39 protein-coding genes, 2 tRNA genes and 1 pseudogene are annotated in these 42,953 nt (G+C 55.5%); 15 read left to right on the top strand and 27 right to left on the bottom strand.

The window, feature by feature from the left end; genetic code table 11:
• Positions 1-127 precede the first annotated feature (127 nt).
• Both mtnC and mtnB read right to left on the bottom strand, forming a co-directional pair.
• Entirely contained in the window at positions 128-874 is a 747-nt protein-coding gene (gene mtnC / locus NCN06_RS11965; RefSeq protein WP_226398994.1) for an acireductone synthase, read from the bottom strand.
• 2 nt (positions 875-876) lie between these two features.
• Entirely contained in the window at positions 877-1,491 is a 615-nt protein-coding gene (gene mtnB, locus NCN06_RS11960) for a methylthioribulose 1-phosphate dehydratase (RefSeq protein ID WP_226398993.1), read from the bottom strand.
• Positions 1,492-1,541: 50 nt separating this feature from the next.
• Here mtnB and mtnA point away from each other — a divergent pair, with 50 nt between their 5' ends.
• A complete protein-coding gene (mtnA, locus tag NCN06_RS11955; protein ID WP_226398992.1) occupies positions 1,542-2,555 on the top strand; it encodes an S-methyl-5-thioribose-1-phosphate isomerase in 1,014 nt (337 codons plus the stop codon).
• Here mtnA and NCN06_RS11950 read toward each other — a convergent pair.
• Positions 2,546-3,382, bottom strand: a complete 837-nt coding sequence (locus NCN06_RS11950; RefSeq protein ID WP_226398991.1) for a DNA-formamidopyrimidine glycosylase — start codon at positions 3,380-3,382, stop codon at positions 2,546-2,548. The genes mtnA and NCN06_RS11950 overlap by 10 nt on opposite strands.
• Positions 3,383-3,387: 5 nt before the next feature.
• A complete protein-coding gene (locus NCN06_RS11945) occupies positions 3,388-3,597 on the bottom strand; it encodes a photosystem I reaction center subunit IV (RefSeq protein WP_115022698.1) in 210 nt (69 codons plus the stop codon).
• Positions 3,598-3,638: 41 nt separating this feature from the next.
• Between NCN06_RS11945 and NCN06_RS11940 the strand changes: the two genes are divergently transcribed.
• Both NCN06_RS11940 and NCN06_RS11935 read left to right on the top strand, forming a co-directional pair.
• Positions 3,639-4,742: a hypothetical protein gene (locus tag NCN06_RS11940; protein ID WP_502988840.1), complete on the top strand. Its 1,104-nt coding sequence runs from the start codon at positions 3,639-3,641 to the stop codon at positions 4,740-4,742.
• A gap of 69 nt (positions 4,743-4,811) precedes the next feature.
• Complete coding sequence (locus tag NCN06_RS11935; protein ID WP_226398995.1) at positions 4,812-6,272, top strand: RecQ family ATP-dependent DNA helicase; 1,461 nt, start codon at positions 4,812-4,814, stop codon at positions 6,270-6,272.
• Position 6,273: 1 nt separating this feature from the next.
• On the opposite strand, the gene NCN06_RS11930 is transcribed toward NCN06_RS11935, so the two are convergent.
• Together NCN06_RS11930 and NCN06_RS11925 are read right to left on the bottom strand one after the other, a co-directional pair.
• Positions 6,274-7,299 (bottom strand): LysM peptidoglycan-binding domain-containing protein, encoded by a 1,026-nt coding sequence (locus tag NCN06_RS11930; RefSeq protein WP_226398989.1) that lies wholly within the window; start codon positions 7,297-7,299, stop codon positions 6,274-6,276.
• A 99-nt stretch (positions 7,300-7,398) separates the two neighbouring features.
• Positions 7,399-8,748 (bottom strand): aldehyde dehydrogenase family protein, encoded by a 1,350-nt coding sequence (locus NCN06_RS11925; protein WP_255617556.1) that lies wholly within the window; start codon positions 8,746-8,748, stop codon positions 7,399-7,401.
• Positions 8,749-8,832: 84 nt separating this feature from the next.
• On the opposite strand from NCN06_RS11925, the gene NCN06_RS11920 reads away from it, so the two are divergent.
• The gene (locus NCN06_RS11920) at positions 8,833-10,494 is read left to right on the top strand and encodes an alpha-amylase family protein (protein WP_226398987.1); all 1,662 of its coding nucleotides are present in this window, start codon (positions 8,833-8,835) and stop codon (positions 10,492-10,494) included.
• Here NCN06_RS11920 and NCN06_RS11915 read toward each other — a convergent pair.
• Together NCN06_RS11915 and glpK are read right to left on the bottom strand one after the other, a co-directional pair.
• Positions 10,437-12,014 (bottom strand): glycerol-3-phosphate dehydrogenase/oxidase, encoded by a 1,578-nt coding sequence (locus tag NCN06_RS11915; RefSeq protein ID WP_226398986.1) that lies wholly within the window; start codon positions 12,012-12,014, stop codon positions 10,437-10,439. The two genes, NCN06_RS11920 and NCN06_RS11915, sit on opposite strands and share 58 nt — an antisense overlap.
• Entirely contained in the window at positions 12,007-13,512 is a 1,506-nt protein-coding gene (gene glpK, locus NCN06_RS11910; protein WP_250398976.1) for a glycerol kinase GlpK, read from the bottom strand. Before glpK ends, NCN06_RS11915 begins: the two co-directional genes overlap by 8 nt.
• Positions 13,513-13,563: 51 nt before the next feature.
• On the opposite strand from glpK, the gene NCN06_RS11905 reads away from it, so the two are divergent.
• Entirely contained in the window at positions 13,564-15,027 is a 1,464-nt protein-coding gene (locus tag NCN06_RS11905) for a glycoside hydrolase family 13 protein (protein WP_226398984.1), read from the top strand.
• On the opposite strand, the gene NCN06_RS11900 is transcribed toward NCN06_RS11905, so the two are convergent.
• Positions 15,027-15,098, bottom strand: a tRNA-Thr gene (locus tag NCN06_RS11900). The genes NCN06_RS11905 and NCN06_RS11900 overlap by 1 nt on opposite strands.
• Before the next feature lie 10 nt (positions 15,099-15,108).
• Positions 15,109-15,190 (bottom strand) — tRNA-Tyr (locus NCN06_RS11895).
• An 84-nt stretch (positions 15,191-15,274) separates the two neighbouring features.
• Here NCN06_RS11895 and aroQ point away from each other — a divergent pair.
• Together aroQ and NCN06_RS11885 are read left to right on the top strand one after the other, a co-directional pair.
• Complete coding sequence (gene aroQ / locus NCN06_RS11890; protein WP_226398983.1) at positions 15,275-15,715, top strand: type II 3-dehydroquinate dehydratase; 441 nt, start codon at positions 15,275-15,277, stop codon at positions 15,713-15,715.
• Complete coding sequence (locus NCN06_RS11885; RefSeq protein WP_226398982.1) at positions 15,712-16,359, top strand: MiaE family protein; 648 nt, start codon at positions 15,712-15,714, stop codon at positions 16,357-16,359. Before aroQ ends, NCN06_RS11885 begins: the two co-directional genes overlap by 4 nt.
• On the opposite strand, the gene NCN06_RS11880 is transcribed toward NCN06_RS11885, so the two are convergent.
• Together NCN06_RS11880 and NCN06_RS11875 are read right to left on the bottom strand one after the other, a co-directional pair.
• Positions 16,347-18,023, bottom strand: coding sequence for a SulP family inorganic anion transporter (locus tag NCN06_RS11880; RefSeq protein ID WP_226398981.1), 1,677 nt, complete (start codon positions 18,021-18,023; stop codon positions 16,347-16,349). The genes NCN06_RS11885 and NCN06_RS11880 overlap by 13 nt on opposite strands.
• A 1-nt stretch (position 18,024) precedes the next feature.
• On the bottom strand, positions 18,025-18,429 hold the full coding sequence (locus NCN06_RS11875; protein WP_226398980.1) for a vitamin K epoxide reductase: 405 nt from the start codon (positions 18,427-18,429) through the stop codon (positions 18,025-18,027).
• Between the two features lie 115 nt (positions 18,430-18,544).
• Here NCN06_RS11875 and NCN06_RS11870 point away from each other — a divergent pair, with 115 nt between their 5' ends.
• Genes NCN06_RS11870 through NCN06_RS11855 form a run of 4 tightly spaced genes read left to right on the top strand, consistent with a single transcriptional unit; the run spans position 18,545 to position 23,361 of the window.
• Positions 18,545-19,516: a DnaJ C-terminal domain-containing protein gene (locus NCN06_RS11870; protein ID WP_226398979.1), complete on the top strand. Its 972-nt coding sequence runs from the start codon at positions 18,545-18,547 to the stop codon at positions 19,514-19,516.
• A gap of 39 nt (positions 19,517-19,555) precedes the next feature.
• Positions 19,556-20,557, top strand: a complete 1,002-nt coding sequence (gene hemB, locus NCN06_RS11865) for a porphobilinogen synthase (RefSeq protein ID WP_115022708.1) — start codon at positions 19,556-19,558, stop codon at positions 20,555-20,557.
• Positions 20,558-20,561: 4 nt separating this feature from the next.
• Entirely contained in the window at positions 20,562-20,960 is a 399-nt protein-coding gene (locus NCN06_RS11860; RefSeq protein ID WP_226398978.1) for a VOC family protein, read from the top strand.
• Entirely contained in the window at positions 20,923-23,361 is a 2,439-nt protein-coding gene (locus NCN06_RS11855) for an endonuclease MutS2 (RefSeq protein WP_226398977.1), read from the top strand. Before NCN06_RS11860 ends, NCN06_RS11855 begins: the two co-directional genes overlap by 38 nt.
• A gap of 374 nt (positions 23,362-23,735) precedes the next feature.
• On the opposite strand, the gene NCN06_RS11850 is transcribed toward NCN06_RS11855, so the two are convergent.
• The 9 genes from NCN06_RS11850 to NCN06_RS11810 all read right to left on the bottom strand — a co-directional run bounded on the left by NCN06_RS11850 (position 23,736) and on the right by NCN06_RS11810 (position 35,954).
• Positions 23,736-25,382, bottom strand: coding sequence for an alpha-amylase (locus tag NCN06_RS11850; RefSeq protein ID WP_226398976.1), 1,647 nt, complete (start codon positions 25,380-25,382; stop codon positions 23,736-23,738).
• Positions 25,383-25,823: 441 nt separating this feature from the next.
• On the bottom strand, positions 25,824-27,878 hold the full coding sequence (locus tag NCN06_RS11845) for a PP2C family protein-serine/threonine phosphatase (protein WP_250398975.1): 2,055 nt from the start codon (positions 27,876-27,878) through the stop codon (positions 25,824-25,826).
• A gap of 778 nt (positions 27,879-28,656) precedes the next feature.
• Positions 28,657-29,145 (bottom strand): ATP-binding protein, encoded by a 489-nt coding sequence (locus NCN06_RS11840; protein WP_250398974.1) that lies wholly within the window; start codon positions 29,143-29,145, stop codon positions 28,657-28,659.
• Positions 29,120-29,443, bottom strand: coding sequence for an STAS domain-containing protein (locus NCN06_RS11835; RefSeq protein ID WP_166017628.1), 324 nt, complete (start codon positions 29,441-29,443; stop codon positions 29,120-29,122). The genes NCN06_RS11840 and NCN06_RS11835 overlap by 26 nt, the downstream gene beginning before the upstream one ends.
• A gap of 25 nt (positions 29,444-29,468) precedes the next feature.
• Entirely contained in the window at positions 29,469-31,574 is a 2,106-nt protein-coding gene (gene glgX, locus NCN06_RS11830) for a glycogen debranching protein GlgX (protein WP_250398973.1), read from the bottom strand.
• 6 nt (positions 31,575-31,580) lie between these two features.
• The gene (locus NCN06_RS11825; RefSeq protein WP_226423373.1) at positions 31,581-31,901 is read right to left on the bottom strand and encodes an STAS domain-containing protein; all 321 of its coding nucleotides are present in this window, start codon (positions 31,899-31,901) and stop codon (positions 31,581-31,583) included.
• A gap of 3 nt (positions 31,902-31,904) precedes the next feature.
• Complete coding sequence (locus tag NCN06_RS11820) at positions 31,905-33,728, bottom strand: AGE family epimerase/isomerase (RefSeq protein ID WP_250398972.1); 1,824 nt, start codon at positions 33,726-33,728, stop codon at positions 31,905-31,907.
• Positions 33,729-33,789: 61 nt separating this feature from the next.
• The gene (locus NCN06_RS11815) at positions 33,790-34,371 is read right to left on the bottom strand and encodes a DJ-1/PfpI family protein (protein WP_226423371.1); all 582 of its coding nucleotides are present in this window, start codon (positions 34,369-34,371) and stop codon (positions 33,790-33,792) included.
• Between the two features lie 404 nt (positions 34,372-34,775).
• A complete protein-coding gene (locus NCN06_RS11810; RefSeq protein WP_226423370.1) occupies positions 34,776-35,954 on the bottom strand; it encodes an ABC transporter ATP-binding protein in 1,179 nt (392 codons plus the stop codon).
• Positions 35,955-36,012: 58 nt separating this feature from the next.
• Here NCN06_RS11810 and cgtA point away from each other — a divergent pair, with 58 nt between their 5' ends.
• Both cgtA and NCN06_RS11800 read left to right on the top strand, forming a co-directional pair.
• The gene (cgtA, locus tag NCN06_RS11805; RefSeq protein ID WP_250398971.1) at positions 36,013-37,002 is read left to right on the top strand and encodes an Obg family GTPase CgtA; all 990 of its coding nucleotides are present in this window, start codon (positions 36,013-36,015) and stop codon (positions 37,000-37,002) included.
• Between the two features lie 95 nt (positions 37,003-37,097).
• A complete protein-coding gene (locus tag NCN06_RS11800; protein WP_226423367.1) occupies positions 37,098-37,280 on the top strand; it encodes a hypothetical protein in 183 nt (60 codons plus the stop codon).
• Between the two features lie 30 nt (positions 37,281-37,310).
• Here NCN06_RS11800 and NCN06_RS11795 read toward each other — a convergent pair whose 3' ends face one another.
• The 4 genes from NCN06_RS11795 to NCN06_RS11780 all read right to left on the bottom strand — a co-directional run bounded on the left by NCN06_RS11795 (position 37,311) and on the right by NCN06_RS11780 (position 41,175).
• A complete protein-coding gene (locus NCN06_RS11795) occupies positions 37,311-37,529 on the bottom strand; it encodes a CP12 domain-containing protein (protein WP_115022670.1) in 219 nt (72 codons plus the stop codon).
• A gap of 138 nt (positions 37,530-37,667) precedes the next feature.
• Positions 37,668-39,569 (bottom strand): ABC-F family ATP-binding cassette domain-containing protein, encoded by a 1,902-nt coding sequence (locus NCN06_RS11790; protein ID WP_250398970.1) that lies wholly within the window; start codon positions 39,567-39,569, stop codon positions 37,668-37,670.
• Entirely contained in the window at positions 39,566-40,204 is a 639-nt protein-coding gene (locus NCN06_RS11785) for a DUF2301 domain-containing membrane protein (RefSeq protein ID WP_115022666.1), read from the bottom strand. The genes NCN06_RS11790 and NCN06_RS11785 overlap by 4 nt, the downstream gene beginning before the upstream one ends.
• Positions 40,201-41,175, bottom strand: coding sequence for a glutathione S-transferase C-terminal domain-containing protein (locus NCN06_RS11780; RefSeq protein ID WP_226423364.1), 975 nt, complete (start codon positions 41,173-41,175; stop codon positions 40,201-40,203). Before NCN06_RS11780 ends, NCN06_RS11785 begins: the two co-directional genes overlap by 4 nt.
• A 69-nt stretch (positions 41,176-41,244) precedes the next feature.
• On the opposite strand from NCN06_RS11780, the gene NCN06_RS11775 reads away from it, so the two are divergent.
• Entirely contained in the window at positions 41,245-42,189 is a 945-nt protein-coding gene (locus tag NCN06_RS11775; RefSeq protein WP_115022706.1) for an aspartoacylase, read from the top strand.
• Here the strand turns inward: NCN06_RS11775 and NCN06_RS11770 are convergent.
• Both NCN06_RS11770 and NCN06_RS11765 read right to left on the bottom strand, forming a co-directional pair.
• Entirely contained in the window at positions 42,156-42,476 is a 321-nt protein-coding gene (locus NCN06_RS11770; protein WP_115022663.1) for a hypothetical protein, read from the bottom strand. The genes NCN06_RS11775 and NCN06_RS11770 overlap by 34 nt on opposite strands.
• Before the next feature lie 27 nt (positions 42,477-42,503).
• Positions 42,504-42,650, bottom strand: a complete 147-nt coding sequence (locus NCN06_RS11765) for a YWSERL motif small protein (RefSeq protein WP_166017640.1) — start codon at positions 42,648-42,650, stop codon at positions 42,504-42,506.
• A gap of 187 nt (positions 42,651-42,837) precedes the next feature.
• Here NCN06_RS11765 and NCN06_RS11760 point away from each other — a divergent pair.
• Positions 42,838-42,953: pseudogene (locus NCN06_RS11760) on the top strand (photosystem II q(b) protein); the annotation flags it as partial.

Raw genomic sequence — 42,953 nt, 5'->3', positions numbered from 1 at the left:
CCCTGAGAAAATAGCTCGATGCCAGGTAAAACATTCTCTTAATAGGTTGATGATTGGCTGATTGTTGTAGCAATCACCATCACCAACCATGAAAAAGCCACCTCATTCGAGGTGGCTTTTTTGTTGTCTATTTTTTTGCTGCGAGATACCTGATAACCTCGTGCAGCGATTGAATGACCTCGTGGTCTCTGGGATCTCGATCAGGGTTGCCGTCTCGAAGGCTGAAGAGGGTTTTCATCCCTGCCTTTCTTGCGGCATCGCATTCCTCTCCATTGTCACTTATAAACCATATATTCTCAGGAGCGCTGTTGATTAGAGTGGCGATCGTGGTGTAGCTCTGAAAGGCTTTCTTGGGTCCAGTGTGGGTGTCAAACCAATGGCTAAAAAGCGTCTCTATATTGCCTTCCGAGGTGTATCTGTACAGAAGCTTCTGTGCATGAATGCTCCCTGACGAATACACCGATAGCGTGATTCCTTGCTGATGCCATTGCTGCAGGCATTCGACTGTCTCTGGGAAGAGTTCGGCCTTTAATTCCCCATTGCTGTAGCCAAGTTCCCAGATTTCACCCTGTATATCTTTTAGTGCTGTCGACTTTTTGTCGATGACGATGAGATGCTCGAGGTACTGAGTTAATGCATCCATTTCGCTGATTTGCTGAAGATCAACTTGCTTTTTGAGTTGTACGCTCTTCACGGATTGATCCTCCGCCCATTCTTTCTTGGCCTTTTGGATCGTTTGACTTTGATTTCCATTTTGTTCATTCTGAATCAAATAACTGCTCAGTTCGCGCTTGGCGAAGGGGAACAAAATTTTGCTCACAAAGCTGACTGGGCAAGTCGTGCCTTCGATATCGAGCAGGAGGTGTTGGTTCATGATTAATTTCTGATCATCATCTGGGTCAATTTCACGTTGAGCAGAAACTCAAGAATTTCGATGTGTCGTTTGCTGGTCTCTAGGCTGTCCCCCCAGGCGTAGAGGCCGTGGCCAGCTACAAGGAATCCGCACGGCGCTGATGCAAGCGAAGGGCTGATGGCGTTACTTAGATTCTGCATCGACTGACTGTTGCTGATCACAGGGATGTTGACGCTGGTGGCATGGGTGTTGATGCCATGCAGTCCTTTCAACATTTCCCACCCCTCCAATGTGATCACTCCATCGTTTTCGTACTGACGGGAGAGGACCGTGCCCGGCACGGAATGAGTGTGCAGCACAGCTCCTGCTTGAGTTGCATCAACAATGCGGAGATGCAACGCAGTTTCTGCACTGGCATTGCCTTCTCCGGATAAGACATTGCAAGTTTGATCAACCACAATCAGCTGCTCTGCACTGACCTGGCCCTTATCCACACCGCTGGGTGCCATCAGTAATTGCAGTGGCTGATGCTGCAGCACAACACTGAAATTTCCCCCTGTGCCGTCGCACCATCCGCGGATGTGAAGGGCTTTGATGGCCTGAACCAGTTGGTCCCGTTTCGTTCGGCTGGTCCTCACAGTCTGGGGATCCCTTCTTCTTCTATACAGGAACCAGAGGCCGCTCTGCATTGATCCTTCCTCCCAGTCTTCGCTGGACCGGAACACACCTGGAGTTGCTCGACCAGCGACAACTGCCTGGGTCTGTTGTCTTTATGCAGCTGAAGACATGGGACGAGGTAGCTACAGCCATCTCGTCCATGGCCGTCCGTGGTGCTCCCGCGATCGGCATTGCTGCGGCATGGGGTGTCGTTCTTGCTGCGCAGGCCGGGGATGACCTCTCGTGTGCCATACGAGGCCTTAGAGCATCGCGACCAACCGCCGTCAATTTGGGCTGGGCTCTCAAAAAAATGGAGTCGTTCATTGCATCCACCGGTTCGGTTAACTGCGAGTCGCTTGCTGTTGTGGCCGCTGAGCTTCAGAGACAGGATTGTCTGCTGACCCAAAGGCTGGTCGACCACGGCGTTTCTTTGTTGAGTCAGGGGTGTCGGGTCTTGCACCATTGCCATACCGGCGCGATCGCTACCGCAGGGGTTGGTACGGCACTCGGTGTGATTTCAGCCGCTCACGCCCGTGGCGTTTTGCGTCATGCCTGGCTGGATGAGACGCGTCCTCGGTTGCAAGGGGCTGCCCTGTCTGCCTGGGAGTTGGGTTGTTTGGGGGTGCCCTGCACGGTGATTGTCGACGGAGCCAGTGGATTGCTGATGCGTCGGGGCGAGGTGGACGCCGTGATGGTGGGCTGTGACCGTGTCGCCGCCAATGGCGATGTCGCCAACAAGATCGGGACCTACAACCTGGCTCTTGTCGCCAAAGCCCATGGCGTCCCCTTCTATATCTGTGCACCTGGCAGCAGCATTGATCTGGCCACCCCCGATGGGGATGCCATCACGATTGAGGAACGCGATGCCCAGGAGATCACCCATGTTCAAGGTTTGTCGGTTGCGGCTCCTGGGGCCCAGGCTTGGAACCCTGCATTCGACATCACACCAGCTCACCTGGTGACGGGGTTAATCACAGAGTTCGGCGTGCTTCGCCCGCCCTATCGGGAGTCGCTCCGCGGGCTTTCGCTTCCCAATCAGCCCTGACACTGTGGGCACCAGTGGGTGCTTCGACCGGACAGCTTTTCCCTGCTAATTGGTGTTCCACAGCTGCGGCAGGGTTCCCCTCCACGCCGATAGACCCAGGCCTGCCCTCCGTAATTGCCATTGACGCCTTCAAGATCGCGGAAATCGCTGAAGGTTGTTCCACCGGCTCCAATGCTGATGGTCAAAACATTGACCAAGGCATCCCGCAGCTTCTCCAGTTGGTCGAGCTTCAGCTGGCCTGCCGGCGTGAAGGGAGCGATTCCTGACGCGAATAGACATTCATCCGCGTAGATGTTGCCAGCTCCAGCAACCAGGGCCTGGTCCAACAGAGCTGTTTTGATCGGTCGGCTGCTGCCCTTGAGCTTGTGCTTCAGATAAGCGGCAGAGAACTCTGGACTGAACGGTTCAGGGCCGAGTCGCGTCAAGCCACTGATCACGTCTTCAACCGCCTGGTCCGGAGGAACCCACCACATCTCCCCGAAGCTGCGCACATCAACAAAGCGCAACTCTTGATCAGCAGCGTTCCAGAGGCGAACACGGGTGTGTCGGCACGGATCAGTGGGCTGCTCATGCCACTGAAATTGGCCAGTCATGCGCAGATGAACGCCCCAAACGCCGCCATGGGGATTCAGGGATGCCATGAGGTACTTGCCCCTGCGTTGCCAGTCGCCCACTGTTGCGCCACAGAGACCGTGGACAAAGGCGTCAGGGCCTCCTGGGCTCGCTATCGCTCTCGGTCGGCAGACCTCAACTTGTTCAATTTTGAAGTCGACAAGACGATCTGCCAGTCCCCGACGGACCGTCTCGACTTCAGGGAGTTCAGGCAACGGCCTCAGGCCGGCTCGAGTTCCGCCTCAGCGAAATTGTTGGTGTTGATGCCGCCATCAACGCCCTGCAGGCCGCTGTAGTTGACCTTCTCAAAGCGGACGACAACGGGATAGCGGATTCCCGAAGTGTCGATCGTGGCAACAGTGCCAACTTCGTTGAACCAGTAAGACTCTGGACGCTTGATGCGCACCTTGGCGCCGCGGGTGATCGCCATCGCTGGGCATTAGGAGATGCAAACGGAGCGTATCTCGCTGAATGGATGCATATCACCGCTACGTCACAGAATGTCGTCCCTTCGTTGTTGGCGTCCCTTTGAACAGTTCCATCGCACCTGACCCCGATCCGTCTCTGCTTCAACTGGATTTGCCGGACCCAGAGCGGGACGACATCAGCACGATGGAATTTCTGGCCCGCCTGGAACAGGCCTGGGCCGTCTGCGACCGCTTTGATCTGCAGACTGAGATCTGGCGGGGTCGCATTCTCCGTGCCGTTCGGGATAAGGAAAAGCGTGGCGGTGAGGGTCGGGGAGCTGGCTTTCTGCAGTGGCTGAGGGAACAAGAAATCAGTAAGACCCGTGCCTATGGCTTGATCCAACTGGCGGAATCCGCCGACAGCATGCTCAGCGACGGCACCCTGGAGGAGAGCAGTGTGAATCACTTCTCCAAGCGCGCCTTTATGGAAACCGCCCAGGCGGTTCCAGAAGTTCAGCTGATGATTTCCGAGGCCGCCAACGAAGGTCAGGAAATCACCCGAAAGCAGGTGCGTCGTCTCACCGATGAATTCACGGCGGCCACGAGTCCATTGCTGCCGGAAGAGATTCGTCAACGCACCCAGGAAAATCTGCTGCCACCCCGTGCTGTGGCTCCACTGGTCCGTGAATTGGCCAAGCTTCCGGAGCCGCAGCAGGAGGATCTGCGCAAGGTGCTTCGCGATGAGCCCGAACTCGACCGCATCAAGGACGTCACCAGCACGGCCCGTTGGATCACCAAGGCAACGGAGTCGGGCATTGCCGTGAGGGCTTTTCAGCAGGGAGAACTGGATCTCGACCGTGCCATGCAAGAGGCCCAGCGCCTGGATGCCCTCGGCCTCTTGGCTGATGCTGTAGGCCAGGCCCAGGCCCTTGAGTCGGCTGTACTCAAGCTGCACACCTCCTGGCGGCGTTTGGGCGGTCTTCAGGAGCGCCTATGGGTCGAAAGCGGAAGTAGCACGCCCTACTTGCGCGATGTGCTGAACGCCCTGCAGACCCTCAGTGGTGCCACGCTACGGGTGTCGCTAGGAGAGCTTGCTGGAGGAAAGCGGGTGCGGTTGCAGCTGGTGGAGGAGGCTCCAGATCAATTGGATCCCCCACCGATGCCCTGACTCCAGATCTTGTGCTCGATAATCTGAAGCCTCCACATCTGGTGTGTTCTGGCTTCGCTCGAGCGTGCTCTGCAGACCCACTTCGGGTGGGATGGCTTTCGACCAGGGCAACGGCCTGTGGTGGATGCTGTGCTGGAGGGACGGGATGCGCTGGCGGTGCTGCCCACCGGCGGCGGGAAATCGCTTTGTTATCAGCTTCCAGCGCTGGTGCGCGAAGGGCTGGTGGTGGTGATCTCACCGTTGGTTGCTCTGATGGAGGATCAGGTGATGGCCCTGCAGCGACGGGGGATCGCTGCGGCCTGTCTGCATGCCGGTCTGGATCCGGCTCGACGCCAGCAGGCCTTGGAGCAGCTGCGGGATGCCACGCTCCGTCTCCTCTACATCGCGCCGGAACGCCTCCAGGGTGAGCAGACCCGGCTGATGCTGGAACGCCATGCCATGGAGGGGCGTCTTGTGGCCCTCGCGGTGGACGAAGCGCACTGCATCAGTGCCTGGGGGCATGATTTCCGCCCCGATTACCGCCGCCTTGGCCAGATCCGCAGCCTCTGCCCAGGGGTCCCGATGCTGGCCCTGAGCGCGACGGCAGCCCCGCGGGTGCGTGCCGACATCATTCGTCTGCTTGATCTGCGTCGGCCGCTTGTGCAGGTGAGCTCGGCCCGCCGGGACAACCTCCACTACACGATGCAACGGCGCCCGCGGGATCCCATGCCCCAGGTGTTAGAGGCGCTGGAGAGGTCCCGTGGTGCAGCGCTGATCTATGCCCGCACCCGTCGTTCCGTGGAGCAGTGGGCGGAACGTCTCAGTGATCAAGGGGTTGCCGCAACGCCGTATCACGCCGGTCTGGATCCGCAGACCCGGCAACAGGCCTTACGGCTGTTTCTCGAGCACCAGCGGCCGGTCCTCGTGGCAACAGTGGCATTCGGGATGGGAGTCGACCGTGGAGATGTCGGTCTTGTCCTCCACCTTGATCTGCCAGCAACGCCGGAGGGCTATCTGCAGGAATCAGGTCGCGCCGGCAGAGACGGCCAGCCGGCCCATTGCCATGTGCTGTTCTCCCCGGGAGATCGCACCAGCTTGGGTTGGGCTATGCAGGCCTCAGCCCGGGGCAGTGACGCGTTGGAGGACCGTCGGCGGTTGGATCTGGCGCAGCAACAGCTGCGTCGGATGGAGGCTGTCGCGGAGGGTGAGATGTGTCGAGAACAGGCCCTGTTGCTCGCCGTTGGCGAGTTGGTGGCTCCCTGTGGTCGTTGTGATCGCTGCATGGAGGCACCGAAACGACGGGACTGGTCCCCACAGGTTGAAACACTGCTGGCCCATCTGGCGGAGCAGGACGGTACGGAGATGCGGCGCCTGGGTGAGCACTTGGGCCTGCATGAACCCGGACGCCATGACCGCTGGACCTGGTTGGCCCGTCGGCTCGTGCAGGAGGAGTTGATTCAGGAAAGCAATGACGGCGCTCAAAGGCTGTACCTCCGAGAGAGCGGCCGGAGATTTCTGGATTCCCCCTGGACGCTTGATTACGCCGCCTGAGTCAGGCCTTGGCCTGACAACGATCCTTCACCAAGTCTTTTTCGAACCGGTTCTTCGGCGCCTCCCAGACTTTCCAGCTCCCATCGGCACCGGTGGCATTGATCTTTTTGGCGGAACAATTCACGGCCAGGTACAGGGCCTGACCCTTGGCATTGAGAGTGGGCACCACCTGACTGCCGCCCATGGGCTGCCAGTTGGCCCAGTCCACCTGGAGCGGACCGTAGGTGCGCCAGTCAGCCGATTTGGCCAGGGTCTGCTGGGGCTTGGCGGCCTGGACCGGCTTGGCCTTGGGAGCAGGCTTCTTGGTCTGCACTGGTTTGGTTTGAACCGGCTTGGCTGCCACAGGCTTGGCCTTGGCTTGAACCTTTGGCTTCACCATCACAACTGGCTTGATGGCGGTTGCCACCGGTTGGGTTTGTACGGGCTGGGATTGCGTGCTGATGGGTTTCTGGAAGGAGGGATCCGTCAGATAAAGGCGCGTTCCCACTTCCACCTTGTTGGGGTCGCTGAGCTCGTTGATGCTGATCAGGCTGGCCACTGGAAGCTTGTAGGCCTTGGCGATCTGCGTAAGAGTTTGCCCTTTGGCAACGGTGTGTTCGGTGGCTCCCGTGATCGGGGTTACGGCCACTGGCTTGAAGGCCGGGCGCGGCATGACTGCGTTGCTGGGGAGTCGCAGGGTCTGACCGACTTCCACGTGGTTGGCGTTACGCAGGTTGTTGAGGGCCATCAGGTCGCGACCACTGACCCGGTACTGGCTGGCAATGCTGCTGAGGGTCTCACCGCTGTTGACGCGATGGCGTCCAGAGCCCGCCGTCACGGTGGGGCCTGGCACTTGCAGGCGGCTTCCAGCTTGGACAAGGTCTGGGTTGCGGATCCCATTCATCCGCATCAGGGTGCCGACGCTGACGCCGTAGCGGTCAGCGATATCCGAGAGCGTCTCGCCGGATCGCACCGTCACCGAGGCAGCTGTGGCTGACAGAGGGAGCCAAGCCGTCAGAAGAAGGGCGGCAAGAGCGGTACGGCGCATTCGTCTCCGGTAGATCCCTGCAAGATACGGTGCTTGACGTAAAGCGCCAGCCCCCCAGAGCACTTGCTGCAGCAGGGATGTGATGGATGTCGCCTCGCTTTATCCAGCGAGCCGCCTCAGCAGATTGAGATCCACCTTGTAGGGCGGGTAACGCAGCTTGAAATCAAACCGGAATGGGCGTTTAAGCACCGCCTTGTGATGACTGAACGTGTCGAAGCCGCTCTGGCCGTGGTAACTCCCCATCCCGCTGGCGCCAACACCGCCGAAGGGCAGCTGGGGCACGCCGGCCTGCATCACCACATCGTTGAGGCAGACCCCGCCTGAACTCGTGGTGGTGAGCACCTGTTGCTGCTGGGCCTCATCACCTCCGAAGAGATACAGCGCCAACGGTTTGGGGCCTCTGCGGATCTCCTGAAGCGTTGTAGTGAGGTTCTCGAGCACCAGCACCGGTAGGAGCGGACCGAACAGTTCCTCCGCCATCAGCGGATCATTGCGGTCATCCACGCGGATCACGGTGGGTGCGATGCGCCGTTGCCCTCGGCTGATTTCGCCTCCGATCAGAATTCGGCCGTCCGCTCTGGCTGTTTCCAGAAGCTGCTCCAGCCGATTGAACTGCCGCTCATTGATGATTTGCCCCAGCTGTTTCGAGGTCAGGGGGTCGTCGCCATACATCTCAGTTCTGGCCTCTGCCATCGCCTTCAGCAGGGGCGAACGCAGTTCGGGTTGCACCAGCAGATGGTCTGGCGCGATGCAGGTCTGCCCGGCATTAATCCCCTTGCCCCAGATCAAGCGTCGGGCCCCCACCTTGAGGTCGGCACCCTCGAGAACGATTGCCGGGCTCTTGCCCCCCAGTTCCAGGGTTACCGGAGTGAGGTGGGCAGCGGCTCCTTCCAGCACCTTCCGTCCGATGCTGCCGCCACCTGTGAAGAAGATGTGGTCAAAGGGCATGGCCACCAGGTCTGCAGCCACAGTCCCATCCCCCTGGACGACCTGCACCACGTCGGGTTCGAAGTGCTCAGGGATCAGTCGCGCAATGAGATCAGCAATGGCTCCAGCGTGTTCCGAGGGTTTGAGCACGGCCGTGTTGCCAGCAGCTAGAGCACTGATTAACGGCCGTAGCGTCAGTTGAAAGGGATAGTTCCAGGGGCCGATGACCAGAACGCACCCGAGTGGTTCCGGCACAACCCTGGCCTGACCTGGGCGGAGTGAGAGGGGCACCGCGACTCGACGCGGACGCATCCATCGCTCCAGCTGCCGGCCGGTGAGCTTGAGCTCCTGTCGCAGAGCGATCAGTTCAAAAAAGGCTTCGGTCGGTGGTTTCCCGAGGTCGGCGGCGAGTGCCTCGAGCACCTCTGATTCATGCTCCTCCACTAGGGCTGAGAGGCGTTGCAACTGCTCTTGGCGCCAGGCCAGGGGACGGGTCAGCCCAGCTCCAACAAGCTCCTGCATCCGGCTCAGTTGCGTTTGGGTGAGGGGCACGGGGCTGACGATCAGGCCAGTCGGGTCTAGCAGTGGTGAATCTGCAACCGGGGGATGACCCCAGAGCTTCCGTGGTGGTCAGGGACGGTCATCTACCAGTTGATCGTTCGGAGTTATTCCGATGGGAATGGCGATGGCACTGGTGATTTCAAGGGGCTTGCGGCGCGGTTGCCCTATCTGCGTTGGTTGGGGGTTAACACCCTCTGGCTGACGCCGATTTATCCGTCTCCCCTGCGGGACGGGGGTTACGACATCACTGATTTCACCGGAATCCATCCGGATCTGGGTGATCTCGCCTCATTCCATCGGTTCCTCACGGCGGCCCACAGCCAGGGAATGCGGGTGATTTTGGACCTGGTCCTCAATCACACCAGTGACCTTCATCCCTGGTTCCAGCGAGCCCGCTGGGCTCCTCAGGGCAGTCCGGAACGGGATGTTTACGTCTGGAGTGACGACCCCAAGCGCTATGCCGAGGCACCGGTTCTGTTCAGGCACTTCGAGGCCTCGAATTGGGAGTGGGATCCGGTTGCCGAGCAGTACTACCTGCACCGATTCCTGCGTCATCAGCCCGATCTCAATTACGAGAATCCCTGGGTGCAAGACACGATGCTGGAGGTTGTCGACTTCTGGCTAGAGCGCGGTGTGGACGGTTTCCGTTTGGATGCGGTTCCGTTCCTGTTCGAGTCAGAGGGCAGCCGTTGTGAAGGTTTGCCGGAGACCCACGCCTTCCTCAAGCGTTTGCGGGAACGGGTGGATCGGCATGACCGTGACGTGCTGTTGCTGGGAGAGGCGATTCAGCCGGTGCAAGAGGCCGCTCCATACCTGGCGGATGACGAACTGCATGGTGCGTTCAACTTCGTTCTCACCGCCCATCTGTTCGCAGCTATTGCCAGTGGTCGCACTCAGCAGCTTGGGGAGTGCCTGATGCAGGCCGAGCAGGCTGTGCGTGGTCCTCGCTGGGCTTTGCCGCTGCGCAACCACGATGAACTGTGGCTCGGGGATGGTCATCTGATCAGCGATGAGGTGATTCAGACCATCCGGGTTGGCTTGCCCCAGGGGCAGGGGCATTGGCTGAACTGGGGGATTAACCGACGCCTGGCTCCCCTCCTCAACGGCGATCCGCGCTCCAACCGCTTGCTGCATGGTCTTCTGTACAGCGTTCCTGGAATGCCTTGCCTGTACTACGGCGATGAACTGGGCATGGGTGATTGGCCTGGTCTAAGGGACCGTGATCCCAACCGCACGCCGATGGCCTGGACGCCGGCACGCAATGGTGGCTTCTCGACCGCCCCCGATCCGCTGTTGGTGCTGCCACCGATCACAGCTCCCGGATATGACTACCGCGTGGTGAATGTGGAGGTGCAAAAGCAGCTGCCGGGGTCGTTACTGAACTGGCATCGACGCATGCTCACCTGCCGCCGTCTCCTGCCAGCGCTCAGGCATGGAAGCTTCCGCTTGCTCCACAGCCCCCACCCCGGGGTGTTGGTGTACCTCCGCTGCACCGAGGCGATGACGGTGCTGGTGGCCGCCAATGTCACCGCCGCAGGGGCGTCCCTCAGTCTTGATCTGTCGGAGTGGGCTGGCGAGCGCACCCGTGAGGTGATGTGGGGCTGTGAGTTCCCTCCCGCCGCAGCGGAGTGGTTCGTGAATCTTCCGCCCTACGGATTCAATTGGTGGCTGATCGGGGAGGTGGAGCCCGCCGCGACGCCGGCTTGATCCAGGAGGGCATCCACCTGGGGCCTGAGCCGTTCGGCATCGTCCAGGTCCACCATGGCCAGCCGGCAGCGGCGGGCCAGTACATCGCTGCTGCAGCAGGCATGTTCCCGCTGGATGGCGTGGTCCAGTTCTGCGGCACAAAGGGGGATGACCGGGCTGAGGGGCTCGCGTCGGCTGGGCTCGGAGGGTTCGATCACGGCCACTGCCTCCAAGCCATAGGTGCTTTGGAGATGGGCGACTTGCGCGGCCCTTAGAGAGGTGTCGGGGAGCAGGGCTTCGAGTTGGTGTTTCTGGCGTTGCAGGCCGTCCAGGGTTGCCTGCAAGGACTCCGCTGCCCCTCGCAGCGGCATCGGTTCAGGCTTGGGTAGAGGCCGCCCGAGCTGGCGTTCCACCGCGGCCAGGGTGTCCTCGGCCATGGGCCGGCAGGTGGTCCATTTGCCTCCCATCACGCTCACTAGGCCGCAGCTCAGGGTTTCCACCTCGTGCTCCCGTACCACGCGGCTGCTGTCCATGCCCTGGTCCGCGGGCTTCAGCAGCGGTCGTCCCCCCGCCCAACGGCTGCTCACCTTCGGATGCTGGAGCTGGGGAAACCACTCACGCACGTAGTCGAGCAGGTAGCTCTCCTCCTCCGGTGAGGGGGATGTGGCGCTCTCCTTCGTGCAGGCTTCATCCGTGGTTCCCACCAGCGTGCGGCCGTGGAAGGGGAGCATGAACAGCACGCGTCCATCCGCGGTGGATGGCACCAGAAGCCCGAGGCCCTCTGGGCAGAGGTTCTGTTCCAGCACGATGTGTGCTCCACGGCTGGTGAGCATGCGTGGGGGGGCGTCAGCGTCCGCCATCTGCCGGATTTCATCTGCCCGAATGCCCGTGGCATTCACGAATGCCGAGGCGCACCAGCGCTCCCGTTGGCCCGTTACGGACTCACTGATGGCTGCCTTGAGCTGGCCCGTTCCGTCGGTTTCCAGCTGCACCACCCGACAACGGGTGCGCAGGGTTGCCCCCCGCTGCTCCGCCGTGAGAGCCAGCAGCAGGTTGAGGCGGGCATCGTCGAACTGCCCATCGCTGTAGGCCACGCCGCCTTGACATGCCTTCATCAGAGGCAGGGCCTGACGCATCTGCTGCTGAGACAGCAGTCGGCTGTGGCCGATGCTCCGCTGACCTGCCAGGGCGTCATACATTCCCAGCCCAAGGCGGTAATAGGCCTGTCCCCAGAGCTGTTGTGTGGGCAGGGCCAGTTCGAGTCGCCGGGCCAGAAACGGCGCCTGTGTCAACCAGTGGCTCCGCTCGAGCAGGGCTTCCCTCACTAGCCTCAGTTGGGCCAGATCCAGGGTTTTGAAGGCCAGCTCCAGGTAGCGGACCCCGCCATGGAGCAGCTTCGTGCTGCGGCAACTGGTGCCACCTCCGATATCTCCGGCCTCGAGCAGGGCCACGCTGAGGCCCCGCCGCGTGGCCTCGTAGGCCACGCTCGCGCCACTGGCACCAGCCCCGATAACCAGCAGGTCCACCTGTTGATCAGCCATGCCACCCAAGGCTTCTGGACACGGCGTTCTGCCAGCGTGCGCGCCAGCTGCTGCGCTGGGATTCATCCATCTGTGGCTGAAACAGTTCCGCACCGTCACTCCGCGCGGTCGCGAGCTGCTCCAGGTTGTTGATCACCCCGGCTTGAAGTCCTGCGAACAGCGCCACCCCCCGTGCGGTGCTCTCGAGGCTGGCGGGCCGCCGGACCGTCAGACCGGTGCAATCCGCCTGCGCTTGCAAGAGGGGATCGGAGGCAGCAGCGCCACCATCCACGGCCAGTTCACCCAGGCTGGTGCCGAGGGCCTGTTCAGCGAGTTCCACCAATGTCGCCACAGATAGGGCAATTCCTTCCAGAGCCGCTCGGGCGATGTGACCACGCCCGCTGTCACGGGTGAGGCCCACCAGAACACCGCGAGCCTGGGGATCCCAGTGCGGTGTCCCCCAGCCGGTGAAGGCGGGCACGAGCATCACACCTCCAGAATCCGGCACCGAAAGCGCCAGGTCGTTGACCTGAGAGGCCTGATCAATGATCTGCAGCCCGTCCCGCAGCCACTGGATCACGGTGCCGGCGTTGAACAGACTCCCCTCAAGGCAGAAGCTGGGCGTGCCGGCGGCATCGGTCCAGCCGAGGGTGCTCAGCAGACCCGCATCCGAGCGACGGAGGACGTCGCCAGTGTTGATCACCAGAAAGGCCCCCGTCCCGTAGGTGCACTTTCCTTCCCCGGGTTGCAGGCACAGCTGGCCAAGGGTGGCGGCCTGTTGGTCGCCGAGCATCGCCTGGATCGGTAGGCCTGCAAAAGGCAGATCCGATCCAATGTGCCCGAACTCACCGCGGCAGGGCAGTAACTCCGGGAGAGCGTTGGCGGGTAGCCCTGTCGGGGTTCGGAAGTCATCCACCCAGCGCTGCTGCTCTAGATCCATCAACAGCGTTCGGCTGGCATTGCTCATGTCGCTGCCATGGCGCTGGCCGCCGGTGAGTTGCCACAGCAGCCAGCTCTCCACCGTCCCGAAGCAGAGGTCATCGCTGGCCGCGGCGGATTGGGCGTCGTCGTAGTGATCGAGCATCCAGCGGATCTTGCTGGCACTGAAGTACGGGTCGAGCAGCAAGCCAGTGCGTCGGCACCACTCCTGCTCCAGGCCCTGCTGTTTCCAGGCCTCGCAGATGGAGGCGGTACGGCCGTCCTGCCAGACGAGGGCCGGTCCGCAGGGGAGGCCGCTGCTGCGGCGCCAGAGCACCGTGGTTTCCCGTTGGTTGGTGATGCCGCAGCTCACCACCGCCTTGCGCTGTCCATCGCTGAGCTTCGCGTCGAGCTGAACCAGGGCCTGTCGCTGGCTGGTCCAAATCGCCATCGGGTCCTGTTCCACCCATCCATCAGCGGGGTAGGAAATTGGCAGCGGTGCACTGGCGCTGATCACCAGATCCCCCGAGCTACTGAACAGTGCAGCCCTGGAGCTGCTAGTGCCCTGATCGAGGGCCAGAAGAAGAGGCTGCTCAGCCATGGCCAATGTCTTTCTCTCCTGCTAGCCAGGAGTTGGCTGACTGCAAAGGTTTTGCGAGCGATCACTCCGTTTCGAGATCCACCTGCTTGGGTTGCCGATGCGGTGCTCTACCAGATCTTTCCCGACCGTTTCCGGCGCAGTGATCGGGTCAATGCGCAGCGCTATCTCGCTCTGAAGCCATGGGGGATGGACCCTCGGGAAGAGGGATTTCAGGGCGGGGATCTCTATGGCGTGATTGATGCTCTCGATGAGCTGCAAGCCATGGGCATCACCTGCCTTTACCTCACGCCCATCTTCAGCTCAGCCGCCAACCATCGTTATCACGCTTACGACTACTTCGAGGTTGATCCTCTGCTGGGGGGCAACGCAGCTCTCACGGAACTCATCGACGCTGTGCATCAGCGCGGAATGAAGTTGGTTCTTGATGGTGTGTTCAACCATTGCGGCCGAGGCTTTTGGGCCTTTCATCACGTGGTGGAGAACGGTGCGGATTCGCCGTACCGGGATTGGTTCCATGTGCACCGTTGGCCCCTCCAGCCCTATCCCGCGGAAGGCGAGGACTGCGGATACGACTGCTGGTGGGCATTGCCTGATCTGCCCAAGTTCAACCATGGGAACCCTGGTGTCCGGGAGCATCTGCTGGCGGTCGGCCGTCACTGGCTTGAACGTGGGATCGATGGTTGGCGTCTCGACGTTCCAGCAGAGGTCCCTGCCGATTTCTGGGTGGAGTTCCGGAAGATGGTGCGGTCCACCAACCCGGATGCCTGGATTGTTGGAGAAGTGTGGGGAGATGCAACGGCCTGGCTGCAGGGCGACCACTTCGATGGCGTGATGAATTACCGGCTTGGTTGGAGCAGCATTTGCTGGGCCGCCGGTGAGACGCTGCGCCGGGACTATCGCAACCGTGAGTACCCCCTTGATCCCCTGGATGGCCAGGCCCTGTTGACCATCTGGACGACGACAGCGAGCTCCTATCGGGATGTGGTGAACAGGGCTCAGATGAATCTTCTCGACAGCCATGACGTCCCCCGCGCGCTTCACAGCCTCAGCAACGACTTGGCTGCCTTGAAGTTGGCACTGTTGCTGCTCTTTCTTCACCCAGGAGCGCCCTGCATCTACTACGGGACAGAGGCTGCTCTTGCAGGTGGTCCTGAACCAGGTCCATCTGGCGGGCCTGGACCCTCCTGCCGTGAGGCCTATCCCTGGGATGTCCCCTGGACAGCAGATCTGCGTCCTTTTATTCAATCGCTCGCTGAACTCCGTCGTGCCCATGAGCCCCTGCGTAGGGATGGCCTGCAGTGGTCAGTTCAAGGGTCTGACGGACTGGAGGGAGTTGCGGATGGCGTTCGGGTTCTGATCAACCGCAGTCGCTCAGAACACTTGCCTTTATCCCTGGCGCTGCACAATTCCGTGCTCTGGACGCTCGGATCAGCCGACAGTCGAAGCCTTGGCCCGCAATCGGCGGTTGTCCTCGGTTCGAAAGAGGCCTCCCCTGGTGCCGAGGGGAGGAAGTAAGCCCTTGTCGAGACTTGAACTCGAGACCTCTCCCTTACCAAGGGAGTGCTCTACCGCTGAGCTACAAGGGCATGTGGAGGATGGGCCGGGTTGGATTTGAACCAACGTAGGCAGAGCCAGCGGATTTACAGTCCGCCCCCATTAACCACTCGGGCACCGACCCGAACCACACCGCAAGAACTTACCAGTCGGTGCGTCCTTCCCCACGATCTCGATACGATCTTGCGAACTGAAACGACCTCCAGCCATGCACGTTCTGCTGCTGAACGGTCCAAATCTGAACCTCTTGGGGCAGCGTGAGCCTGGGATCTATGGACAGTCTTCTCTGGCTGATATCGAGGCGGCACTGACCCGAGAGGCCGAGCATGAATCGGTGCAACTCGATTGCTTCCAAAGCAATTTCGAAGGCGCCCTGGTGGATCGAATTCACCAGGCGATCGGTCGTAGCGACGGAATCCTGATCAACGCCGGGGCATACACCCATACCTCCATCGCGATTCGCGATGCCCTTGCAGGTGTTGCGATCCCCTACGTGGAACTTCATCTCAGCAACACCCATGCTCGGGAAGATTTTCGCCATCACTCATTCCTTGCAGAGCGCGCCGTCGGTGTCGTTTGCGGCTTCGGACCAGCCAGTTACAGCCTTGCTTTGAAAGGATTGCTCAGCCACCTCAGGCCGAGCGCATGACCATCAGCGTGCCGCAGAAAACGGTCGCGTCGATCCGCTGGTTGGCCGCGCCCACCAGTGGGAGCTGGGTGGAGCAGGCCAATGCCCGGCCAATGGAGGTGCTGATCGATCACGCCCATTGCGAACGCAAAGCTGCTGGGGCTGCTGTGCAGATGATGTTTCGCTACCTCTGCGAGCCCGGTCTGGGTGAAGCTCTAAGCCCTCTGGCGCGGGAAGAGCTTGAGCACTTCGAGCAGGTTCTGGCGCTGATCAAGGCACGGGGGCGTTACCTGGAACCGATTCCCTCCCCGGGCTATGGAGCGGAACTCGCCCGACAGATCCGCAAAGGCGAGCCGCAAAGAATGCTCGATTCTTTCCTTGTGGCTGGCTTGATCGAAGCCCGCAGCCATGAGCGCATGGCCCTGCTGGCGGAGCACAGTCCGGATCCGCAGTTGAGGGATCTTTATCGCGATCTGCTGGCGAGTGAAGCTCGCCACTTCGGGCTGTACTGGGTGCTGTGCGAGGAGCGCTACCCGCGGGATGTGATTGTGCAGCGCTTGCGAGTGCTTGCTCAGGCCGAAGTGAAGGCGCTGGAGGGAGAGCTGGTCAGTCCTGAGGATGTGCGCATGCACTCCTGTGGGGTGGACATCAGTCAGATCAGCTGAGCGGCCTCCTGCAAAGCATCCAGCCTGGAAGGCCGCAGCACACCCTCTACACCGAATTGCCGCAACCGTTGCTTGAGAGCCTGATTGGCCCCGGCGATGAACAGCGTGCGTCCTGCTGATTGAGCTTCCTCAACCATGCGTTCGATCGCCAGCGTTGCTGTGACCCCGATGCGAGGCACGTCGGTGAGGTCAAGGATCAACACCTTGTAGCTCTGGATCAACCCCATCCGCGCACTGATTCCTTTGGCGGCTCCAAAACTGAGGGGGCCGCGCAGACGGAACAGCATCAGGGCCTTGCCGCAGCGCAGGATCAGGGCCTCCTCCTCTGGGGAGAGATTGGCGTGCAGCGCATCCTTGGCATCGGCAGGGTTGTCTTCTTCCATCCCCTCCAGCTGAGACCGCGTGATCGCGTCCACGGTCAACAGATTGGCCACGAACATCCCCACCAGAACCCCCCAAATCAGGTCCCAGAACACCGTCATCAAGAGCACGGCGTACATCAGCGCGGCCGTTTTCACCGACAGGCGATGGGCTCGAAGCAGAAAGCCCCAGTCGATGATGTCGAGCCCGACTTTGATCAGGATTCCCGCCAGCAGTGCCGTGGGGATCTGCGCTGCGAGAGGTCCTGCCCCCAGCAGCACGAGCAGCAGAACCAGGGAATGGGTCATGCCTGACCAAGGCGTTTGACCTCCGGATTTGATGTTGATGACCGTTCGCATCGTGGCTCCAGCGCCCGGGAGTCCAGACAGGAACCCGGCCGCTGTGTTGGCGATGCCCTGGCCGATCAGTTCACGGTTGGAGTCATGGTTGGTCTGGGTGATGTTGTCGGCCACCAGGGAGGTGAGCAACGAGTCGATGGCCCCGAGCAGAGCGAGAACCATGCCCGCTTTCACCAGCTCCGGCAGGTGCCGGCTGAAATCGGGCATCACCAGTTGCAAGCCGCCTGCGGGGATCGCTCCGATCCGGGCGATGGGTTCAAGGCCGAGATCCAGCAGCCGGTTGTCGTTGAACAACACCAGCGACAACGGCGTCACGATCAGCAGCGCCAGCAGAGGCGTCGGCACCCATTGACGGACGCGGAGAGGGGTTAGAAACACCACAGCGAGCGTCATCAATCCAACGGCCAGAGCGGCAGGATTCCAGCTGGGTGCGTTGATCAGCGACTGCAGCGATGCAATGACGCCGCCCCGGGTGCTCACCCCAATGAAGGGCCCGAGTTGCAGCACCAGGATGATGAAACCGATTCCCGACATGAAGCCGGAGACCACCGAATAGGGCACCAGGGTGATGAAGCGCCCCAGCCGCAGTATCCCGAGCAGGGCTTCAAACACACCACCGATAACGACAGCGGCCATCACCAGCGGCAGCATCTCGCCGGCACTCAGGTCACGACTGATTCCGACGGCGGCCAGGCTGGACACAATGCCCGCCACGGTGACGCTCATGGGTCCGGTGGGTCCGCTGACCTGGGCGGGGGTCCCCCCGAGCAGGGCCGCCAGAAAACCGGTAACGATGGCGCCATAAAGGCCATAGATGGCGCCGCCTGGCCCAAGGGCCGCATTGCCGAAGGCCAGGGCGAGGGGCAGGGCCACCACGGCTGCCGTCAGGCCTCCGAGCAGGTCGCCTCGGATGTTGCGCCGATGCAGGCCGTTAATCAAGGCCATGTCAGTTCAGCCCGCTCCAGCGGCTCAGGGCATCCAGAGACTGAACGCCAACTTTTCGGCGTCCATCGGGAAGAACCCAGGTGGGATAGGCCCGGATGTCTGCAGCGCTGCAGGATTCGGCTTGCTTCGGCAGCGTCTCCGGCTTGCGGCACTCCACATAGGGCAGCTTCGCTCCGGCCTGTTTGCCAAAAAGGTTCATCTGTTTGAAGCACGCCGGGCATGTCCAAGCGCCGTAAAACCTGGCTCCAACTGCCCTTAGATGATCCGTGAGTTCGACGGCCTGGGGGCTGGAGTCGCGCAGGGGCTCCCCGATCGTGCTGGCCCATGGAGCGGCCTGTCCCGGTGCGACGGTTCCGCCAGCCGCGAGCAGCACGGTTGCCAGCAGGGATGAAGCAACGCCTCGCATGCCGATGCAGTTAATGGCCCGAAGCTAGGTCGCATTGATGCGTTCGGGCTTCCCTCCATGCGGAAGCAACAACGCAGGCTCTTTGCGGTGAAAATAGGAAGACCACTGAATGGGTATGGCAGGCAGCGGATACAAGGACTATTTCCAGGTGCTCGGTGTTGATCGCAGTGCCGACGCTGATGCCATCAAGAAAGCTTTCCGCAGCTTGGCGCGGCAATATCATCCCGACGTCAACCCTGGTGATGCGCAGGCTGAGGCGCGTTTCAAAGAGATCAGTGAAGCCTACGAAGTGCTCTCCGACCCGGAGAAACGGCGTCGTTATGAGCAATTCGGCCAGTACTGGAATCAGGCCGGTGGCATGGGCGGGGGAGCAGCCCCCGGCATGGACGTCGACTTCGGTCGCTACGGCAACTTCGACGATTTCATTAACGACCTGCTGGGACGTTTCGGTGGGCCGGCAGGGAGCGGTTTCCCGGGGGGTGGATTTCCTGGAGGCGGATTCGCAGGAGGAGGTTTCCCCCGTGGCGCCCAGCCCTCACGACCTCCTGTGAATCTGGATGCCGAGGCCTCGGTGAATGTGAGTTTTGCGGAAGCCTTTCGAGGTGGCGAGCGCAGCTTGTCTGTCAACAACGAGCGCGTTCAAGTGCGCATCCCTGCGGGAGTGAAGACCGGCTCTCGGCTTCGATTGAAGGGCAAGGGCAACCTGCAACCCGGAACCGGTCGGCGTGGCGATCTCTATCTCAATCTCAAGATTCAGGAGCACCCGATCTGGCGGTTGGAGTCTGATCAACTGCGTGCTGATCTTCCTGTCAGCCTTGATGAACTGGCCCTTGGAGGCATGGTCTCCGTGATGACCCCAGATGGTGAGGCGCAGGTCAGCATTCCAGCAGGCACCTCCCCAGGCCGCAGCCTTCGGCTTAAGGGCAAAGGCTGGCCTGCGAAGTCAGGTCGTGGTGATCTCTTCCTCACGCTGACACTGTCCATGCCGTCCTCCTGGAGTGAGGAGGAGCGTCGTCTGCTCGAGCAGTTGCGTGCCAAGCGCACGGGACATCCACGTCAAGAGTGGCTTCGTTCTGCGGCCCTCTGATCGGGTGACCCTTACGATCAAACCTTGTGTTTGGGTCTGATGGAGCTCACCTACCGCCCCCGTCGTCTTCGGCGTACACCCGCGCTGCGCGCCATGGTGCGTGAGCACAGCCTCTCGGCTGCAGACTTCATTTATCCCCTCTTTGTGCATGAAGGCACCGAGGTGGAGCCGATCGGTGCGATGCCAGGTGCCAGCCGTTGGAGTCTGGCCTCCCTTACCGGAGAAGTTCAGCGCGCTTACGACCTTGGGGTGCGATGCATCGTTCTCTTCCCGAAGGTCTCGGAGGGGTTGAAAACCGAAGATGGTGCTGAGTGTTTCAACGCCAACGGCTTGATCCCGCGCGCGATTCGCCAGATCAAACAAGCCATTCCTGAGATGGCGATCATGACCGATGTCGCGCTGGATCCCTACTCCTGTGATGGTCATGACGGGATCGTCAGTCAGGACGGAGTCGTGCTCAACGACGAGACCATTGAACTGCTCTGCAAGCAGGCGGTTGTGCAGGCTGAAGCGGGTGCTGATCTAATCGGTCCCAGCGACATGATGGATGGCCGCGTTGGAGCCATCCGTGAAGCCCTCGACGATGAAGGCTTCGAACATGTGGGGATCATTAGCTACACAGCGAAGTATTCCTCCGCGTATTACGGACCCTTCAGGGAAGCTCTCGACTCAGCGCCGCGTGCCGCTGGCAGCAAGCCGATCCCCAAAAACAAAGACACCTATCAGATGGATCCCGCCAATGCTCGGGAGGCCATTACCGAAGCCCAGCTCGACGAGCAGGAGGGCGCCGACATCATGATGGTGAAGCCTGGTTTGGCCTATCTCGATATCATCCACCGCCTTCGCCAGGAATCAGAACTCCCCATCGCTGCCTACAACGTCAGTGGTGAGTATTCGATGGTCAAGGCCGCGGCGGAACGGGGCTGGATCGATGAAAAGGCCGTCGTCTTGGAGACGTTGCTGAGCTTCAAGCGCGCCGGTGCCGATCTGATTCTCACGTACCACGCTTGCGATGCAGCGGCTTGGTTGAAGGAGGCCTGATCCGATGGCAACAGTTGATCAATCGACGGGTGTGGATCGCCTCGGGCACGTGGCGATCCGCGTTGAGAATGTTGATCGGGCTGTTGCCTTCTACACCGATTTGGGGATGCGCCTGGTCTGGCGCGCCGAAGATTGGTGCTACCTGGAAGCTGGGGAAGGTCGCGATGGACTCGCCTTGTTAGGCCCTGATTACAAGGCCGCTGGCCCACACTTCGCCTTCCATTTTCGCGATCGTGCTGAGGTTGATGTGATTCACGACCGTCTCAAAGCGCAGGGTGTGCACGTTGGTGCCGTCCATGACCACCGCGACGGTACGGCGTCTTTTTATCTAAAAGATCCGGAAGGCAACTGGCTCGAAATGCTTTATGAACCCCCCGGTGGCATCCCCTCCAATTGCAGTTGACTTGAGTCAAGAGGCGGACCGGGCTCAGCAGGAAACTCTTGACCTGCTCGAGTGGCGTCGCGTGTGTGACCATCTCAGCGGTTTTGCGAGCACCGGCATGGGCCGCGATGCTGCAAAAGCACAGCTGTTGCCAGCCAGCCTGGCGGAGTCGAGAACACGCCTGGCCGAGACCGTCGAAATGGCGGTGCTCGATGACCTCACGGAGGGTGGTCTCAGCTTTCGCGGGGTTCAGAACCTGATGCCGGTGGTGCTGCGCTGCAGCAAAGGGGGTGTGGCTTCCGGTGAGGAGCTTTTGGCCGTGGCGGAAACATTGGCAGCGGCCCGTCGTTTGCGCCGTCAGATCGACGAGCCCGAGCTGCGCCCGGTTTGCACCAGCCTGATTGAAACCATGGTGACGCTGCCGGAGTTGGAGCAGCGGCTCAAATTTGCCCTAGAGGAGGGTGGTCGTGTTGCTGATCGAGCCAGCTCTGCGTTGTCGGCGCTTCGGCATCAATGGCATGGTCTCCGCCAGGCCCGTCGAGACAAGCTGCAGGAGTTGCTGCGCCGCTTGGCCCCATCCCTGCAGGACAGTGTGATTGCCGAGCGTCATGGCCGTCCGGTTCTGGCGGTGAAGGCTGGTGCGGTGAGCCAGGTGCCGGGTCAGGTTCACGACAGTTCGGCCTCAGGCAGCACCCTCTTTGTGGAACCACGCTCGGTGCTCACCCTCGGCAACAAGCTGGTGGAGCTGGAATCCCGCATCCGGGATGAGGAACGCAAAGTGTTGGCGGAGCTGAGCGCTCTGGTGTCGGAGGAAGCCTCTGCCCTCAACCAACTGGTAGCCGTGCTGCGAACCCTTGATCTTGCTTTGGCTCGAGGGCGCTACGGCCGCTGGCTTGGAGGTGTGGCTCCCAAGCTTGAGGACACGAAGGACGCTCCCTTCAGCTTCACCGGTCTCAGGCATCCCCTGTTGGTTTGGCAGCACAAACGGGCGGAAGGCCCTCCGGTGGTCCCAATTTCTGTTGAGGTATCGCCGGAGCTGCGGGTGGTGGCGATCACCGGGCCGAACACGGGTGGCAAGACGGTCACTCTGAAAAGCATCGGTCTTGCTGCACTGATGGCGCGCGCCGGCATGCTCTTGCCTTGTGCAGGGCAACCTTCATTGCCCTGGTGTGCTCAGGTGCTGGCGGATATCGGTGATGAGCAATCTCTGCAGCAGAGCCTGTCCACCTTCAGCGGTCATGTGAAGCGAATTGGGCGCATTCTGGAGGCGTTGCAGCGGGGTGGTTCCCCCGCTCTGGTGCTGTTGGACGAGGTGGGTGCCGGAACTGATCCGAGCGAGGGAACGGCCTTGGCCACGGCTTTGCTCAAGGCTCTTGCTGAACGAGCCCGACTCACGATCGCCACCACTCATTTCGGTGAACTCAAGGCCCTCAAATACGACGACGCGCGTTTTGAGAATGCCTCTGTGGCCTTCAACCCTGAGACGCTGTCCCCTACCTTTGAATTGCTGTGGGGAATTCCGGGGCGCAGCAATGCTCTGGCGATCGCGACGCGGTTGGGGCTCGACCCCGACGTCCTTCAGCAGGCGCAGCAGCTTCTGGCTCCTGGAGGCGATGGTGAAGTGAACAGTGTGATTCGAGGCTTGGAGGAGCAACGTCAGCGCCAGCAGGCCGCGGCGGAAGACGCCGCAGCACTGCTGGCGCGCACCGAGCTTCTGCACGAGGAGTTGCTGCAGCGCTGGCAGAAGCAAAAGCAGCAGACCGCACAACGCCAGGAGCAGGGCCGTCAGCGGTTAGAGCAATCGATCCGCAAAGGTCAGAAAGAGGTCCGCACGTTGATTCGCCGGCTTCGTGATGAGCGTGCGGATGGGGAAACAGCGCGGAGGGCTGGCCAACGACTCCGCACATTGGAAGACCATCACCGCCCCACCCCCGAACGGCGATCACCCAAGCCAGGCTGGCGTCCGGTGGTGGGTGATCGCGTGCGGTTGCTGGCCCTTGGCAAAGCTGCGGATGTCTTAGCCATCACGGATGACGGCCTTCAACTCACGGTTCGTTGTGGGGTGATGCGCACCACGGTCGATCTGGCCGCGGTGGAGAGTCTTGACGGTCGCAAACCTGAGCCGCCCCCGAAGCCGGTGGTGAAAGTGCAAGCTCGTTCTGCAAGCGGCGCTGGTGCGCAGGTGCGCACCAGCCGTAACACTGTGGATGTGCGTGGCATGCGGGTGCATGAGGCCGAAGCCGCTGTCGAAGAACGGCTGCGCAGTGCCAATGGCCCGGTGTGGGTGATTCATGGCATTGGAACGGGCAAGCTCAAGCGTGGCCTGCGCACTTGGCTGGACACTGTGCCTTATGTGGAACGGGTGATAGATGCCGAACAGGGGGACGGCGGAGCTGGGTGCAGTGTTGTCTGGGTGCGGTGAGGGTGACTCAATCCTTCGATATGACTGTCGTCGAGTTGGCAACAACCTAAAAAAATCTATTGAGTTTTAGATCACATCAGTGATATCTCATGAGGTTTGAATTTTGTCGAATTTATCTTTAATAATAGGGAAGCTCTCGCCTCAGGGTCCCCGCAGATCATTGTCGTCAATGACTACAATGGCATATATTTGCTTGGCTTCTACAAGCATTGTTGCTCTAACAATCTAAGTCTTTATCGTCTCATTTTATTGCGATTAGGAGTTTGCCATGCTGATTTGCTGAGTCTGAGAATTGACAGGGATTCAAGCTGAAATCAAAAAGTGAATATTGGATATTTAACTGTTGGTTTGGTTTTATTCCACATTCATTGTTTTTAGTTGTGATGGAGTTTCAGGGCATCAACTTCTACCCATACAGATGTCGAGCCACCTTCACATCGAAAATTTGCTGAACCGTTCTCATCGGTGGTGATTGTCTCGTTGCAATATTCAGTTAAATCGACGTATGAAGTATTTGCCTTTCCTGTATTCATCGTTTTCTGTCCTCCAGGTCCATCGCTCATCAGAACTGCTAAGCCAAAGGGGTGTAATTCGGTTCCCAGTCTCGTCCAACCAATGACATCCTGGGAGTCAAAATAGTCATATTGTTCTCCATATGCAAAGTATTTTCTTGCTAGTAATAGTCGATCAATAATAAAACGATGACTTTTGATTGCTATTTCACAAAGATTTCCGTCGGCGCCATAATCTGAATATTTAGCTCCATAATAGTCAGGGTAGAAGATACAAGGATAACCTTCAGCTCTTAACAGAATGATTGAGTATGCCAATGGTTTAAACCAATCTGCTACTGGAGACTCCAACGCTTGTAATGGCTGCGTGTCGTGATTTTCTACTAATGTCACTGCTAGAAGAGGTACTTCTTGCATGAGTGTTCCATTAAGGATGGAGCCCATGTCAAAGTAACCTCCAGATTCACTAGCCTTGTGAAAATTAAAATGTAGTGGGGCATCAAACAGTGACATTTGCCCTCCTGTTCTCGATGCATAGTTGCATAAAGTGTTGATATCATAAGTCCAAAATTCCCCTACAACAAAAACATCTCTTCCTGCATAGTGTTCGATATGTTGAATCCAGTCAACGAAAAAATCACTGTTAATATGCTTGATTGCATCCAGCCTGAATCCTTTAGATCCTGTAGTGTCGAGAGTCCATTCACCCCATCTTTTGAGTTCATTTTTGACTTCTGGATGGTCTAGATCTAAATCACATCCCATTAAAAAATCATAATTACCTCGTTCACCATCTACATTCTTTTCCAGAGGTTTATCTTTGACTTGCCATACCGCTTTGGTCTGTGGTTCAAGACTGTTGTAATCAACAGAATCAAAATGATGCCATCCCCATTTCATCTCTGAATAAGTATTTCCTCGTCCAGGGAATGAGAACTCTGTCCATGCACATACTTTTCTAGCTGTACCTAGAGCATGATGACGGTTATTATCATCAAGTGGAACTGCTTCAAATTCTTCCTGTGAATCAGCCCCCATTTTGTGATTGAATACAGCATCGGCATAAATCTCAATACCATAGGCACAACATTCCCGCACTGCACTTAAGTATTCCTCCTTTGTTCCATACTTTGTTCTGATACTTCCTTTCTGATCAAATTCACCAAGATCAAAAAGATCGTATGTCGCGTAGCCGACATCCTTTGCTCCGTTCATCCCCTTATACGCTGGTGGAAGCCAAAGAGCAGTGATTCCAGCTCTAGCTAAGTTTGCGGCCTCTTCTTTTAATTTTTTCCAGTGATTACCATCGTCATCTGTATACCAATGGAACCACTGCATCATGACCCCGTTGAATTCGCCAACATTTTTTTGTGCTAGCAATGTCCGCTCATTTTCCAGAAGCCATGAACGGAGTATGTCTTTAATATCTTCATTACTAAATTGGTTGCTGCTTCCTGATCTAGGCTCCGATTTCTTGCGCAAATTTGTATGTGAGTCGGAGCTGCTCATTGTTGAAGCAATATTTATTTGATTTTACTCTCTACATCAGATCGCGCAACTTTAAAGGTTACCCTGCAAGCCACTTAACGATTAATACAAAGAAGCTGTAGCAGGTGTGAACCCAATAGCTTTTAGTTTCAGACAGGCTTTGTTTTTCGCATTATGACGTAGATCACTTTAAGTGACTCCCTGAAACGAGGCTCGGCCAACCCACGAGCACCAAGATTGAGTTTGAGTGGATCTTTAGTGCTGATCTAAGGCTCGTTTTGATTTACGCATGAGCTCCCCATTACTATTGAAATTATCTTCGCAATCAAAATATATTCTTTTAACTAATTAGCAAATGTGTCAATGAATATTCTTTAGATTCTTTAGGATTTAGCTATTTCATTTAACGTATCGGCATTGTATTGAAATTGATTTTATAACTGGTGATGTGATCACCTAAATTCATAAAATAACAGTCGCTATGGTGATGTCGTCGAATTGCTCTGCATTTTTCATGTGAGCATCTAGATCACGTACTATTTCATTTTTTAGATTTTTTGCTGAGATTTTTCGTTTTTGCATATCTTGTACAAGATCTAGAAGTCTTTGATATCCGTAGGATGTTCCTTCTGGACACCTAGCATCAACAACTCCGTCGCTATAGCCGACCAAGATTGAGTCTTCATCAAAGAAGAGGCTTTTCATCGTGTACTCGGCTTCTGGAAATAGTCCGATGGCCGGACCAGTGACTTCCAGGTTTTGTTGTACGCCCTTGGAGTTGATAAAAATGGGTTCTTCATGACCAGCCAGAACATAATCCAATCTTTTTGCCGGATGACTGATACAGCCGATGAAAACTGTTGCAAACATTGTGTCAACCTCGTGTTCTGTGCTCATGTAATTATTCACACTGCTAATTACCTCATCTAGTGGCTCATGTTCTGACTCTTCAGCACACCAGTTCTCTGCAGCATATCGAATAAGACTTCTGAAAACTGACATAAATAATGCTGCTCCGACTCCTTTGTCACATACATCTGCGACGATGATAAATGTCTTGTTATCTAAATCAAATGCATCGTACCAGTCTCCACCAGCATTGAGTGCAGGTCTCATGAATAGGCTGACATCAGGTTGCTTGCCGACATCAGAACTATCTCCAAGGAATGCCTGCTGAATTTTGCCTGCTGTACTCAATTGTTGCTGGGCTATATTATTTAATTCTTCTATTTTTTCCTTTGCTCTCTTGATATCGTCAGTTCTCCGGTTGATTTCCTTCGCAAAGCCCCCTATCTCTGTGATTGGTGATTGCTCTAATGAACGATATGCTTCCTCTGTCGGTGTATTGATTTTGTTTTTCGTCGACTTGCCTAATACAGTAAGAAACTCTCTTTTAAGGCCATATCCAATTATGATGCTAAGAATGATTCCTCCCATGGTCGTAGAATTAATAATCGGCAATGCGCCAATTGCGAACTTAAAGATTATCTCAAAATCTTGTCGCGCAGGCTTAATTAGAATGAGAGTCTTTCCGTCTTTATGTAATTCTATCTCCCAGAGGCTATTTAGATATTCATTTAATTTGTCTTGTTTGACTGTGTTGTTTAGGTATAAGTTTATTGACGCCCCATCCATTTCAGCAACTTCGTAAAGGTTTCTCGAGAGTCTTGACCTTGATGTTTCCAATTTAAAGTCGTTTGGAAAATTTTGATGTCGTAATTTCCCTTGATTGTATAGTATTTTCTGAATTCCATCTTCGCTTTGGTAAATGGTATCAGTATTTTTTTGCTTTAACTCATTCTCTAGTGTGAAGTCTAATTTTGAGGGTACTCTATCGTCCATGTCGTCAAATATGAATGCTGCAAAATTAGTTATTTCTTGGTATAAGGATTTCGCTTTTAGATTCATTGCTGTCCCATATAGCCTGTCTGCCATGAATAGAGATAAAAAGACGATGACGCTATAGATTGTCGCCAAAGCCAATGCTTGGATTGAAATACTTTCCCTGTTCTGCGATCTTCTGTTTCCCATGATTGTAACAGCCGCATATATTATATAGGCAATCAAAGTGTTCATCACTCCATTCACAATCGACTTTTGCGCTATGACAAATGCGGCTTCCTGGTTGTAGTTAGCTAAGTATGCATATGTGAAATAATAGATTGGCGCTCCTAGGAACGTCCAGAAAATAAAGTCGTATATAACAATCGTTCCCCTGCGTAAACTCCTGTCTCCACCGGGACCATTTCTTATGAAGGTCATAAGTAATATTTCCAATATATATACAATCCCCGCATATGGCTCACCCCATAAGATATAGGTTGAAATTGCTACGGGAATAGCAATAACTAGCCCCCAAAGTCTCCGCTGCAAAAAAAGTGTTGCGAGAGCAACACTCATTCCAAATGTGAATTGTAAACCAAATAGTTGGTAGTTATTTAATGTAAGAAGGGTTGCAATGCCTGAAAGAAGGAGGGCCCAGAAGGGTAGCTTGTTGCGAAACAAAGTAGCACCCATCTGGTCGCAATGATTGTTATTGATATCCTAATCATGACTTTCAACCTTTAAGTCATTCTCTATCTTTTAATTACAAATTTTGCCAGCTTCAGCACACATCCAGCGGTCTGACAAATTCTGCTCATGCAATCACATCCCATGGGAATTTCAGTTTTTTACTCTTGTTGTAGCCACCCTGGTGGTCTCGCCTGAAACAGCATCCACGACCTTCCCTAATCTGTGGAGTGGACATGTCGCCATATGACCTTCATATGCACTGGGTGACCTCATCCCGTACAAGATCTTTCATCAGTGAGTGTCTCTCATGGTTTGCTGTTCAATGGCAATGGATGGCGTCTGAGGTGCTCATATATCTCGCAGGCGACATTCTTTGTTTCACAAGTGAGCATGGTCCTGCCTAAGTGCTTCACATAGAGTTTCTCAGAAGATCTGTATTCAGACCTCAATATGATCCAGCGTATAGTGATGACGGATCTCAAGAATGTCGGCTTCCTTTAATTGATCGATTTCTCTGGATCTGTGGAGATATGCCTTGAGCTATTTCTTACAAGGCCTGGGCGAGAGGATCGGCAACCAAGGTATGAGGTCGCCCTGAAGTTCCATGATCGTTTAGATGGGATAATGCTTTGCCTTATACGCCATCTCAAGCACTGTAAAGAGTTTTTTAGCTCTTGTTTGATACTTAATAGAACTTCCTGTGATGCTGTAAATCATTCGCCATTAACTTGATTGTCTGATATAGCTGTAAATTAAGGGCTAGACTGGCAGGAAAACTTGTTTACTCTATTTGCATACTTAGTTGGTTCTTGTTTATACCGTCTATCCATTCGTAGCTTGCAATGTCTACAGATTGTTTGATGAGAAAAACACCCAGTCCTCCAATCGCTCTGTCATTGATATGTTGATCAACATCTACATCGCTTTCCCTGTCAAAGCCGGGATCAAACTCCTTCCCGTTGTCCTCTGTTTGCAGTGTAAAAAGCTCTATATTTTGATTTTTGCTAATGCCACATGATACTTTTAGATTAATTGCTCTGCTGCCTTCTAACTCATTTGCTGCCTTGATGATATTTGAAATAAGTTCTTCGTAGGCTAATTTTAACTTATAGATTTTCGTTTCGTCCTTCAAGGCTTTGTGAATTGCTAAAGATGCCATTTCAATAAAGACATCCCAGTTCTCCATCGAAGCTGTTTCTTCGACAAGGAATGAGAATTCATGTGCTGGGATGCATGGCATAGCTTCAGATTTCTTCTTCGCTGGATACAAACACCACTGCTTGAGAGAGTCCAGTTTTTTTGACTGTATCGACAATCATTTCTGAGGCACCAATCAAATACAGTCGTCCTGTGTGTGGCATTTTCTGTTTCGCAAATACAATTGCTCTTAGGCCGGCGCTACTCATAAATGCAACTTCACTGAGGTTAAGCCGCAGCTCTGATAATTCTTTAAGCTCCAAAGCAGTCAATTCTTTGAGTAGTTCTGGAGCTGTCTTGGTGTCAACGTCTCCTGCAATGTTCAGGGTGACGATGCTCTCTGCTGGAGTGACCTTGATTGTGAGTGGCATTGTTTTGCTTTGTTTTTGTTTGGATCTACGTCTCTTTTGGAGACGCAGTAAAAATCACCATTGATCTTTCCCCTACCAGGATACCCGTGTCTCCAAATGAAGCTGGCTTCTTCAGATATGGTTCATCTTGATTACCAGTATTGAAGCAGATATTCCATTCATAGATTTCAGGTAATTGTGGCAGATCAAACCATGTTGCGTAGTGTGCGGAGTTCGCGGCAACGTAGACGTTGTCTGACTGACTGTTTTCTGTCTGAGTACTCATCATCCAAGCGAGTTGTCTAGATTCCTCACTCCAATCAACACTCCATGGTTTGGTTCCATGGAAGCTGCAGCTTGGGAAGAGATCACTTCCTGCATGATCAAAACGATTCACCCTTAAGCATGGGTGTGCATGTCTGAAAGCAATCATGCTCCTTGTAAACTCGAAAAGAGCCTTATTGCTTTCAAGCAAATTCCAGTCTACCCACGAGATTGGTGAATCAATGCAGTAGGCATTGTTATTACCATGTTGTGAACGTCCAAACTCATCACCCATTAGTAGCATCGGAGTACCACGACTGGTCATAAGCAGTGCTATGGCATTCATTGCCTGCTTGTTCCTAAGTTTTAGAATTTCTGGGTTATCGGTCCAACCTTCAGCACCGCAATTCCAGCTGTGGTTATCATCACCACCATCTCTGTTGAATTCTCCATTAGCCTCATTATGTTTTTGATCAAATGAAACTAGGTCTGAAAGTGTAAAACCATCGTGGCATGTTATAAAATTGATTGAAGTTGCCTGTGATCGTCCATTCCATTGGTATAAGTCGGGTGAACCTTGAACTCTCTGTGCAAGTTCTCCCACCTGTGCAGAATCACCCTTCAGGAATCGGCGCGCTGTATCCCGATATTTTCCGTTCCATTCAGACCATCGTCCAAATGCGGGAAATGTTCCCACTTGATACAATCCGCCTGCATCCCATGCTTCGGCTATCAGTTTGCACGAGGAGAGGATTGGATCAAATGCTAAGGATTCGAGCAATGGTGGGTTGCTAAGCGGTGCCCCCCATGGGTCTCGTCCGAGAATACTGGCGAGGTCGAATCTGAATCCATCAATATGGTATTCGCTTGCCCAGTATCTTAAACAGTCGAGAACTAAATTCCTCACAACAGGGTTATTGCAATTTAAGGTATTTCCTGTGCCGCTAAAATTGTAGTAATAGCCTTCTGGCGTTAACATGTAATATATTTTGTTGTCTAATCCTTTAAATGAGATTGATGGTCCATATTCATTTCCTTCTGCAGTGTGATTAAAAACAACATCTAGTATTACTTCTATGTCGGCGCGATGTAATTCTTTGATCAGTTGTTTGAACTCGTCAACTTGCATCCCAAACTTTCCGGTTGATGCAAAACCAGCTTTTGGTGCAAAAAAGGCAACTGTGCTGTATCCCCAATAGTTGTACAGCCGTTCTCCTGTATCAGGATGGATTCTTGAATTTTCGAATTCATCAAATTCGAACACAGGCATCAATTCAACAGCGTTGATGCCTAGGCTTTTGAGGTATGGAATTTTTTCTACTATTCCTGCATAAGTGCCTTTAAATTTAGCGCCAGATGTTTCACTTTGCGTGAATGATCTAACGTGCATCTCGTAAATTACGAGATCTTCGTCATTGGTTTCAAGTGGCGAATCTCCCTCCCAATCAAAATCATCAAACGAAATTCTTGATCTGTGCTGGTACTGGATTTCCCAGTTGGGTTCCACACCCCATTCCTCCCTTCCTGAGGTTGCCCTCGCGTAAGGATCCATGAGGATGTTATCCCCGTTGAAACGATGCCCAGCCTCTGGTGAATATGGGCCCTCTATTTTATAGCCATATTCGATGTCTTCGTAGTCCAGATCGAAAACCACGATTGAGTAAACATCTCCGATCCTGTAATGGTCGGGTATTTTTATTTCTTTAATGATCTTTTTATCGGAACGGCTGATTAACACGAGAGTGCATGAAGTTCCAGCCGATGTATAGACTGAAAAATTCAACCCCCCAGGAACAGTTGACACCCCAAAGGGCAGTGGTTTTCCAGGTCTAACCCTATATCCTTCGATGGTTTGACTTGGCTGATTGTCAATCCGTTCGATTTCCATTTGTTGTTAAGGCAATGATTCAATAGAGTCGTATAGCTTGAAATATTGCAAGAAACCAGTAACTTTCATCGTGTCTTGGATTTCATTAGCCACTCCAATTAATGCCAGATCGACTTTCATTGAGGTTGTTTTTCTTTGAAGCGTTAATAACGTTCTCAGTCCTGCGCTGGACATAAATGGAACCTTTTCCAAGTCCAATGCAACTGCTGTATCTTCTACAAGCTTTTCATCTATAAAATCACGCAGTGTTGAGACTGTTTTCGAGTCAATCTCTCCTGTTACCTTGATGACTTGCCAGTTTTTAATGAGCTCTTGTTGTACTTCCATGGCTCAAACTGTTGCTACGGTTACTTTGACTTTGAGTCTTGTATCTGATTTTGGTAACTGAACGGTTAGCGCGTTGGCGTCAAAGTTGTCATATTCTTTGCCATCGATTTCACACCCAATGATTTTGATTGACCCCTTGGGAAGGATGTCTGGTTCAACTCTTAGTGTCCTGTCCTTAAATCCGTTCGGAAGTGGCTTAAAGAAAAGATCTAATGGACGTTTTTTGATCATCAGATCAATGTATACCGTTGAGAGGAAGCAAAGTTCAGTCGAGTGATATGCACTCATTGAATGACTGCCCTTATAACGTTCAGTCCCCATCAAATAAGGCACACCATTGGCCAACACATTGAAATAGACACCACCATCGTTGTTGTCAAGGAAAAATGCGTTGTAATAGGCGGCACTTTCATCGGAATACTTCTTATATTCTTGCTTTTCGGGCATGTGACCTTGAAGAATCAGGTAGGCGAGGATACCTTGCTCCTGCTGCCACCAGGCCTTCCTATCGTGCCATGCATATCGATGAAATTTTTCGTCCTCTCCCAATACTCTCTCAACTACGTCATACCAACCAAACCGCTGAGAATCATATCCTTTATCAGGCATCAATGCAGCAATCTTTTCGGCAATTTCCACGTACTTCTCTTTTGGCATTTCTGAATAGAAACGCATGAGGTTCCAAGCGATTTTTAGGTTATGGCCAACAACCGCACGATTCTGTTGCCAGCCCCATGTTTGATCTTTGCTCCAATCGTCAAAGAACTTCTCTTGGACAAATGGGCTTTCGTCGTAATCGGGAAAATGATCAGTGATAGTGTCAAATGTGTCTTCCAGGAACTTTTTGTATTTTTCCTCACCCGTAGCCAAATATAAATTAATCAGATATGCCGGAGCGTGGTCACCAACTGAATTCCAGTTCTTCTTGGCTTTGTTTCGTCCAAGAGACTCCTCATGAGCACTCAGTGTTACGGCATGGATGTGGGAGTAGTAACCACCTTTGTCGTTATCTTTAAAGCATTCATCAAACAGTGCTACGGTCTTTTCCGTATCTGCCATAATTTCGGGATCACCATTCAGGCGATATGTCTGTACGGGCCCTGCCAATGCATAAATTTGCTCGTAGGCAGGAATGCAATCATAGTCATCACCAAACTCAGAAACGAGAAGTTTTTGCTCTTCTCCGTCTTTGCCCACTTTTAGTCCGTGATACCAATAGATTAAACCTGTATCAGTATCTGTGAATTTCATTTTATCTCTTAGGTACTTCGTTCCCTTTTCGGCTGCATCCAAATACATCTCCTTGCCTGTCAGCATGTAGGCGCATGCCATCCCATACACCATTCTCGAAATAGTATCTGTTTCTTGCAGATAATCTTCGTTCTTTTTGCCTCCTGTCAGACTGATGACAGTTCGGTAGTTTTGATAATCAATTGGATGCTCAGGAGCATTAAATTGCCATTTGCAATATGAAGATGCTATCTGATCAATTTGATTGATCCACCAACCCTGTTCGTCCGCGTAGCGATAGTGGTTAACATCTTCACCGGCGAAGACCATGTAGTTTATTTCAAACTTGACCTTGTTTTCTGGATAGAATGTTCCATAGGCAAATATCATCTGCCCTTTCTTCAAAAGCTTTCCTAGATCAGCACTGTTCCAACCTTCACCGAGATTTTGCGTTCCCCGTGCATAAGTGTTTCCAGTAATTTTGCATTCGTACTGGCGTCCGTCCGAAGTTTCAATCCCAACAATCTTACTAGATTCTTCGTAGGAAGTGACGTAGCCGGAAATCAGGTCTGAGAAGGAGAAGCCAAGAGTGTTCATGATGTTAAAATCTGGATCTAGGAGTTTTTACTTTGTTGGAAGGGTCTTGATCACCTCACCATCAGATGGCGTTGATCACATCCTTGAATTTTTCGACAAACACATCGACGCATCCAGGATGTTTTCCTGTGATTAGTAGGCCTTGTTGATGGAGTTCAATTGTTTCTCCTTCTTTAATCATGATTTCGGCTCCTGCATTGGCGACATCACAAACGATGTTGTGTGCGCATGTCACTTCCCTTCCCTTTAAGAGTTTTGTATCAGCACAGAACAGCCACAGCGAGTGACAGATTGTCCCTATTGCTAGTCGTCCGTTATCCATTAAGTCAACTGCTTGCCTCAAGAGCTCGACGGCAGGCGCTTTATTCTTTTCTCCCAATTTCGGTTCGTAGCGAAGTCGGTCCATCGCATAACCTCCGATCAAGATCAATCCAGCATATTCATCCAGATTTACCTTGCTGACGCAAGTTCCTACTTCTACTTTACTTGTCTTGTCGTTACCCTCAAACGTGAGTGAATCGTTACCCCATAAATATGATGCGTATTCAACTTCGATGCCTTGCTTTGGGAAGAATTCATTAAAGACGTTGTATTCAGTTTCGTCATAATGCTCTTCCACCAACACCAGAACTTTCTTGCCCATTGACATCGTTCAGATTTTTCCCAAATTAGCAATTCATCTCATATTTGCCTTTATGTCATAAATATTTATCTATATTTTTTCTTTGTTTTTAAGCTTTTGGTCATACTTGGTTCCCTTGTTCATTGCTTTCTTCTCCTTTTCCTTGTTTCGCCTTTGACTCCTCCTGCCTGTTTGGTGTTGAAATGAGGATTTATAAAGCCTTTGGTTTCTCCTTGACTGCTTTTTGGCTCTCTTGTAGCTAGTTAAGCCATCGCCATTATTTCGCTTTTCCGCCTTTGCCGCCTTTGCTGCATCTTGTTCTCACAGTTTTTAGTTGTAATCCTGCAGCGATTATCAGCTTGCATCTCTATTTCTGGTCGTAATTATTTGCAGTCTTGAGTTGTTTGTGTTTTTTGTCTGTGTTTTTACTTTATTGCTTCTCCGTCATTCCCAAATAATCTCCATTTCCTTGGGTTGGATTCCAGGTTGATTTGATCGCCTGGGCTCACATTGACTTCCGGCGTGCTTCTTACCTGTATTAGATGCCCTCCATTTTCGAGTCGACAGGTCAAGATCTGTTCATTCCCTAGGCGTTCGCAATGGCTCACTTTTGCTTTCAAGTTTCGGTTCGTCGCGGGTGCCACATGCCAATGTTCTGGTCTCAATCCAGCAGTGAGCTGTTCGCCTTCTTTTTGCAGTAATTGCTCCATCATTTCCCCCTCAACTTGTATACGTTTCCCGCCCAGGATGAGGGTGCCGTTCGGTCCCACAGTGACCGGCATCAGGCACATCGGTGGGCTCCCTATGAATTGGGCGACGAAGATATTGGAGGGCCATTGGTACAACTCCATGGGCGTCCCAAGTTGTTGCAATCGCCCTTGGTTTAGTACCGCGATGCGGTGTCCCATGGTCATGGCTTCGACTTGGTCATGGGTGACATAAACAGTTGTTGTCCCCAGTTCTCGCTGCAGTTCGACAATCCTTTGACGTGTGCTCGTTCTGAGCTTGGCGTCCAGATTGCTGAGGGGTTCATCCATTAGGAACACCTCAGGATTTCGCGCCATGGCCCGTCCGAGGGCGACCCGTTGTTTTTGGCCACCAGACAGTTCCTTCGGCCATCTGTCGAGCAAATCAGTCAATTCCAGTGATCTGGCGACGGTGTCAATCCTGGCCTCGATCCTTTGCTCCCTGACAGATCGCACACGCAGTGGATTTGGTAACGATCGCGTGGCTCGAAAGGCTTGATCCTGGATGCGTTGGAGTGTGGATCTCGATTGGCTTCTTCGTAGGCCGAAGCTGAGGTTGTCCCGCACACTGAGATGAGGGTAGAGCGCGTAGCTCTGGAACACCATCGCGACGTTGCGGCGCGCTGGCGGCACATCGCTGATGGGCCGGGTTCCGATCCTGATCTCGCCGCTTGTGGGCCTGTCAAGACCAGCGAGGAGTCGGAGCAAGGTGCTTTTGCCGCAACCCGAGGGGCCGACCAGCACCAAGAATTCGCCATTTTGGATTGTCAGATTCAACTGACGAATCACTTCAACGGGATCCCCACCGCCGCGTGCTGGGTAGGTCTTGCTGAGGTCTTCGAAACGGACGCCGGCCAACGGCAGAACTGCATCGGCTGAATCTTAGGGTTATGGATTGGATTGAGCCGGCAGCACCGTGCAGTTCATCGATCAGGCACGGATCACGGTCCGAGGTGGGCGCGGCGGCGACGGTATCGCTGCTTTCCGCCGAGAGAAGTACGTGCCTGCTGGAGGTCCCTCCGGCGGTGACGGCGGCAATGGGGCACCTGTGGTCCTTGAGGCCGACAGCAACCTGCAAACTCTGCTCGATTTCAAATACAAACGCCTGTTCGCTGCCGATGACGGTCGGCGTGGTGGTCCGAACAAGTGCACCGGTGCCTCGGGAAAGGATCTGGTGATCAAGGTGCCTTGCGGCACCGAAGTCCGACACCTGCGGACCGGCATCCTTCTTGGTGATCTCACGACTCCGGGCGAGCGTCTCACCGTCGCTTTCGGTGGCCGTGGTGGTCTGGGCAATGCCCACTACCTCAGCAATCGCAACCGTGCGCCTGAGAAATTCACTGAGGGCCGTGAGGGTGAGGAATGGCCCCTGCAGCTGGAACTCAAGTTGCTTGCTGAGGTGGGCATCATTGGTCTTCCCAATGCCGGAAAGAGCACCTTGATCGCCGTGCTGTCTGCTGCGCGACCCAAGATTGCCGATTACCCCTTCACCACGTTGGTCCCGAACCTTGGTGTTGTACGCCGACCCAGTGGGGATGGAACTGTTTTCGCCGATATTCCGGGGCTTATTGAAGGGGCTGCCCAGGGTGCAGGTCTTGGGCATGATTTTCTGCGTCACATCGAGCGCACCCGCCTGCTGATCCACTTGGTTGATGCCGGTGCTAAGGATCCTGTGGCTGACCTGCACGTTGTCGAGCAGGAGTTAGAGGCCTATGGCCATGGCCTCGTCGATCGACCGCGTTTGTTGGCAATTAACAAGCAGGAGCTGGTCTTAGAGGAGGATCTCCCCAAGCTTCTCAAGGATCTTCAAACAGCGAGCGGTCGCCCTGTGTTGAGCATTTCCGCTGCAATGGGAGCCAACCTTGATCAGTTGCTGGCATCCACTTGGGCGGAGCTCGGGGTTTGAGTCAGATCGCACCAAATGTTTCCGTGTTTTCGGCCACACGGATGCTTGTGGGATATGCGATGTAGAGCCATAACGGGAGTGGTCTCTCGCATGACATGACCTTCTATACCTGTCTCGACAACAAAGGCGACGTGATCGCTCGTTGCCAAACGAAAGAGGACATTGTGGTACTCCAGCGGATGGGTCGACCCATCGCTGAAGTCAAGCAAATGCGCAAAGAGGAGGCTGTCGTCTGCAGCCTGACCGGCAGCCCCTCCGACTACAACGAGGACTACTAAGTCCCCGTTGGATTCCCTGGGCTCGTTGCCTTAGTCGTCGTAGACGCGGCACTCATCTGCATCGGGATTGGCCTCGCAATGCAGCTCAAGGGAGGTGGGGTCGTGGCTGTCGCCGGGGTGATGCTCCTTGTATTCCTCCAGCGACTTGAGCTCTTCGGTGAGGTGACGAACCTTGGCATCGTCTCCAGCAGCTTTGGCTGCTTGGATCTCCGATTGATCCTTCTGGATGTGCTCTTCGATGGACTTCATAAATACAGACCGTGGCCTCGTCTCACCTTACGGCGATTCATCGGTTTTGGAGTGGTGGAATCCACCCCCATGACCTTCCGACAACGTTGACTTGAAGCGGTGGTATCCGTGGCTACAGCTACCGGCTCAGATCGTTGTTCATGGCGCTAATTCGCTGAGTTCCAACCAGCGTTCTTCGGCCTGTTCGATTCGGGAGATTAGATCAGCCAAATCCAGACTCAGCTTCGCCATATCAGCACCCTCTCGTGTCATTTGCTGTTCAAGATTGCCTTTCTGCAGCTCCAGTTCTGGGAGCTGTTGGTCAAGACGAGCAAGCTCCTTGTTTTCCTTGAAGTTCCGACGACGCGGGCCCTCGCGCTTGGTTTCGCGGCTGCGTTCCTGTTTTGGGGCGGAGGGTTTGGACACCACGTTCTGGTTCCGTTCCTCTTGGCGTTGCCGCTCAAGAAACGCGCTGTAGTTCCCTTCAAAACGGTTCAGCCGTCCTTCTTCAAAGGAGAACAAACGATCGACGGTGCGATCGAGGAAGTAACGGTCATGGGAGACAACAATCACGCAGCCCCGGAAGTCCTCGAGAAAGTCTTCGAGAACACTGAGGGTTTGGACATCGAGATCGTTGGTGGGTTCGTCCAGTAGCAGCACGTTGGGCGCCTGGATCAGCATTCGGCAGAGGGTGAGTCGCCGGCGCTCGCCTCCAGAGAGCTTGGCCAAGGGGCTGTGCTGCTGGGCGGGTGGAAACAGAAAGCGTTCCAGCAGTTGTGATGCGGTGACCTGCTCACCCCCCAGATCGATACGACTGGCCGCTTCCTCGACAAATTCGATCACCTTGCGTTCGAGTCCTTTGCCTTGGTCGAAGGCGTCGGTGTGCTGGTCCAGGTAGCCGATGTGAACGGTTTCCCCAAGGCGAAGAGACCCCTGGGTGGGCTCTCTCCGTCCAGCAATGAGATCGAGCAGGGTGGATTTGCCGCTGCCGTTGGGGCCGATGATGCCAATGCGGTCTTCTGGGCTGAAGCTGTAGCTGAAGCCATCCAGCAGAAGGTGGCCTTCGCTGGAGCCGTCGGCTGTCACGCCAACCGCCTCGGCTTCAATGACCTGTTTTCCGATGCGACGGCTGATGCCGTTCATCTCGAGCTTCGCCTTGGCTTGGTTCGGTTTCTGCTCGCGCATCGCTTCGATGCGTTGCAAGCGCGCTTTTTGTTTGGTGCTGCGGGCCTTGGGACCCTGCCTTAGCCATGCCAGTTCACGGCGCAGCACACTTTTGAACTTGGCCGCTGACGCCGCTTCCGAGGCGTCTTCTTCTGCTTTGTGTTGCAGAAAGGTGCTGTAGTTCCCCTGGTAGGTGCGCGCTTGACTTCGGTCGACCTCCACCATTCGCCGTGTCACCCGATCGAGCACGTAGCGGTCATGGGTGACCAGCACCAGGGCGCCTGGATAGCGATCCAGCCAGCTCTGTAACCACTCCACCGCGGCGGCATCGAGGTGGTTGGTGGGTTCATCCAGCAACAGCACATCTGGGCAGGCCACCAGGGCTGACGCCAGTCCCACCCGTTTGCGATAGCCCCCGGAGAGGTCGTCGACCGGGCGTTGGAGATCGCTGATGCCTAATTTTTGCAGCACTTCCCGGCATTGCTGCTCCAGGCTCCAGGCTTCCTCTTCATCCATCCGTTGGCTGAGCTGACCCAGCTCCGAGAGCAGAGCTTCATTGCTGGGGTCTGCGGCAACCGCGTCGCTGAGGGAGCTGAATCGCAACAGCAGATCCCGTTTGGCACCGCAGCCTTCCAGCACCTGTTCCAGCACAGATAGCCCAGGGGTGATGCGACTCTCCTGGCCCACAAGCTCCACTCGAAGCCGGGGTGAACAGCGGCGTTCCCCCTCACCGAGCGGCTCCTTCCCCGCCAGAACTTTCAACAGGGTGGATTTGCCGCTGCCATTGGGGCCGATTAGCCCCAGCCTTTCACCTTCCCCGATGTGGAGATCGAGGCCGGAGAAGAGGGTGCGGATTCCAAAATCCTTGGCGGCACCCACCAGGCTGATCAGACTCACGGCGTGCCTGCTGGCAGTTGACCGTCCAGATAAGCAAACACACTTTTATCGCCCACATCTGCTGCCGCATCCATGCCGAATTTCCGCAGGGCCAGCAGCACCAGCAGCAACGCTGCACTCTCCAACAAGACCAGGCAGAAAGACCCGCTGATCAGCCCCAGCAGATGTCCCAGCAGTGCTGCTGGCAGTAGCAAGGTCAGACCGATGGCTTCGGGTCTTTGGAAGCAGAAAAACTCTTTGAAGCCGATCCCTGCCAAGGCTGCGAACAGGGGGCCGACGGCCAGGATCCACAACGGCTGATCTCGCAGGGTGGCAAGGGCTGTGGAGGGCCCTGCATGCATCAGCAGGGCGCCCCAACCGATGCAACCGGTGAGCCAAAACAGTTGAAGAGCGCGGTGCAGAGGGCGGAGATAGATGTGAATCCAGCGCAGGGACAGCCCCAGTGCAGTGGCGATCGGAAGCACCCAGACCCAAGCCCAGGTGCTTCCGATTTGCCACCACTGCAGCAGTCCAGCGGCCAGGCTGAGGCCAGTGATCAACAGGGCGATCCGATAGGAACGCACCTCCTGGCGGTCGATATCTGTGATGGAGTAGGTGCCGTAGACACCGTCAAAGGTTGGATCTGCGCTGGTCATCCCGACGGAGCCGTGCTGTTTACCAGTGTGCTCAGGTCTGGACCGGCTGGAACTATCCCACCGGGATTGAGGGGAAATAAGGCGCCGAAATAGTCCTGCCGCCAAGCGTTGCCGTCGCAGGTGTCGGCGATGCCAGGCAAGGCGTACAGCCGTTGTCGCCAATGCCAGAGGTTCGGGTAGTGCCAGAGCGGGCGCCGACTACAGCCAAACAGTGGTGCGTAGACCAGCTCCCAGCGGATCAGTGTGGGGAACAGCCGCACATCCGCCAGGCTCAATGTTGTGCCACACAGCCATGGGCCGTTGGTCTCCAGGCTCTGCTCCACCGTATCGAGGGCAGCGAAGAGATCGGCTTCGGCGCGGTCGTAGGCCGCTTGATTGCGGGCGAAACCACAGCGGTAAACACCGTCATTCACCGCTGGTTGCAGCAGGGCTTGCCAGGCCTCGATCCTGTCGGCCGACTGCGGCGGTGCGAGGTCGATGACTGAGCCTTTGAGCGGCCAGCGGTTCAACAGCTCCACCAGTGGAGCACTGTCGTTGCCCAGCAGGGTGCGGGTCTTGGGGTCCACCAGAACAGGAACGGTGGCCCGGTAGGTCGGTGGTGCGCCGCAGTGCCGGTACAGCGCTAGAAGCGTGTCGCAGCCTTCCCAGGCGGGGTTGAGCGCCCAGCGCCCGGCGTTGTGATCCGCTGTCGCGACCAGGAGGTTGACGCTGTCTTGAAGATTGCGCAACTGATGCACCAACCAGGTGCGATGCGCCCAGGGACAACTGCGCCCGATCACGAGGAGAGGGCGTTGAGTTTGGCTGCGTTGGATCAGCTCCTCGCGGTTCAGGGTCGGTGGGGGGAGCGGATCGCTGCTCGGGCGGGTGTAATTGCCTCCGGTATCGGCTGGTCCCAGCCCACCCATGAGCCGTTGCCATTGCCATCGCCAGCCGCAACGGGCGGCACTGACCACAACAGGTGGGATCGACATGGCTCGGTTTGGATCGCTTTTATCTTCGCTGAGAGTCGTGCTTCAGTCAGAACCCCGAGCGCTATGTCCATGACCAGCTGTGGCGTTCTGGTGGTGGCCGGCACCCATGGGAATGAGGTGAATGCCCCCTGGTTGCTGCAGCAGTGGCAGGCCAACCCTGATCTGATTGATGCGGCTGGGCTGCTGGTGCAGAGGGTGATCGGCAACCCCGAGGCGTTGCACCGTCGCTGCCGCTATGTCGATCGCGACCTCAACCGCTGTTTTCTCCCGGATCTTTTGGATCGGGAGACCTCTGGATTGGAATTCCAGCGAGCAGGCGAACTCCTTCGGCTGCACGGCTTCAACGGAGAGCAACCGTGTGCCGTGGCACTTGATCTGCACAGCACCACAGCAGCCATGGGCAATTCACTGGTGGTTTACGGGCGTCGGCCTGCCGATCTTGCCCTCGCCGCTCTGGTTCAGGAGGCTCTCGGCCTGCCGATCTATCTGCATGAAGCGGATGCCCAGCAGACTGGCTTCCTGGTGGAATGCTGGCCCTGCGGACTGGTGATTGAGGTGGGCCCCGTGCCTCAAGGTGTACTGAACGCCAAGATCGTTGAGCAGACCCGTCTTGGCTTGGAAACCTGCCTAAGGGCCTTGGACCAGGTCCGTCAGGGATCAGCCCGGCTTCCGGGTGCTCTTGTGGTGCATCGACACTTGGGGAGTCGCGATCTTCCGAAGGGCGAGGACGGTGAACCGCTTGCCCTTGTTCATCCCGAGCTTCAAGGGCGCGACTGGCAGAGCATCGCTTCTTCGCAGGCCATGTTCAGAGCTGCGGACGGGACGGATCACGGTGAGCTCTGGGTTGATGGCGAGATCCCGGTGTTTGTGAACGAAGCGGCCTATGCCGAAAAAAGCATCGCCTTTTCCTTCACGCGCCGCGAGGTCTGGCCTGTAGAGGAAGCCTGGCTGCCGGCATTGCAGCAGCTGTTGTGCCCAGCTCAACCACAGGCCCAGACACCCTTGCCCTCTTGAGAGCAGATCAGATTGCTCGTCTGGCCGTCGGCCCAGTACATCCGAAGTCGGTCATCCTCGGTGCCGATCCGCAAGGTGAGGGAGCGGAGGGGGCCTGCCGGGGTCTTGCTGTCGGGAGATCTCAGTGCCTCAAGCTCCTGCTCCAGCTGGTTGAGCCGTTGCTCAAGCTGTTCAAGCGAAGCGCGCGCGTTGGCGTCTGGCTTGTCGCTGCCGGAGGGCAACAGCCCACAGCTGGTCAGGCCAACGGAAGCAACCCCAAGGCAAAGCAGTTGGATTAAACGCTGCATGGGCCCTCACTAATTGGCCCCAGCCTCTCAGCAGTAATGGCCTCGGGCCAGCCGTTCACTCCAATAAACCGTTGCACCCTGAGCCTCCAGCTCCATGCGCCTGTGACGGGCCTGAGCCAGGGGAACGGTCTCCTCCAGGCGATGGCCGGCTTGCATCCAGCGGATCAGAACCAAAGATTGCCCTGGTGAGTCTCATGAATCTTAAGTCTTTCGGAAACCTTGTTCTGGCGATGCGTCCTGCTTCGGCGTTGGTTTCGCAAACTGCCGACACACAGCGCAAACTTCCGTTACACTCGAAGTCAGGCAGGGCTCTCCTGCCCTTCCTTAAACCGTTCCTTCGGGAACATTTCTTTCCGTTCTCATGACCACCACCCTCCAGCAGCGCTCCGGCGCTTCCAGCTGGCAGGCCTTCTGTGAGTGGGTCACCTCCACCAACAACCGTCTGTATGTCGGTTGGTTCGGTGTGCTGATGATCCC

The sequence above is a fragment of the Synechococcus sp. MU1648 genome (genome assembly GCF_023630615.1).
Lineage (GTDB): Bacteria > Cyanobacteriota > Cyanobacteriia > PCC-6307 > Cyanobiaceae > Parasynechococcus.
Note: the sequence above shows the minus strand (reverse complement) of the source record. Positions and strands in the feature narration are given on the sequence as shown.

Excerpts from the sequence above, each read along its gene's own strand:
- mtnC (WP_226398994.1), bottom strand. The coding sequence starts at position 874 with ATGAACCAACACCTCCTGCTCGATATCGAAGGCACGACTTGCCCAGTC.
- NCN06_RS11945 (WP_115022698.1), bottom strand. The coding sequence starts at position 3,597 with ATGGCGATCACCCGCGGCGCCAAGGTGCGCATCAAGCGTCCAGAGTCT.
- NCN06_RS11940 (WP_502988840.1), top strand. The coding sequence starts at position 3,639 with ATGGATGCATATCACCGCTACGTCACAGAATGTCGTCCCTTCGTTGTT.
- NCN06_RS11930 (WP_226398989.1), bottom strand. The coding sequence starts at position 7,299 with ATGCGCCGTACCGCTCTTGCCGCCCTTCTTCTGACGGCTTGGCTCCCT.
- NCN06_RS11925 (WP_255617556.1), bottom strand. The coding sequence starts at position 8,748 with ATGCAGGAGCTTGTTGGAGCTGGGCTGACCCGTCCCCTGGCCTGGCGC.
- NCN06_RS11920 (WP_226398987.1), top strand. The coding sequence starts at position 8,833 with ATGACCCCAGAGCTTCCGTGGTGGTCAGGGACGGTCATCTACCAGTTG.
- NCN06_RS11915 (WP_226398986.1), bottom strand. The coding sequence starts at position 12,014 with ATGGCTGATCAACAGGTGGACCTGCTGGTTATCGGGGCTGGTGCCAGT.
- glpK (WP_250398976.1), bottom strand. The coding sequence starts at position 13,512 with ATGGCTGAGCAGCCTCTTCTTCTGGCCCTCGATCAGGGCACTAGCAGC.
- aroQ (WP_226398983.1), top strand. The coding sequence starts at position 15,275 with ATGCACGTTCTGCTGCTGAACGGTCCAAATCTGAACCTCTTGGGGCAG.
- NCN06_RS11885 (WP_226398982.1), top strand. The coding sequence starts at position 15,712 with ATGACCATCAGCGTGCCGCAGAAAACGGTCGCGTCGATCCGCTGGTTG.
- NCN06_RS11880 (WP_226398981.1), bottom strand. The coding sequence starts at position 18,023 with ATGGCCTTGATTAACGGCCTGCATCGGCGCAACATCCGAGGCGACCTG.
- NCN06_RS11875 (WP_226398980.1), bottom strand. The coding sequence starts at position 18,429 with ATGCGAGGCGTTGCTTCATCCCTGCTGGCAACCGTGCTGCTCGCGGCT.
- NCN06_RS11870 (WP_226398979.1), top strand. The coding sequence starts at position 18,545 with ATGGCAGGCAGCGGATACAAGGACTATTTCCAGGTGCTCGGTGTTGAT.
- hemB (WP_115022708.1), top strand. The coding sequence starts at position 19,556 with ATGGAGCTCACCTACCGCCCCCGTCGTCTTCGGCGTACACCCGCGCTG.
- NCN06_RS11860 (WP_226398978.1), top strand. The coding sequence starts at position 20,562 with ATGGCAACAGTTGATCAATCGACGGGTGTGGATCGCCTCGGGCACGTG.
- NCN06_RS11855 (WP_226398977.1), top strand. The coding sequence starts at position 20,923 with ATGAACCCCCCGGTGGCATCCCCTCCAATTGCAGTTGACTTGAGTCAA.
- NCN06_RS11850 (WP_226398976.1), bottom strand. The coding sequence starts at position 25,382 with ATGAGCAGCTCCGACTCACATACAAATTTGCGCAAGAAATCGGAGCCT.
- NCN06_RS11845 (WP_250398975.1), bottom strand. The coding sequence starts at position 27,878 with ATGGGTGCTACTTTGTTTCGCAACAAGCTACCCTTCTGGGCCCTCCTT.
- NCN06_RS11835 (WP_166017628.1), bottom strand. The coding sequence starts at position 29,443 with ATGCCACTCACAATCAAGGTCACTCCAGCAGAGAGCATCGTCACCCTG.
- glgX (WP_250398973.1), bottom strand. The coding sequence starts at position 31,574 with ATGGAAATCGAACGGATTGACAATCAGCCAAGTCAAACCATCGAAGGA.
- NCN06_RS11825 (WP_226423373.1), bottom strand. The coding sequence starts at position 31,901 with ATGGAAGTACAACAAGAGCTCATTAAAAACTGGCAAGTCATCAAGGTA.
- NCN06_RS11820 (WP_250398972.1), bottom strand. The coding sequence starts at position 33,728 with ATGAACACTCTTGGCTTCTCCTTCTCAGACCTGATTTCCGGCTACGTC.
- NCN06_RS11815 (WP_226423371.1), bottom strand. The coding sequence starts at position 34,371 with ATGGGCAAGAAAGTTCTGGTGTTGGTGGAAGAGCATTATGACGAAACT.
- NCN06_RS11800 (WP_226423367.1), top strand. The coding sequence starts at position 37,098 with ATGACCTTCTATACCTGTCTCGACAACAAAGGCGACGTGATCGCTCGT.
- NCN06_RS11795 (WP_115022670.1), bottom strand. The coding sequence starts at position 37,529 with ATGAAGTCCATCGAAGAGCACATCCAGAAGGATCAATCGGAGATCCAA.
- NCN06_RS11785 (WP_115022666.1), bottom strand. The coding sequence starts at position 40,204 with ATGACCAGCGCAGATCCAACCTTTGACGGTGTCTACGGCACCTACTCC.
- NCN06_RS11780 (WP_226423364.1), bottom strand. The coding sequence starts at position 41,175 with ATGTCGATCCCACCTGTTGTGGTCAGTGCCGCCCGTTGCGGCTGGCGA.
- NCN06_RS11775 (WP_115022706.1), top strand. The coding sequence starts at position 41,245 with ATGACCAGCTGTGGCGTTCTGGTGGTGGCCGGCACCCATGGGAATGAG.
- NCN06_RS11770 (WP_115022663.1), bottom strand. The coding sequence starts at position 42,476 with ATGCAGCGTTTAATCCAACTGCTTTGCCTTGGGGTTGCTTCCGTTGGC.